The organism is Peribacillus sp. NPDC056705 (assembly GCF_043656335.1).
In genome coordinates this window covers 1-57,671 of record NZ_JBHTYI010000012.1, presented here as the reverse complement: position 1 = coordinate 57,671, position 57,671 = coordinate 1, and the positions used below count along the sequence as shown (strand labels likewise).

The 57,671-nt window shown below is 38.6% G+C and carries 54 protein-coding genes (1 of these 54 running past the window's edge); 29 read left to right on the top strand and 25 right to left on the bottom strand.

Annotation, left to right across the window (positions count from 1 at the left end):
- A protein-coding gene (locus ACFRAK_RS16105) for a S9 family peptidase (protein WP_394572084.1) crosses the window boundary here: on the top strand, positions 1 to 1,760 show its 3' portion. 40 nt of this gene lie to the left of the window's left edge; only the last 1,760 of its 1,800 coding nucleotides appear in the window; the start codon falls outside the window, past its left edge; the stop codon is at positions 1,758 to 1,760.
- 266 nt (positions 1,761 to 2,026) lie between these two features.
- Positions 2,027 to 3,577, top strand: a complete 1,551-nt coding sequence (locus tag ACFRAK_RS16100) for a histidine kinase N-terminal 7TM domain-containing diguanylate cyclase (RefSeq protein WP_387598496.1) — start codon at positions 2,027 to 2,029, stop codon at positions 3,575 to 3,577.
- Positions 3,578 to 3,676: 99 nt separating this feature from the next.
- Here the strand turns inward: ACFRAK_RS16100 and ACFRAK_RS16095 are convergent, their stop codons facing one another.
- Entirely contained in the window at positions 3,677 to 4,390 is a 714-nt protein-coding gene (locus ACFRAK_RS16095; RefSeq protein WP_387598498.1) for a class I SAM-dependent methyltransferase, read from the bottom strand.
- Between the two features lie 175 nt (positions 4,391 to 4,565).
- On the opposite strand from ACFRAK_RS16095, the gene ACFRAK_RS16090 reads away from it, so the two are divergent.
- Positions 4,566 to 4,826 carry a hypothetical protein gene (locus ACFRAK_RS16090; RefSeq protein WP_260284938.1) on the top strand — a complete coding sequence of 87 codons (261 nt, stop codon included), beginning with the start codon at positions 4,566 to 4,568 and terminating at the stop codon, positions 4,824 to 4,826.
- Between the two features lie 460 nt (positions 4,827 to 5,286).
- Here the strand turns inward: ACFRAK_RS16090 and ACFRAK_RS16085 are convergent, their stop codons facing one another.
- On the bottom strand, positions 5,287 to 5,925 hold the full coding sequence (locus tag ACFRAK_RS16085) for a formylglycine-generating enzyme family protein (protein WP_387599313.1): 639 nt from the start codon (positions 5,923 to 5,925) through the stop codon (positions 5,287 to 5,289).
- A 408-nt stretch (positions 5,926 to 6,333) separates the two neighbouring features.
- On the opposite strand from ACFRAK_RS16085, the gene ACFRAK_RS16080 reads away from it, so the two are divergent.
- The 5 genes from ACFRAK_RS16080 to ACFRAK_RS16060 all read left to right on the top strand — a co-directional run bounded on the left by ACFRAK_RS16080 (position 6,334) and on the right by ACFRAK_RS16060 (position 10,559).
- Positions 6,334 to 7,131 carry a DUF2935 domain-containing protein gene (locus ACFRAK_RS16080; protein ID WP_387708323.1) on the top strand — a complete coding sequence of 266 codons (798 nt, stop codon included), beginning with the start codon at positions 6,334 to 6,336 and terminating at the stop codon, positions 7,129 to 7,131.
- Between the two features lie 250 nt (positions 7,132 to 7,381).
- Positions 7,382 to 8,032, top strand: coding sequence for a GntR family transcriptional regulator (locus tag ACFRAK_RS16075; RefSeq protein WP_387598504.1), 651 nt, complete (start codon positions 7,382 to 7,384; stop codon positions 8,030 to 8,032).
- Positions 8,033 to 8,145: 113 nt separating this feature from the next.
- Complete coding sequence (locus tag ACFRAK_RS16070) at positions 8,146 to 8,934, top strand: SDR family NAD(P)-dependent oxidoreductase (RefSeq protein WP_387598506.1); 789 nt, start codon at positions 8,146 to 8,148, stop codon at positions 8,932 to 8,934.
- Between the two features lie 34 nt (positions 8,935 to 8,968).
- Entirely contained in the window at positions 8,969 to 9,721 is a 753-nt protein-coding gene (locus ACFRAK_RS16065; RefSeq protein WP_387598509.1) for an SDR family NAD(P)-dependent oxidoreductase, read from the top strand.
- Between the two features lie 52 nt (positions 9,722 to 9,773).
- Positions 9,774 to 10,559, top strand: coding sequence for a glucose 1-dehydrogenase (locus ACFRAK_RS16060; protein ID WP_387598512.1), 786 nt, complete (start codon positions 9,774 to 9,776; stop codon positions 10,557 to 10,559).
- 244 nt (positions 10,560 to 10,803) lie between these two features.
- Here the strand turns inward: ACFRAK_RS16060 and ACFRAK_RS16055 are convergent, their stop codons facing one another.
- The gene (locus tag ACFRAK_RS16055) at positions 10,804 to 10,959 is read right to left on the bottom strand and encodes a DUF4021 domain-containing protein (protein ID WP_192204772.1); all 156 of its coding nucleotides are present in this window, start codon (positions 10,957 to 10,959) and stop codon (positions 10,804 to 10,806) included.
- 227 nt (positions 10,960 to 11,186) lie between these two features.
- On the opposite strand from ACFRAK_RS16055, the gene ACFRAK_RS16050 reads away from it, so the two are divergent.
- Positions 11,187 to 11,834, top strand: coding sequence for a lysozyme family protein (locus ACFRAK_RS16050; protein WP_394572059.1), 648 nt, complete (start codon positions 11,187 to 11,189; stop codon positions 11,832 to 11,834).
- 43 nt (positions 11,835 to 11,877) lie between these two features.
- Here ACFRAK_RS16050 and ACFRAK_RS16045 read toward each other — a convergent pair whose 3' ends face one another.
- The 4 genes from ACFRAK_RS16045 to ACFRAK_RS16030 form a co-directional block, all read right to left on the bottom strand.
- The gene (locus ACFRAK_RS16045) at positions 11,878 to 12,429 is read right to left on the bottom strand and encodes a DUF402 domain-containing protein (RefSeq protein ID WP_387598517.1); all 552 of its coding nucleotides are present in this window, start codon (positions 12,427 to 12,429) and stop codon (positions 11,878 to 11,880) included.
- A gap of 386 nt (positions 12,430 to 12,815) precedes the next feature.
- Complete coding sequence (locus ACFRAK_RS16040) at positions 12,816 to 13,316, bottom strand: VOC family protein (protein WP_387598520.1); 501 nt, start codon at positions 13,314 to 13,316, stop codon at positions 12,816 to 12,818.
- Between the two features lie 227 nt (positions 13,317 to 13,543).
- Positions 13,544 to 13,957 carry a VOC family protein gene (locus tag ACFRAK_RS16035; RefSeq protein WP_387598522.1) on the bottom strand — a complete coding sequence of 138 codons (414 nt, stop codon included), beginning with the start codon at positions 13,955 to 13,957 and terminating at the stop codon, positions 13,544 to 13,546.
- Between the two features lie 66 nt (positions 13,958 to 14,023).
- A complete protein-coding gene (locus tag ACFRAK_RS16030) occupies positions 14,024 to 14,491 on the bottom strand; it encodes a DinB family protein (protein ID WP_387598524.1) in 468 nt (155 codons plus the stop codon).
- A 352-nt stretch (positions 14,492 to 14,843) separates the two neighbouring features.
- Here ACFRAK_RS16030 and ACFRAK_RS16025 point away from each other — a divergent pair, with 352 nt between their 5' ends.
- Positions 14,844 to 15,224, top strand: a complete 381-nt coding sequence (locus ACFRAK_RS16025) for a VOC family protein (RefSeq protein ID WP_387598527.1) — start codon at positions 14,844 to 14,846, stop codon at positions 15,222 to 15,224.
- Positions 15,225 to 15,305: 81 nt separating this feature from the next.
- Here the strand turns inward: ACFRAK_RS16025 and ACFRAK_RS16020 are convergent, their stop codons facing one another.
- A complete protein-coding gene (locus tag ACFRAK_RS16020) occupies positions 15,306 to 15,626 on the bottom strand; it encodes a 2Fe-2S iron-sulfur cluster-binding protein (protein WP_387598530.1) in 321 nt (106 codons plus the stop codon).
- A gap of 270 nt (positions 15,627 to 15,896) precedes the next feature.
- Between ACFRAK_RS16020 and cdaS the strand changes: the two genes are divergently transcribed.
- The 16 genes from cdaS (at position 15,897) to ACFRAK_RS15940 (ending at position 37,714) form a co-directional block, all read left to right on the top strand.
- Positions 15,897 to 16,523, top strand: coding sequence for a sporulation-specific diadenylate cyclase CdaS (gene cdaS, locus ACFRAK_RS16015; RefSeq protein WP_387708574.1), 627 nt, complete (start codon positions 15,897 to 15,899; stop codon positions 16,521 to 16,523).
- 265 nt (positions 16,524 to 16,788) lie between these two features.
- Entirely contained in the window at positions 16,789 to 17,535 is a 747-nt protein-coding gene (map, locus tag ACFRAK_RS16010) for a type I methionyl aminopeptidase (protein ID WP_387598535.1), read from the top strand.
- Between the two features lie 244 nt (positions 17,536 to 17,779).
- Positions 17,780 to 18,532, top strand: a complete 753-nt coding sequence (locus tag ACFRAK_RS16005; protein WP_260284924.1) for a PadR family transcriptional regulator — start codon at positions 17,780 to 17,782, stop codon at positions 18,530 to 18,532.
- Positions 18,533 to 18,649: 117 nt separating this feature from the next.
- Positions 18,650 to 19,897, top strand: a complete 1,248-nt coding sequence (locus tag ACFRAK_RS16000; RefSeq protein ID WP_387598540.1) for a GTPase family protein — start codon at positions 18,650 to 18,652, stop codon at positions 19,895 to 19,897.
- 110 nt (positions 19,898 to 20,007) lie between these two features.
- Positions 20,008 to 21,150 (top strand): acyl-CoA dehydrogenase family protein, encoded by a 1,143-nt coding sequence (locus ACFRAK_RS15995; RefSeq protein ID WP_387598543.1) that lies wholly within the window; start codon positions 20,008 to 20,010, stop codon positions 21,148 to 21,150.
- Positions 21,151 to 21,347: 197 nt separating this feature from the next.
- Positions 21,348 to 22,619, top strand: coding sequence for an ATP-binding protein (locus tag ACFRAK_RS15990; protein WP_387598546.1), 1,272 nt, complete (start codon positions 21,348 to 21,350; stop codon positions 22,617 to 22,619).
- A gap of 106 nt (positions 22,620 to 22,725) precedes the next feature.
- On the top strand, positions 22,726 to 24,714 hold the full coding sequence (locus ACFRAK_RS15985; protein ID WP_387598549.1) for an acetoacetate--CoA ligase: 1,989 nt from the start codon (positions 22,726 to 22,728) through the stop codon (positions 24,712 to 24,714).
- A 507-nt stretch (positions 24,715 to 25,221) separates the two neighbouring features.
- Positions 25,222 to 26,214, top strand: a complete 993-nt coding sequence (locus tag ACFRAK_RS15980) for a thiamine pyrophosphate-dependent dehydrogenase E1 component subunit alpha (protein ID WP_387598552.1) — start codon at positions 25,222 to 25,224, stop codon at positions 26,212 to 26,214.
- Between the two features lie 21 nt (positions 26,215 to 26,235).
- A complete protein-coding gene (locus ACFRAK_RS15975; RefSeq protein WP_387598554.1) occupies positions 26,236 to 27,273 on the top strand; it encodes an alpha-ketoacid dehydrogenase subunit beta in 1,038 nt (345 codons plus the stop codon).
- A 102-nt stretch (positions 27,274 to 27,375) separates the two neighbouring features.
- A complete protein-coding gene (locus ACFRAK_RS15970; RefSeq protein WP_387598557.1) occupies positions 27,376 to 28,596 on the top strand; it encodes a dihydrolipoamide acetyltransferase family protein in 1,221 nt (406 codons plus the stop codon).
- Between the two features lie 17 nt (positions 28,597 to 28,613).
- Positions 28,614 to 29,996 (top strand): dihydrolipoyl dehydrogenase, encoded by a 1,383-nt coding sequence (gene lpdA / locus ACFRAK_RS15965; RefSeq protein ID WP_387598560.1) that lies wholly within the window; start codon positions 28,614 to 28,616, stop codon positions 29,994 to 29,996.
- A 22-nt stretch (positions 29,997 to 30,018) separates the two neighbouring features.
- Positions 30,019 to 30,795, top strand: a complete 777-nt coding sequence (locus tag ACFRAK_RS15960; RefSeq protein WP_387598563.1) for an acetoin reductase — start codon at positions 30,019 to 30,021, stop codon at positions 30,793 to 30,795.
- A 212-nt stretch (positions 30,796 to 31,007) separates the two neighbouring features.
- Entirely contained in the window at positions 31,008 to 32,894 is a 1,887-nt protein-coding gene (locus ACFRAK_RS15955; RefSeq protein WP_394572058.1) for a sigma-54-dependent Fis family transcriptional regulator, read from the top strand.
- Between the two features lie 72 nt (positions 32,895 to 32,966).
- Positions 32,967 to 33,944: an NAD(P)H-dependent flavin oxidoreductase gene (locus tag ACFRAK_RS15950; protein ID WP_387598568.1), complete on the top strand. Its 978-nt coding sequence runs from the start codon at positions 32,967 to 32,969 to the stop codon at positions 33,942 to 33,944.
- A 1,739-nt stretch (positions 33,945 to 35,683) separates the two neighbouring features.
- Entirely contained in the window at positions 35,684 to 36,481 is a 798-nt protein-coding gene (locus ACFRAK_RS15945) for a tyrosine-type recombinase/integrase (RefSeq protein WP_394572057.1), read from the top strand.
- 435 nt (positions 36,482 to 36,916) lie between these two features.
- The gene (locus ACFRAK_RS15940) at positions 36,917 to 37,714 is read left to right on the top strand and encodes an HAD family hydrolase (protein WP_387598573.1); all 798 of its coding nucleotides are present in this window, start codon (positions 36,917 to 36,919) and stop codon (positions 37,712 to 37,714) included.
- Between the two features lie 261 nt (positions 37,715 to 37,975).
- Here the strand turns inward: ACFRAK_RS15940 and ACFRAK_RS15935 are convergent, their stop codons facing one another.
- From ACFRAK_RS15935 to ACFRAK_RS15920, 4 genes are all read right to left on the bottom strand, one after another.
- Entirely contained in the window at positions 37,976 to 38,197 is a 222-nt protein-coding gene (locus ACFRAK_RS15935) for a hypothetical protein (protein WP_387598576.1), read from the bottom strand.
- Between the two features lie 477 nt (positions 38,198 to 38,674).
- Positions 38,675 to 38,860: a hypothetical protein gene (locus tag ACFRAK_RS15930; protein WP_387598579.1), complete on the bottom strand. Its 186-nt coding sequence runs from the start codon at positions 38,858 to 38,860 to the stop codon at positions 38,675 to 38,677.
- 45 nt (positions 38,861 to 38,905) lie between these two features.
- Entirely contained in the window at positions 38,906 to 39,880 is a 975-nt protein-coding gene (locus ACFRAK_RS15925; protein WP_387598587.1) for a bile acid:sodium symporter family protein, read from the bottom strand.
- Between the two features lie 4 nt (positions 39,881 to 39,884).
- Positions 39,885 to 41,273, bottom strand: a complete 1,389-nt coding sequence (locus ACFRAK_RS15920) for an FAD-binding oxidoreductase (protein ID WP_387598590.1) — start codon at positions 41,271 to 41,273, stop codon at positions 39,885 to 39,887.
- A 503-nt stretch (positions 41,274 to 41,776) separates the two neighbouring features.
- Here ACFRAK_RS15920 and ACFRAK_RS15915 point away from each other — a divergent pair.
- On the top strand, positions 41,777 to 42,565 hold the full coding sequence (locus tag ACFRAK_RS15915) for a FadR/GntR family transcriptional regulator (protein ID WP_394572056.1): 789 nt from the start codon (positions 41,777 to 41,779) through the stop codon (positions 42,563 to 42,565).
- Between the two features lie 179 nt (positions 42,566 to 42,744).
- Here the strand turns inward: ACFRAK_RS15915 and ACFRAK_RS15910 are convergent, their stop codons facing one another.
- A complete protein-coding gene (locus ACFRAK_RS15910; RefSeq protein ID WP_387598596.1) occupies positions 42,745 to 42,924 on the bottom strand; it encodes a hypothetical protein in 180 nt (59 codons plus the stop codon).
- 338 nt (positions 42,925 to 43,262) lie between these two features.
- On the opposite strand from ACFRAK_RS15910, the gene ACFRAK_RS15905 reads away from it, so the two are divergent.
- Positions 43,263 to 43,634, top strand: coding sequence for a cyclic-phosphate processing receiver domain-containing protein (locus tag ACFRAK_RS15905; protein WP_192204817.1), 372 nt, complete (start codon positions 43,263 to 43,265; stop codon positions 43,632 to 43,634).
- 334 nt (positions 43,635 to 43,968) lie between these two features.
- Here the strand turns inward: ACFRAK_RS15905 and ACFRAK_RS15900 are convergent, their stop codons facing one another.
- The 12 genes from ACFRAK_RS15900 to ACFRAK_RS15845 form a co-directional block, all read right to left on the bottom strand.
- Positions 43,969 to 44,886, bottom strand: coding sequence for a DMT family transporter (locus ACFRAK_RS15900; RefSeq protein ID WP_387598599.1), 918 nt, complete (start codon positions 44,884 to 44,886; stop codon positions 43,969 to 43,971).
- Positions 44,879 to 45,571 carry a GntR family transcriptional regulator gene (locus ACFRAK_RS15895; protein ID WP_394572083.1) on the bottom strand — a complete coding sequence of 231 codons (693 nt, stop codon included), beginning with the start codon at positions 45,569 to 45,571 and terminating at the stop codon, positions 44,879 to 44,881. The genes ACFRAK_RS15900 and ACFRAK_RS15895 overlap by 8 nt, the downstream gene beginning before the upstream one ends.
- A 743-nt stretch (positions 45,572 to 46,314) precedes the next feature.
- A complete protein-coding gene (locus ACFRAK_RS15890; protein WP_394572055.1) occupies positions 46,315 to 47,145 on the bottom strand; it encodes a class I SAM-dependent methyltransferase in 831 nt (276 codons plus the stop codon).
- A gap of 338 nt (positions 47,146 to 47,483) precedes the next feature.
- Positions 47,484 to 48,305 (bottom strand): alpha/beta fold hydrolase, encoded by an 822-nt coding sequence (locus ACFRAK_RS15885; RefSeq protein ID WP_394572054.1) that lies wholly within the window; start codon positions 48,303 to 48,305, stop codon positions 47,484 to 47,486.
- A gap of 757 nt (positions 48,306 to 49,062) precedes the next feature.
- Positions 49,063 to 49,518 (bottom strand): hypothetical protein, encoded by a 456-nt coding sequence (locus tag ACFRAK_RS15880; protein WP_387599319.1) that lies wholly within the window; start codon positions 49,516 to 49,518, stop codon positions 49,063 to 49,065.
- Between the two features lie 42 nt (positions 49,519 to 49,560).
- Positions 49,561 to 50,058 carry a (2Fe-2S)-binding protein gene (locus ACFRAK_RS15875; RefSeq protein WP_394572053.1) on the bottom strand — a complete coding sequence of 166 codons (498 nt, stop codon included), beginning with the start codon at positions 50,056 to 50,058 and terminating at the stop codon, positions 49,561 to 49,563.
- Positions 50,051 to 50,893 carry an FAD binding domain-containing protein gene (locus ACFRAK_RS15870; RefSeq protein ID WP_387598611.1) on the bottom strand — a complete coding sequence of 281 codons (843 nt, stop codon included), beginning with the start codon at positions 50,891 to 50,893 and terminating at the stop codon, positions 50,051 to 50,053. The genes ACFRAK_RS15875 and ACFRAK_RS15870 overlap by 8 nt, the downstream gene beginning before the upstream one ends.
- On the bottom strand, positions 50,893 to 53,214 hold the full coding sequence (locus tag ACFRAK_RS15865; RefSeq protein ID WP_387598614.1) for a xanthine dehydrogenase family protein molybdopterin-binding subunit: 2,322 nt from the start codon (positions 53,212 to 53,214) through the stop codon (positions 50,893 to 50,895). The genes ACFRAK_RS15870 and ACFRAK_RS15865 overlap by 1 nt, the downstream gene beginning before the upstream one ends.
- Positions 53,215 to 53,245: 31 nt before the next feature.
- Positions 53,246 to 53,848: a nucleotidyltransferase family protein gene (locus tag ACFRAK_RS15860; protein WP_387708645.1), complete on the bottom strand. Its 603-nt coding sequence runs from the start codon at positions 53,846 to 53,848 to the stop codon at positions 53,246 to 53,248.
- The gene (locus ACFRAK_RS15855; RefSeq protein WP_394572082.1) at positions 53,845 to 54,786 is read right to left on the bottom strand and encodes an XdhC family protein; all 942 of its coding nucleotides are present in this window, start codon (positions 54,784 to 54,786) and stop codon (positions 53,845 to 53,847) included. The genes ACFRAK_RS15860 and ACFRAK_RS15855 overlap by 4 nt, the downstream gene beginning before the upstream one ends.
- A gap of 318 nt (positions 54,787 to 55,104) precedes the next feature.
- Complete coding sequence (locus ACFRAK_RS15850; protein WP_387708535.1) at positions 55,105 to 55,551, bottom strand: HEAT repeat domain-containing protein; 447 nt, start codon at positions 55,549 to 55,551, stop codon at positions 55,105 to 55,107.
- Positions 55,552 to 55,874: 323 nt separating this feature from the next.
- Complete coding sequence (locus ACFRAK_RS15845) at positions 55,875 to 56,702, bottom strand: TrmB family transcriptional regulator (RefSeq protein ID WP_387598619.1); 828 nt, start codon at positions 56,700 to 56,702, stop codon at positions 55,875 to 55,877.
- A gap of 138 nt (positions 56,703 to 56,840) precedes the next feature.
- On the opposite strand from ACFRAK_RS15845, the gene ACFRAK_RS15840 reads away from it, so the two are divergent.
- Entirely contained in the window at positions 56,841 to 57,470 is a 630-nt protein-coding gene (locus tag ACFRAK_RS15840; protein ID WP_387598622.1) for a homoserine/threonine efflux transporter, read from the top strand.
- The last annotated feature ends 201 nt before the right edge of the window (positions 57,471 to 57,671 follow it).

The window sequence follows — 57,671 nt, the reverse complement described above, 5'->3', positions numbered from 1 at the left end:
GAACCTTTTCCATTGCTGATTTTGCTGTAAGTCCAGATGAAAAACATCTGGTTTTCAGTACCAATTTGAGCGGCAAGTATAATTTATGGGGAATGGATTTGCCAAACTCCTTTCCTTATCCGCTTACAACCATTGATCAGAGCTGCCAAGAGCTGATATATGATAAGAAGAGCCGGTTTATAATTGCTGGTTTCGATCAAGACGGAAATGAAAATACCCAGTTTTACGGGATTCCTTTGAATGGCGGGACAATGAAGGAAATCGTCCATCATGAAAATACACGTAATTTCATGCCAAAATTATCGAATGACAGTAAAAAGCTCTATTACACGACATCCAGAGGAAATCCTACCTTTCTAAATTCCTATTGTTTAGATTTAGAATCAGGACAGGAGAGGCTGATACTCGAGGGAAAAGACGCAGCGACGTATTTATTTGGCTTCAGTCCGGATGAAGAAACCTTACTTTACTATAAACACTTTGCTAATACAAATACCCTTCTCTATGCAAAGAAAGGGAACGAAGATATCCTGCTCACTCCGCCCTCCGAGAAACAACATACAGTGAATGATGGTGTTTTTGTTTCGGATTCGATGATATATTTATTGACTGATTATGATTCGGACTTTACCTATTTGGCTTCATACAATCTTGAAACAAACAAATTCAGAAAAGTTAAAGAATTGGAGAATGAGAGTTTTACTGCCATTAAATATAGTAAAGAGAATCAACTTATATATATAACCAGTCAAAAGGGTGTAGAAGATCAATTATATGAATTCAATCTGCAAAATAAAGATTTGAGATATATCACCGTGCCGTGCAGCGTCATTAATAAACTTGAGGTTACTGCATCTGGAACCCTTTACTTATTTGGCATGAGCGCAACAAAGCCTCATAATATCTATAAAAAAACAGGTGATGAGTGGGTATCATTAACTAAATATACTGTTCCTGGCGTCGATTCAGATGAATTGGTTGAACCGGACATCATTACATATCCTTCCTTTGATGGCCTGGAGATCGAATCGTTATTTTTCAGGGCAAAAAAGGAAATTGACAATGGTGAAATCATTTTTTGGCCACATGGAGGTCCTCAAGCGGCAGAACGGAAGTCCTTTAGGGCATCATTTCAATTTTTCCTGAATCATGGTTACAGTATTTTTGCGCCAAACTTCCGCGGTTCTACTGGCTATGGTTTGGAATTCACGAAAATGGTGGAAGGAGATTGGGGAAATGGACCAAGACTTGATAATGTAGCCGGCCTTGATTGGCTCATTAACCAAGGGCATGCACAAAAAGGCAACATTCTATTGATGGGCGGAAGCTTCGGAGGGTATATGGCACTTCTGCTACACGGACGACATGCGGATTATTTTAAAGCGGTTGTCGATATTTTCGGACCATCCAACCTCTTCTCATTTATCAATTCCGTTCCAGAAGAATGGAAGCCAGTCATGGATCAATGGGTAGGTAATCCGGAAAAAGATAAAGAAAAACTAATCGAGTACTCTCCTATCACCTATTTAGAATATATGATAAAGCCAATGCTTGTCATTCAAGGAGCAAACGATTCCCGTGTCGTCAAAGCAGAATCAGATCAAATCGTTAAAGCGTTGAAGGATAAAGGAAGAGATGTCGATTATATGCTTCTGGAAGATGAAGGACATGGGTTTTCAAAAAAAGAAAATGAAATTGCCGTCTATCAAAAAATACTCACATTCTTAAAGCGATTCACAGCAGTAACAGAAAAAGTATAATCCGCATCAAGATATTCCGTTTATTCACATTTTAATTGGAAACCCTGCTACTCACGTTTCAGTGATGAGGCAGGGTTTTTTGTTTGAAAACTGGCATTTTAGGTACGTCGGTTTGGGGAATTAGTAAATGGCTTCCCAATATGGCGTGTTTATAAAATCCTGGCATTTAAAATTCAGAATTCCCTGAATAAACTCTGGTCACTTAGGCATAAAGTGCTATATAATATACGGAAAAAGTATTTTTTTGTTAAACGGAGTTGATCGGATTGCCACGGGAATTATTGTTATACATACTCGTAGTTATAATGGCAGGTGTTTTAAGCTTGTTCCTGTGTTTATTTGCACAGTTAAGGATCAAGGATGCACCTGGAGCAAAACCCTATATTTTCGTGACATTTTTGTCTTCCATTTTTACTTTTTCCTATGCTTTCGAACTTTCCAGTACATCTTTGGAACAAATCATATTTTGGTTAAGGGTCGAGTACTTGGCATTACCATTCATCCCAGTATTCCTTTTGTTGATGTGCCTTGAATATGTTGGGCAGAGAATTAAGAAGGTCTGGCAATATGCCCTTTTCATCATTCCGTTCATCACCATTTTCATGCATTATACAAACGGCCTTCATCACTTGTATTACAAATCAATGGAATTGAGAAGCGATAGTCCTTTTCCAATTATTAAGCTGGTGGGGGGCCCTTGGTTTTACGTCCACTCCCTTTTCCTTTTTTTATGTGTCATGTTAAGTATAATCATATTGCTAAAGCAAGTGAAAAAATCCTCATTCAGATTCAGGATGCAAATATCAATGATGGTGGCAGGTCTTATTATTCCTATAATGGCAAATTACTATTATATCAACGGATTAAGCACATACGGCATCGATCTTGGTCCTGTATCCATGAGTATCACGTTTATCTTTCATGGTGCGGCACTTTTGACTTTTCAAATGTTCAATGTAGCCCCGATCGCTCGGGAAACTGTCTTTGAAAGTATGAAAGAGGGTGTCATCGTTTTAAATCAACAGGGTTTGATTGTTGACTATAACCATGGAATGCGCAAAGTCATACCCATGTTGGATGAACACTCCATAGGTAAATCGATTACAAGTCTGCTAAATGGGAATCATCATCTTAGGGAAATAATCGACCTTAAGCAAGACAGTGATTTTAATTGCAGCCTAAATGGTAATATGGTACATTACCATATTGGTTTTTCACCTGTGCTCAACAAAAGTAACCTGCCTATCGGACAGATCATCACCTTCGCCAACGTAACTGATAGAGTTCTTATGCTGGAAAAGTTGAAACAACTGGCCAGCTTGGACGGATTAACCCAAATATTGAATAGAACCTTTTTCTTTAATAAATCGGAAATGTTATTCGATGAACTAAGCATGGAAGGCGGCAGTGTTTCAGTAATCATGTTCGATATTGATCATTTCAAAGATGTAAATGATTCTTTTGGACATGAAGCAGGGGACGCAGTCATAACGCTTGTTGCAAATACTGCAAAGGAACACATTCGGGAAGGCGATCTATTGGGGCGTTATGGCGGTGAAGAATTTATCATATGTTTGCCGGATACAGCTTTAGCCATCGCATATGAGTTGGCCGATATTATAAGGGAAAAAGTTTCTGCAAGCATTGCAGTTGTAAACGAAGAGAAGATTTCCGTTACCTGCAGTTTCGGGGTGACTCATGCCTTAATTGAAGCTGGCGACCGAAGCCAATCCATCAAAACATTGATGCCACGGGCTGACCAAGCCTTATATGCCGCAAAGAAGAATGGACGAAATTGTGTAAAGATCATCGCCTAAGATGGAACCATCCCATTAAACCTTGAACTTGTTCTAGGTTTTTTTTATTGTGTTCATAATTCCTGACAAACTTGAGCTGCGTCATGCATTATAAATGCCCTACTTTTTACTTGCTCTGTATACTCTATATCCGAGGCTGTGTCCATAAGATAGAATGAGGCGGTAATGTTCGTCCATGACTCGTTCCAAGGATTCACTCAATGGCTGAACGAGGCTATTTGATGCTGAAGAATTCATTAATTCCTCTAAGACGGTACTCGATCTCAAGATTTTTGAATCTGTAAATCCGTTTTGTTGGAATGCCTTTAACCATTCGGATTGCGTCAATAATTCTCTTAATTTATAGAAGTCCATGATTTCTTTTTTTGAGGCAGAATCAAGGCTGGTTTCTGCTGTCATATCAATGGATAACAAAGTTCCTTCTAATTTAAGGACCCTGAAAAATTCACCGAGCGATTTTGGTATATCCGTGAACGCAATCGTTGATTCGGCTATGATAAAATCAAAAGAATTATTGGCAAAAGGCAGTTCTTCAATTGAAGACTTATATAGGTCAATGCTTAAATTAGCTTGTTGGAATCTTTTTTTTGCATGTTTCACCATCTCTGGGTGATGATCAAGCGCGGATACTTGGGAAAGAAACGTTTGTGCCAAGTAAGATGAGGTTTGCCCAGTCCCGCATCCGGCATCGAGGATTATTGACGTATGATCGAGTTCTTCATTTTTCAAGAGCTGCTTAGTCAATTCAAATCCACCAGGGTGTGCCCCTTCAATTCCAATTATGGCTAGTGCGTCTTGGTATGAGTGGTTCATGGCATAATCTCCTTTGGTACATGTATAAATGTATTTTATGCTTCGGTTTCAAAGAGTGTTTAATCATTGGCAAGGAATATGGGAAAGACTTTTAAAGGTTTGGTGGGTATTTAATTCATGCAGGCTAGTCTCCGAATGCATACGATGTATAATCGACGGACAAGGGGAGTGTAAAATGGGTTATCATAATTATTATCATAAATGCAGGCAAGGTGTTGGAAGGCCGGTTGAAATTCGTACAAGTAGAGGAACCGTTCATCGGGGAATCATACACCGGGTTACGCCGAACCGTGTATATATTCGTCCATTTGACGGTGGCGGAAACCTTGGTGGGTTTGGTTATGGTGGTTTTAATACAGGATTTGGTTGGGGTGCTGCAAATGGATTTGCCTTTGGGGCAATTGCATCTTTAGTTTTTCTCGCATTTCTCTGGTAATCGAATGATAAAAATATTAAAAAACCTGAAAAATTATCAGGTTTTTTATTTTGTTCACAATTGGAATCCAACCAAAAAAACTGAAAAGAAATATGAATAGCAGTACGGCTAAAATACATGTAAGACGATTCTTTTATCTGAATTTAACCTCTAATCGCTCGAACCTGCTTCTTTTTTTGGGTTCATCACAAATAAATACAGCTGATCACTCTGTTTTCACTCCTATTATCCGTTAGTAAAACTGTAAAACCTTGAATTAAGTTGGCTTGATTGCTGAAATTAAAAGGCTGTTTTCGCATACTTTGTTCCTATTTACCAAGTAATGCGTTGGGGTTGATTTCCCCTTCAGATGTTCGCTTTCCGCGTGGCGGGCGGTGCTCCCGCAGAGGCTCGCACTTGCGCTCCAATCAACGTTAAATCGTTTCGTTCTAAAAACAACAATCTTTACGAAAAGAGCCAATTAAAAAGACCGGGCAAGACGGAATCCTAGGTCGTCTATGCGAAATGTAGGATGGCTGCGCCGACGACATGAAGCTCCACAACCCCTGGCATCCTCAGCCCAGCTACCACCTCGAAAAATACGGTAGGTGCCGTACACTTGTTCATCATATAAATCCCAGCACCATTCCCAAACATTCCCTAACATGTCATGCAGCCCCCATGGATTCGATTCCTTTGTTCCTACGTCATGGATTATGCCCCCTGAATTTTCGTTATACCAGGCAATCTTATTCAGCTCACCATATCTGTAACCAGCAGTCCCAGCTTTACATGCGTATTGCCACTCTGCTTCTGATGGAAGTCGGAAACCGCTTGATTCCCAATTACAAACTATGTTTTCACCATTTTTAGAATAACACTCTGCCAGTCCGGCTTTCTGTGAAAGCAGATTACAAAAAGAAATTGCATCATTCCAAGAAATATTCACAACAGGTTTTAGATTTCGAACAAAAGAATTAGGCGTTTTATTTGTAATAGCATAGTAGAAATCCGTAGTAACAGGATAACGGGCAAGAAGGAATGGTCTTATTTCAGCTTTCCATTTGCTTTTAATTCTATCGTCCCTTAATTCTATTTCTCCCCCTGGAATTTTCACCATTGGACAGTCAATGTATCTCTTTATTTCCTTTGACAATCTACCTTCCTCCAAACGATCAGAATTTTACAAACTTTACCACAACAAGAACCGTTAAATCAATACAAATATGATGTTTGTATTTGCAGATAACTGCCAGGGAGTTAAACAAGTGCTAAGATGTCCGTTTTTGTGGAGGGTATGCACACGTTTGACTCACTGCGGAGCATATCGGATTAAAACGTAATAATCAGGTGAATGAAGAATCTCTTCAAATACCACTTTAATTTCTTGGGGTGTAAACATTCCTGCGGGTAAAGGATCAAGTTTAAGCTTTGTAACGCCACCATACAATTCATATTAATAAGTTTGCAGGCTTTGGAATACAAATTATAAGTGAGTTTCGATACTTTGAATTATGGGGGAGAGCGAATGAACGAGTTATTGGAACAAACGGCGAGATTCGAGCATCGGTTTTGGCTGCAAATCTTAGGAGACCATGGCAGGTTCATCCATGAGTCTTTAGCTCCGGTTGAAGTGGAAAACATTGAAATTGCCTCAGAATTCATTCGAATTTTTGATAATCTCCTTGGTAAAGCCAATTCAGAAGAGATTTCGCAACTAACGGCCATGGCTGAAAAAGAGGCATTAAGGTTTCGGGAGTTTAAGCTATACCTACTTAAAGAACATCTGGTTGGTAAAATAAAAATACATCTTTCACCTTCATTCATTAATCATATGGTGAACGAATTAGAAGAATATTTAAGGTTGTTGAAATACTTCAATTCAAATCAAATGCCGCCTGTTTTCCATGAACTTCATCATCATTTGCTTTGGCTTTTAGATGCAGCGGGGCATGCAAGTGCAATTTCATCCAATATGGATGATGTTGAAAAAAGATTAAAGGAGAAAAGTGACCAATATAAAAAACATTTTAATGATTTTTATTTAAAAGCTGTTGAAATGGCTGGATATTTACGAACCAATCTGTCAACATTCCCAGCATTGGAAAAAATGAATCAGGACGTTACATTGGAAATTAAATTATTTCAGCACTTTCTGCTTGAAGTGGAGGAGCTTGATCTCAGTGCGCAGGCTCTCGGAACGTTCTCGCCATTAATGGCAGATCATATGTGGCGTGAAGAATGTTATTATTTAACGAAACTCGCTGAATCGACAGACACAGAAAAGCCAAACTGCGATCCAGCGAAACCTAGGCTAGTGGAATAAAAGAGTCCACCATAGAGCCCTTTCTATAAAAGGGGCTCAAATCTATTGAATGTAACATTAAGCTCAGTAGGATCGTTAAATCTTCGAAGAAGCATTCGGTCAACTTTTCATTCTGAGCCACACATGGTTTAAAACGTTTTTCTTGGTAGGTTAACATTAAGGGGTGTAATTTTTAAGGAAGTTAATTCCTATCCATATGTTATACTAATAGAACTAAAATCAATTATTAGAAGTATAGGAGTGCTGAAAGATGTTTGGAAATACTTCCAATTTGACAGATGGCATTTATTTTGGGGAATCGTTACCACAACAAATCGCCAAACACATTTTAAAAAAAATCATTGAAGGGGAAATTGAAGCTGGAGAGAAAATCGTCGAAGAAGACATTTCCAAAGAATTGAATACGAGCCGTGCACCAGTTCGCGAAGCCCTTTATTTATTGCAGGTTGACGGAATTGTTGAGAGGATACCGAGGCGGGGAACGATCGTCAAGCCATTCTCACAAAAGGAAATCATTGAATATAATGATGTTACGATCGGGCTGATCCAGATGGGCATTGAATTTTCCCAAGGAAGGTGGCACGAGGAAAAAAAGCAATCATTACGAAAGCATTTGGAAAGTGCAACGGATAAGTGTGAGAAAAGTGATGTAATCGAGTATCAAAAAAAAGCTGAACAGATATTTCGATATATTTTTACAATCGCTAATAACAAAGCATTATCAAGATTTTTTGAGGAAGCCAGTCATATCCTCATGGTTTTTGCCCAAAGTCAATGGAATACAGAAACGATGGAAAATTTCCATTTCAGATTAAAAATGTCTATTGAGGGCATTCTCGAAGATGATTTCGTTAAGGCAAAAAATGAAATTCATGAAGCTCTGAAACATGGAGTGATGTAGAGTCTTTGACTCTAAAAGCAAATTGTCGACAATCGACAAAAATAGTGTTATGATGTAATCGTATTCAAACAAGAAGATCATCACCAAGATTAAAGGGAGAAAGGGAGAATATTATGCAAGCATTTGATTTTACAGAAAAAGTAGCAATTGTTACCGGAGGCGGCGGGGGTATCGGCCGGGCGGCTTCTATTACACTTTCAGAAAATGGTGCCAAAGTGGTTGTTGTTGACCTTTCTGAAGAGGCTGGAATGTTAACGGTAAATGAAATCAAAGAAAAAGGCGGCGAAGCGAAGTTCGTTAAAGCCGATGTTACAAATGAAGACGATATAAAAAATTATGTTCAAAAAACGATAGATTCTTATGGTAAAATCGATATTTTCCTGAATAATGCAGGGTGGGAAGGGAAAATCATGCCACTTATCAATTATCCTACTGAGGTTTTCGATCAATTAATGTCAATAAATGTACGTGGCGTTTTCTTGGGTTTGAAACATGTATTGCCCTGTATGATTGAACAAAAAAGCGGAGCGGTCGTGAATACAGCTTCTGGAGCTGGTTTACTCGCTACGCCAAACATGGTGGCGTATGGCGCCAGTAAACATGCGGTTCTTGGAATGACGAAAACTGCTGGTGTCGAAGTTGCCCCCCATGGTGTACGGGTGAATGCCGTCTGCCCAGGTGTCGTCAACACGGCTATGATGCGGTCGATTGAAAGCGGGTTTGGTCAAGGCGATTCCGCGGCAGCTGAAACGGCTAGAAAACAGTTGGAAGCAACGACTCCGGATGGTCGGTATGCTGAACCGCAGGAAATTGCAAATCTAATGATGTACTTAGTATCGGATCTTTCCAGCCACATTACGGGTCAAGAACTTGTAATTGACGGAGGGGCCATTTTAATCTGATAAGCAATAAACTTTATTACAGGGGGACGAATACATGAGTTTAAAAGGAAAAGTCATAGTAATTACAGGAGCAGGCAGCGGAATTGGAAAGGAAACGGCATGTAAATTAGCTGAACAGGGAGCTGTTGTCGTAGCGGCTGATTACAATGATTTTGCTGCTAAAGAAACGGCTGAAGCCATTCAACAAAAGGGAGGCACGGCTTCTTTTGTGAAAGTGGATGTAGCTAATGCGGAAGAAGTGGATGCGATGATCGAAGCTGCAGTTGCCAATCATGGCACCATCGACGGCATTTTCAACAACGCTGGAATTGGACTAGTAAAACCATTTCTAGAGATGGATCCAGAATCTTACCATAGAGTCGTTGATGTTGACCAACACGGCGTTTATTATGGCATGTATTATGCAGCAAGGAAGATGGTGGAGCTTGGGGTAACAGGCGCTACAATCGTTAATACAGCCTCAATATATGGGACGATGGTTTCAATCGGCAGCTTTAATTACCATGCTGCAAAAGCTGCAGTCATCGCCATGACTAAATCTGGAGCAATTGAACTTGCGCAATATGGGATTCGTGTTGTCGGTGTTGCACCAGGTTTTATCGAAACGCCGATCATTGGTGATGATCAAGAGTTCCTGGACAGTTTGGCCCAACTTCATATGAGGAAAAAATTGATACAGCCAGAAAAAGTTGCTGAAGTTGTAACGTTTTTGTTCTCTGAAAAAGCGGATGCCATTAATGGACAAGTCATTCCTGTTGATGATGGATTCTTAAGCTTTAAGGGGTAATCATTATTATCAATTAGATTTTCCAGATATCTTAAAAAGGGAGTTTTGACATATGAACAAACGATTCGATGGCAAAGTAGTAATCATTACAGGTGCAGGATCAGGTTTAGGACAAGCAGCCGCATTGGAAATGGCTAAAGAAGGAGCTAAACTTTCATTAGTTGATTTAAACGAGGCATCTTTGGAGGCAACAAAAAAATTAATCTTTGAAATTGCACCAAATTCAGACGTGCTTCTGATCACTGCAGATGTATCGGATGAAGAAGCAGTCAAGAACTATGTAGACCAAACAGTCAGCAAATATGGTAGAGTCGATGGTTTTTATAATAATGCGGGTATCGAAGGTAAACAGGCACCTACGGCTGAATACGATAGCAACGTTTTCAACAAAGTAACGGACATCAATATTAATGGTGTATTTTATGGCATGAAATACATCCTGCCGATCATGAAAGAACAAGGATCAGGGGCAGTGGTGAACGTGGCTTCTGTAGGCGGAATTCGTGCTGTGCTTAACCAAGCTGCTTATGTTGCAAGTAAACATGCTGTAGCAGGATTAACAAAAACAGCTGCCATAGAATATGGTCAATACGGAATCAGCATAAATGCCATTGCACCAGGAGTAATCTTAACAACGATGGTTGAAGGTTCATTCAGGCAAATAGGCGGGGAGAATTGGGAAGAAGCAATGGCGGATTTCGTCAGTGTGAATCCTAAAAAACGCTTTGGTAAACCTGAAGAAGTCGGCCGCTTAGTCGCTTTCTTATTATCTGGGGAATCAGAGTTCATCAACGGGGCAGTCATTCCGATTGATGGCGGACAATCTTCACAATACTAATTGAACAAAGGGAGTGGCAGCATTTGGTCACTCCCTTTTAATGGTATCTTTTTAGTTAATGACCCAACATATTCACATTTACAGAAAACGAAGACCTTCTGGGTTTTCGTTTTTTGTGGAAGATGTAAAAAATCCGTTTATAGCCTATGCGAACCTATAGAATAGATTCGAGAAGTTCAACACAGATGCACTCATTAAAAAAACGCCATACAAGGCGCTTAACAAAATTTCAAGAAACCAATCGTTATTTTTCTTTATCATGAAGCTTATCTTCATATTCAGTTTCCAACATACCATAGAGACCATTCATTTCTTGTTCATCGGGATCTGCTCCAAACTCATTTCTATTTTTATTCTTTTTATCATCAAGGATTTCATCTTTATCATTCTTCCTATCCATACATATCACCTCCACACAATAGGGTGTCTCATTATCCGAAAAAACATACGCTGAGTGACCGGGTCTTTTTAAGTTTTCTTTTGTTTAAATTAAGAGTTAAAGATAAAATACTTATTCAATGCTAGTAATCTCCTTTTCAAGAACATTTAAATGGTATTCTAAATAGTTATTACTCTTACTATTTGTTAAGATATAAATATATAACCTAGAGATAACGGAGAGAGATTGTGAAGAAGAAACGTAAGAAATCTAAGAATGTTTTTGTCATTTTTATCCTCATCTTTGCATTTTTGCTACTTAAGGAGATCATGCGAACCCCCAATTACGAAAATGTTTCCACATCAGTAAATACGCTTGATTCTTTTGCGAACGTGAAAAAGTATAGTTCACTTCTTAGGGACGAGCTGGCTAAATACGGGCTTGAGGAGCATACTTCGACATTGATTGCATTGATGCAGCAGGAAAGCCGGGGACGGGGAGGTGACCCCATGCAGGCATCTGAGTCAGCGGGTCTTGATCCAAATACGATCACAGATCCAACGGAAAGCATTAAGTATGGAGTGAAACACTTTAAGAGAATCAATGAATATGGCAATGAAAAGGACGTGGATTTTGCCACGATCATCCAAGCATATAACATGGGAATAGGTTATATTGATTTCGTTGCGGAAAAAGGGGGCAAGCATACTGAGGCGCTTGCGAAGAAGTTTTCCATGCTTCAGGTCGAAAAAAACCCTACCCTTTATGATTGCGGCGGAGACAAAGAGAATTTTCGATACCCATATTGCTACGGTGATTACTCATACAGTGCAAAGGTATCTAAGAACATTGAGGAGCTTGCCGACAGTATATCGGCTCAAGCTGATGGTGAGTGAAGGAGAACAAAAAGCCTACTGAATGAAGTAGGCTTTTTGTTTGTCATTTGCTGTTCAACCATGGAAGGAGGTCATTATGTTTATAGAGTTTCTCGGATTCTGAAATGGTTTGTGAAAGAAGAATATCAATGGAATCAAGCAAAGAATTTAGGGCTAGTTTAACAGAGCCACTCTCATATTGCTCTAATGGCACAGGTAACTCTTCCTCGTCTAAAATAAAATGTGCCCCATCCGGAAGCACCAAGATATCAATGATCAAATCCTCAAAGGAAACCAACTTATCCTCTATATATGTATTCCTTACAATATTAAAATAGGATCCTAAATATTGCCCTTCGTTATCTCTCCAGATGTATAAATTATAAGGACGGTCTTTCCAATAATGAGCAATCGTATAACTGCCTATAGGAATGGTTAGTTTTATAGGACCCGCTTTCATCGTGAACGAATCCATGATTTCATGAAAAAGCACGACATGTTGCTTTTGAGCTTTTAACAGCAAACAGTTATATTCCACAACTAAGGAGTCATAGCGGATTTTTCTTTCTATTATTTCATCACCACGCTGTAGTGCTGGTGTAAATATATTGTCCATCGTTTCTATTCTCCCTTAAAAACTATCTAGATCATTTATTTCATTATACTCAATAAGGTTTTTCTTTTCTAAAGGCTCTTTTCGTAAAGATTGTTTTTTTTAAAACAAAACGATTTAAGGTTGATTGGAGGCTCACCTGCCCCGCGGAAAGGAGCATTTGGAGGGGAAATCAACCACACCGCTTTACTTGGTAAATAGAACAAAGTATGCGAAAACAGCCTTTCTAATAGGTGGATCGCCAGGAAATGAGGATTAACAGCTTCAAGGAAATTTAAATCTCAAAACCTAATTTCACACCTGAAGTACCAAGAAAATAGGCTTAATTTACTTCAAATTCGTACGCTTCTGGAATAAACACAACTTACGAGGTAGTTGTTTCCTGGATCCTATCCTATATACGCCTGCTTTAAAGTTTTAATGTCAATTTTCTTCATTTGGAGCAGCGCTTTCATTAGTCTTTCCGATTTTTCAGGATTCGGGTCGTTTACCATCTCGGTTAGTTCCGCAGGGACAATTTGCCATGAAACACCAAATCTATCTTTCAGCCAACCGCACACTTGCGCTTTTTCGTCTCCGCCTTCGGAAAGTTTCCCCCAATAATAATCCACATCTTCTTGATCCTCGCAATGGATGATAAATGATATTGCCTCTGTGAATTTGAATTGAGGACCGCCATTCAATGCTACGAATGCTAGTCCTTCCAACTCAAATTCCACGGTCATCACTGATCCCTCTTGCTTCCCGTGGATTTGATTCCCTTCATTTCCATAGCGAGTAATTCTTCCAATCTTAGAATTTCCGAAGATGGAAGTGTAGAACTTTGCCGCCTCTTCAGCTTGAGTATCGAACCACAAGTTAGTTGTGATTTTTTGAATTTTATTTTTCATAATTTCTCCTTTTCGATTACATATTTGAGAATTCAATTTTTACTAGCCAATCAGTTAACTGATAACCTTTATATAGCATCCCCTAAGGGTTAACGAAAAATTGTTTCCTTAGTTATAGAATCTTTGCCCTTGGTGATGGAAATACAAAAAGGATATAGAAACTTTTCACCAGTGAAAAGACCTATATCCAAATCGAAGATTAATCAATAAAGGCTCATCTTCATTTCTTAGCTCTCGAAGTTAAATTGCCAATTGATTCCGAATTTATCGGTTAACTGACCGTAAATTTTACTCCAGAATGTTTCTTGGAGCTCCATACCAACCGTGCCTCCTACACTAAGTTTGTTAAAGATCGATTTAATTTCTTCCAAATCATTACCGACATATGCCAGGCTGATATTGTTACCTTCAACAAAGGGCATACCAGGAAAAGTATCGGAAAACATGACATTGCTTCCATTAATATTCAGCCTTGTATGCATGACTAAATTTTTCGCTTCTTCTGGAAGGGGAAATTCCGGATTAGGAGGTGTTTCACCAAAGGTCATGATATTTGGTTGCTCCGTTCCAAAAACCTCTGCGTAAAACTCTACTGCTTCTCGACAATTCCCATTAAAATTAAGATATGCATCAACTGACATTTATCTCACTCCTATTTTTTAATTTATTATTCGTTGCTATAAGTTTAATGACATCATGTTTCATTATTACCTGACGAAAAATTCCGGTGGTTCAATTCCGAGCGTTCTAAGATAGATATACCCTTGTCCCCTATGATGGATTTCATTTTCCAAAGCATATTGAAGTCTATCAAAGTGGCTTTGTGAGGGACCGAAAAAGGGATCCTTTTCCACGACTGCAAGCGTTCCCTCATTCATTTCCTCCCACAGTTTCCTTGTATCAGCCCTTACCGCTTCGCATGCTGAAACTAGTTCCTCTTTGGTGGAAATCCCAGCAAACGAATCTGGATACTCCCAAACACTAAGTGCAATACCACGCATATATCCAGTCTCAATGTTCATGATTTCTTTAACCATCTCTGCGAAAGGGCGAAGCTTCCCAGCCGGGGTATAGTTAAATAATTCCTCTTCAGGAAAGGCTTCAACCACCCGCATCGTTAATCTCCTGTTGCCTTCTAATATATTTAGCAAACCCTCTTTCGATAGAACCATCATTTCACTCTCCTTTGAGAAATACTCTGTATAGAAGTTCTGGGGAAAATCGAAAAGTCCTGCTACTCCTGCAAATTTTTACTCCCATAAGAGTGGTGGAGTTATGGAACGATTAACGGTGATAGCGCAATATCTGGAAGGGAATTCGCACATACAGATTACTTGGATCATGCAGAAGTGATAATTAAGCAATATTCGTAAGAAATTGACTTCCAAAAGCCAGGAACCTTGGTAAATATTGATTAAATTTTGTATTTATTATACCATTCAATTAGTTATCTAGTTCCAACCAACAATATGCTTATACTTAATGGATATCATTAATAACGGAGCCAGAAGAAAGGGAGAGAAGCAAATGATTAATAAAGTCGGTCAAATCATGTTATATGTAAATAACCAAGACGAGTCATTGAAATTTTGGACGGAAAAATTCGGTTTTAGTGTAATTTCTGAAGAAGATAACGGCCAAGGGCTAAGATGGATTGAAATAGCCCCAACAAAGGAAGCACAAACGAGTATCATCCTTCATAATAAGGAATTCATTGCTAAAATGCAGCCTGAATTAAATCTTAATACACCTTCGTTAATGTTTTACTCGGATAATCTTGATGAATTATATAAAGACTTTTCTGAGAAGAATATCAAAGTCGGGGAAATTGTGAATATGCCATCTGGAAGAGTCTTCAATTTTGCTGATAATGAAGATAATTACTTTGCGGTCATGGAAAAGAAGTAAATCATTTATCTATAAATAAAGAACATCAAAACGACTAGAAAAACTATTTTTAGTCATTTTGATGTTTTTTTATACTACTATTTAGTCTGCAGGCCTTGGCCCAGCAGGAAGTCCAGAGTTCTCAACAGTCTTGATCGGCCGAACGGTTATGTCCCCATTCACGTAAATTTGACAAGATAAACGCAAATGATCTTCCATCCCTTTTTCTTCAAAGATCTTTTTTTCTTTATGTGTGACCTCCAAAAAATCACCTGCGAAAATTTCCACTCTGCAAGTTGTACATTTAGCCTTCCCGCCACATCGGTGAAGAATATTAATACCGTGATCTTCCAATGCTAATACTAACTTTTTTCCATTTTCAACTTCAAACGTTCCTTGGTCAAATACTGTTACACAAGGCATCTAATACCACCTCTTATTATAAGATATCTTTCAACAGGTCATTTACATATCTATTCACTTACCTTGTCCATATGACATAAAAAAATGTGAAGTCATTACTGATTGATAGTTAAGATGAATAATTAATTATCTTGAAGACAAACTTTAAGTACATTCATAATTATAAATTTAACAAGGTACAAACAGAGCTAGGGAAAATTAGTATGTTCTTTTAGAGAGCCAATTAAGATTTATTGAATAAAAGAGAGTGAAATTATAAAAGGGAGGTGCATGCCTGTGACTAATGGCAATTGTGATTTTTCACCAATGAAACAAATGTTAAAAGAGGAAATTCGTCAAGTAATATCGTCATTACAGGATAACTTAGAAGCAATGGGTGATGAAAATTATTGTCTTCTTGGAAATTTTGAGAAAATAAAGGATAAATTCGTATACATCGATATGAAAGCAGCAACCTTTTATTTGAACTGTTATTTGTCACCGTTTACGGACAAATATCCCGAATTGTCAATTTGTGTACAAAATTTGTCAAACTTGAGACATGGCGGGTTAATTGTGATTCAACGGGGAGATCCTCTTGATTCTTTGATCCAACCAGGTATTTCAATAGGAGCGGAGTTAACCCATTCTTTATTGGAATCAATTTTTTTTCCTGGAAATCCACTACATGATGGTGCTGTATTGGTTAGTCAAAATCAAATTGTTTCCGCAGCAAATGTCCTTCCGCTTTCCGAAAGATCAACAGGAGGAAAAAAACTTGGAACACGGCATCGCTCTGCTTTAGGTTTATCTGAACGAAGTGATGCCCTTGTATTGGTCGTATCAGAGGAAACAGGAAGAGTTTCATTCGCATTTAATGGGAATCTGTACCCAATTAATGCTCATGGTCCTATATAGAATTTTTGAACAATTAATAGTGATTATATGTTGTAGGTAATTCACTCCCCGGAAAAATAATCATTTTGGGTAAAGGATAAACATATTTTTATCAATTTTGTCATTAAAAAGCTTATTTTTCTCGGAATTACGGGTACGGAATAGGTCTTGAATTAATGAACCCGGTGATTTTTACCGGGTTTTTGGTTGCTTTTTATATAAAAAAAGGCATATGATAAATAAGGAGTCTCAATCAGAAAAGTTATAAAACGAAAGAGGATTTTAAATGATAACCATTAAAAGTGAACGAGAAATAAATTTGATGCATGAAGCGGGCAAACTTCTTGCTGCGACGCATAGAGAAATTGCAAAAATGATAAAACCGGACATCACGACTTGGGAAATCGAAGAATTTGTCGATAAGTACTTGGCTGAGCATGGTGCTACACCTGAACAAAAGGGCTATAACGGCTACAAATATGCAACGTGTGCATCAGTGAATGATGTGATATGCCACGGCTTTCCGCAAAAGAAAGCCTTAAAAGAGGGAGACATCGTTACGATTGATATGGTGGTGAACCTTAACGGAGGTTTGGCGGATTCAGCTTGGACATATGCAGTCGGTGAAGTTTCCGATGAAGCTCAGCGTTTAATGGATGTAACCAAGAATGCTTTATATAGAGGCATCGAAGTTGCACGTGCAGGAAATCGCCTTGGGGACATCGGGCATGCAATCCAGTCATATGCAGAAGGTGAAAAGTTTTCTGTCGTTCGCGATTTTACAGGGCACGGAATCGGTAAAACCATGCACGAAGACCCAACAGTCCTGCATTATGGTAAGCCAGGTAAAGGTGCGCGTCTAAAAGAGGGAATGGTCATCACGATCGAGCCAATGTTGAATGCAGGAACATGGCATATGAAAATGGACCAAGACGGCTGGACGGCGAGAACGGCAGATGGAAAACTCTCCGCCCAATATGAGCATACCCTCGTCATTACAAAAGAAGATCCGATCATTTTAACGGAACAGTAAACAAAAAGAAGAAACGGCCTTATCATGTGCCGTTTCTTCTTTTTGCTTTATTAAAATATATCACAATAAACCTCGACAGAATATTCTGAACCCTGCCCCCCCCAATAGAGCGAATTCGAAAAATTAGTAATAGGCAGTCAGGCATTAAAAACTTTACTATTATGTGGGAGCACAGGATAATAAGGGGAAGGAAGAAATAATTAATAATATGTTATATAAACACATTATAAAGGGGGTTTTGACAGTGAAGAAAGGGGAGAAACTGTCTGCAACGGTTGAAACGGTTGGGTTGAGCCAGCGGGAATTTTTAACGATTTTTTTACTACACTCTTTGAGAATAAAAGCGAATTATCCAAGGGCGATTCATCAGGACCTAAAAAATACGTTCACTGGAAAAGTGCATAGCTATGACTATCTATGTAAAATATCCAATACGCTAGTCGAATCCAACCATTTATCATTATATACGGATAAGGGAAGAAATTATTATCAAATTACTGAAAAAGGCAAAGAACTTTACATATGGTACCAAGAAAATTTCCTGGAACGGTTTTCAGAAGTGAAAAAGGTCATTGATCGCTTCATGTTCGATTTAAGGGGTTCTGGTGAAAACCCACCGGTCATTAATGAACTGCCAGAAGAATACAGGTCGTATTTCTCGAAAATAATATCGGTGAAAGACCTTGTCCGTTATGTAACTTTAAAAGCCGCTTTCACTAAGAAGCCTATTTACATGGGGGAAATTGGCGATCTGCTTAAAAATCAGTTCGGTTGGATTGCTTCAAACGGGTATTTGTACGATTTATCTCATGAAATGGAAGAGAACGGCCTTCTTGTCGGCAGATGGGAAAGTGAAAAACGAACTAAACGATATTTACGAATCACCGATGAAGGACAGCATCATTACAAACAGATTGCGGATTCTGCAGCCTTTCAAGTCCAGGAAATCCAAAAATATATGGCCAGTGTCGTTATGTTCCTAAAAGAAAAGAGTTAAATGAATATATGAAATGGAACCCCTTAATTTTGCAAGGAGATTGGAGTTACATGCTTAAATTGGATCGTTTCAGGGTAAATGTTACTTAAAAAACTTCTTAACAAGGGGGAATGACTGATGGTGGAAAAAAACGAAGAAATGGGAAGCCTATTCAGTTTCATTAAAGGCCAGGTAAATAAGCTGCCCATTTCACAATCGAAAAAGAACAAAATGCTCGACCAGCTCTTAAAGTTAAAAACAATGACAGTTGATGCAAGGGAACCGAGAATTGCTCTTGTCGGAAGGCGGGGTTCCGGAAAATCATCACTGATCAATGCGATGTTTGGACAGGAACGGCAATATGTCAGTTCCGTTAAATCTGGAACGGGTAAGGGAAAATGGCTATGGTACCCGAGTGATGCCGAGCCCAAAATCCGTTTGCTGGACTCCAGGGGGCTGGGAGAGAGTGAAGCTCCTACTGAAGAGTTCGAAGAAGAAACACCAATGGATGAATTGATAAAAGCGGTAACCGAAGAACAGCCTGATGTGTTTCTTTTCTTGATTAAGGCAAAAGAAGCTGATTCACGGATTGAAGAAGATTTACAAGAGTTGAAAAAGCTGCGCAAAATCGTTAAAGAGAATCACCATTATGATGTACCTGTCATCTGTGTGATCACACAAGTGGATGAATTAGATCCGCCACATTATAAACAAGTACCTTTTGATGCCAATCCTAAGAAAAAACAAAATATTGATGAAGCCATCGCTTTGATGTCAAAACGATTTAAAGAGAGTGATATACCATTATTGAACATCATTCCTACTTGTTCGTATATTGATTTTGATGAAGGCGGAAATATTGAATATGATATGCGTTGGAACATAGAATTGCTTTCTGATTACTTGATCGAGGCCTTACCCAGTGAAGCGAAGCTGAAGACTGCCAAAGCGATGCAGAGTCAATTCGTTAAGAAGAAATTCGCGCGGACGATAGTGGGAACGTTTACGGCAATAGCCGGTATAATCGGTGCAGAGCCAATACCTTTCGCTGATTTTCCCATTTTGACTGGCATTCAAGGTTTGATGATTGTGGTGATTGGTTTTATCGCGGATAAAGAAATCAATACGAAAACGGCAAGTGAATTCATTGCAGCATTAGGGGTCAATGTTGGAATCGGTCTCCTTGTCAGAGAAGGTGTCAGGGCTGCAGTCCGTTTCATCCCAGGAGCTGGTCTAGCCGTTTCCGGTGCCGTAGCGGGCGCGGTCACATATGGAATCGGGCAAGCAGCGATAGCTTACTTTCTCGAAAACAAAGATATTGATCAGGCGAAGGAAGCTTACAAGAATGCGAACAAAGAATATAAAAATGAAGATATTGACTCTTAATGGGCAAATTCAAACTATAAACTACACTAAGGTGATATGATAAAGTGGAGTTCGCAGTTCTGTTTCTGCTGCTGTATGGTTCAGGATTTTCTACAGGAGGGATGATCTTCATGTCGTTTTTTCAATCACGGAAGCAAAAGGAATATATACAAAAATTAGAGGAAGCGATTCAGTCCTTTTCCAGCCGAGCTGAAGCGCTTGATGATTCAAATGGATTTCCTTTTGAAAACATTCAGGAGTTAAAGGAATTTGGATATCCCCAATTAACATTAGCAAAAGAAGATGGCGGATATGGCGGTTCCTTATATGATTTTCTCCTTTGCCAAGAAAAAATAGCCCAATATTGCGGCCCAACAGCCTTAGGGATAGGCTGGCATGTTGGAACGGTCCTATCCTTAACGGAGAAGAGACCGTGGGAAAAAGGAGTCATGGATGAATTGTTTGATGAAGTGTCGAAAGGCGCTCTCATCAACACGGCGGCATCCGAGGCTGGAACGGGAAGCCCGACGCGCGGAGGCCGACCGGAAACGATCGCCATCAAAAAGGGTCAGCAATGGAAGTTGAATGGCAGAAAGACCTTTACTACACTCTCTCCTGTCCTTGATATTTTTCTAGTAACGGCATGGGTTCCCGAGGATGAGCGGCTAGGCACATTTTTAATTCATCGCGATGTAATGGGGGTAAGTATAGAAGAAACTTGGGATATGATTTCCATGCAGGGGACAGGAAGTCATGATTTGGTGTTAAATGACGTCAGCCTGCCTGAAAAGTATTATGTCATGAAAAGCAATCCAGGTGAAAAAAGAAAACCTGAAGCATGGCTATTACATATACCGGCCTGCTACTTGGGAATCGCGGTGGCAGCCAGAAATTACGCAGTCGAATTTGCAAAAACCTATTCTCCCAATAGCTTACCAGGACCAATCAGGGACCTTCCGAATGTTCAAAGGACAATTGGGGAGATGGAACTGGAATTGGGAGAAGCACACCATTTCCTGTACTCCGTCGCAGAAAAATGGGTGCGGAACCCTGAAGATCATGATGAATTATCGAAGCAATTGGGTGCTGTTAAGTTATCGGTCGTCAACAAATCGATTTCCATCGTCGATAAAGCGATGAGGGTCGTCGGAGCCAAAAGTTTACAACGAAATAATCCCCTGCAACGTTACTATAGGGATGTACGCGCAGGACTTCATAATCCTCCGATGGATGATGCGACAATCACCATGCTCGCAAAGTCAGCTCTTTATTAAGATTATATTCGGATATTTTGATGGCACTGAAATGACTTCGTCGTTTCAGTGTTTTTTTCTATCCTTGAATCATCTCGCCTCTAGCTGCATCTTTTTTTACTCCTGCATGGAAATTTCACTAGCATATCATTCTCTATCTTGTTATTATTGATATACCTGTCTAAATCTTCGAAAAATATCGAAAGTTCGGTGTATAAATGAATCTTATGACAAAAGATTTACTGATTAACTTTTTAATTATCCTTTTTCCGATCTTTTTACTGCAAATGAGCTATCTAGTGAAGTATGTATATCGTTTAGATGCATTAAAAGGATCCTTCCTATCTATTTTCCCTATTCTTTCACTTGTTCTATGCATGCTATTTCCCGTTGTTATGGAAGAGGATTTTGTTTGGGATCTCAGATGGATCCCTTTTCTTTTAGGCGGTTTATATGGAGGCTATCGGTTAGGAATCATATTGATCGTCATCACTCTTCTTATTCGCTATATATCAGGGGGGGAAAATGGATTTTATATCTCATGCATCACTTTTCCACTCATTGGAGTTTCCTTGTTTTTTATATCTAAATACTATCTTAAAATGTCTGTAAGTAAAAAAATCTGCATGGGTATATCATTAATATTCATTGTTCAAATTCTCACACAGTTTATTTCAACAGAAGTATTTGAACTTACTATCGGGATAAGTCTATGGAAACAATACTTCACGATCCATGTCATAGGAATCGTTGTTGTAATCTTATTATGGGAAGTCATCCTCACTAATTTTCAGGTTCTCGAAAAATTAGTGAAAGCGGAAAAAATGCAGGTCGTCAGTCATCTGGCTGCAAGCATATCTCATGAAGTCAGAAATCCCCTTACAGTTACCAGGGGATATATTCAAATGTTAAGCGAAGACGTGTCTTCCCATACAAAGGTCAAATATGCAAATATTGCACTGAATGAATTAGATCGGGCCACGGATGTGATTAATGATTATTTGACGTTTGCTGCCATAAGCCCTGAAAACACAGAGCGATTAAGGGTATCCGAGGAAATTCAGCATGTCGTGGACAGCATAAAACCCTTTGCTGATAATAATGGAATAAAATTGAAGTTATTCCTTCTCGAAGATAGGGCTAATTATGTCATGGGTGAAAGGAAGAAATTCCAGCAATGCTTGTTCAATATCATAAAGAATGGAATAGAATCGATGGACCATGATGGCGAAATATACATTCATTTATTTCATGCAGCCTCCACCATCCAAATTAAGATCCAAGATCAAGGAATTGGAATGACACAGGAACAAATATACCGTTTAGGTGAGCCTTACTTCACGACAAAAAATAAAGGGACGGGATTAGGCATGATGGTTTCGTATAGCGTTATCAAAAGCATGGATGGAACGGTACATGTATCAAGCGTACAAGGGAAAGGGACATGTTTCACTATTAACCTGCCCATACATAGAAACGAGTTTATTTAAGTTAGTGTAAATTGACGGTTTTAAACTCATAGATTACAATTTAAGTAAAATACCAATATTATGAAATGATTCAATAACGCATTTGATACCTAAGGGAGATGACGAAATGAAATCGCTTACTGATGGGCAAATCATTTGGGAACCGACAATGGAACAAATCGAGCAAACGGTATTGACTCAATATGTGAAATGGTTAAAAGAAAAGAAAGGTTTAACATTTCATGATTATCATGAATTATGGAAATGGTCGGTAGATGAACTGGAGGAATTTTGGGCTTCACTTTGGGAATATTGTGATGTAAAAGCAGCCAGGAAATATGATAGGGTATTAGCCGAGCAATCCATGCCAGGTGCGAAATGGTTCGAGGGGGCAAGGCTTAATTATGCTGAAAATGCATTATTGAATGATCAAGAAGAGAAAACGGCGATTTTTTTTCGTTCAGAACATATCAGGAAGCAAGAGGTCAGCTGGAAAGAGCTGAAAGAAAAAGTAGCTTCTGTCGCCCATTCATTAAGGAAACTTGGTGTGAAATCCGGTGACCGTGTTGTTGCCTATATGCCGAATATTCCTGAAGCGGTCATAGCTTTCTTGGCAACAGCAAGCATAGGTGCCATCTGGTCCAGTTGCTCACCTGATTTTGGGGCAAGAAGTGTCATAGATCGTTTCAAACAGGTTGAACCGGTTGTATTACTGGCGGTTGATGGGTATCAGTACAATGGAAATGTATATGATAAAACATCAGTCGTCTCACAGCTTATACAGGAATTGGTCACTGTCAAGCATACCGTTTTGGTTCCTTACATAGAAAAAAAGATTTTGGAAGTGAATCTAGAAGATGTGATTCCTTGGGATGACCTTTTAGAAGAAAAGGCAGAATTATCTTTTGAAAGTGTTCCGTTCGATCATCCGCTGTGGATCCTTTATTCATCAGGTACAACCGGGATGCCAAAACCAATTGTACAAGGGCATGGCGGAATATTATTGGAGCATTTTAAATCAACAAAAATCCATCAAGGCATGACTTCCGGGGATACTGTATTCTGGTTTACGACGACAGGCTGGATGATGTGGAATCTCCTTATGGGCGGTTTGCTTAATGAGGGGACCATCGTCCTTTATGACGGCAGTCCCTCTTTTCCGAATATGGATGCCCTTTGGGAATTGGCGGAAGATACAGGCATGACTTTCTTTGGAACAAGTGCACCTTTCCTTACCAATTCCATGAAATTAGGTAACAAACCGATGGGAAAATATGATTTATCCAAATTGAAGTCTCTTTTTTCCACTGGAGCTCCATTGTCTGGCGACGGTTATAAATGGGTGTATGAGAATGTCAAGAAGGATATCTGGCTCAGTTCATCCAGTGGAGGAACTGATGTCTGTGCCGGTTTTGTTGGCGGTGTCCCAACCTTGCCCGTGAGAATCGGAGAAATACAAGGAAGGGCATTAGGGGTTTGTGCGGAAGCCTTTGATGTGCATGGTCAAACATTGATTAATGAAGTCGGTGAATTGGTCATTACCAAACCGATGCCGTCCATGCCGCTATACTTCTGGAATGATCAAGACGGGTCAAGATACTACGAGAGTTATTTCGATACATATCCTGGCATATGGAAACATGGTGATTGGATAAAGATTGACGACAAGGGCAGCTGTATCATTTATGGACGTTCCGACTCGACCATCAACCGTTCTGGTGTAAGGATGGGAACTAGCGATATCTACCGGGTCGTCGAAGCGATCGACGAGGTGATGGAAAGCCTTGTCATTGATAGGGAAGTGCTTGGCCGCGGTTCCTCACTGCTGCTGTTCGTTGTTCTTAAGCCCGGTAAAACCCTGGATACAGCATTGACGGCAAAAATCAAGGAACAAATCAGAGGGCATGTGTCCCCTCGCTTTATTCCTGACCAAATCCATGTCGTTGAACAAATTCCAAAAACATTGAACGGAAAGAAAATGGAAGTTCCGATTCGGAAAGTGTTATTAGGGTTCGAGTTTGATAAGGTAGTGAATGCAGACTCCATGGGAAATCCAGAATCGCTACAGTTCTTTAAAAAATTAGCTCTCGAGCTGAATGAGAAAAAAATATTCTAGCATGAAGGCGGAGCGTAAAGTTCCGTCTTTTTTCGTTTCTGGATAAATTTATAAATACAAAGCAAATAGATCTAAAATAGCATCATAATCATGATCAATTGCTAATTTTAATTTTTAACTTCTCCTTATATCCACTCTTTCAGATAAATAATTTTTGATTTTTTTCATTGTTTATAGCCACTCACCTAAGTAATTCTAGTATTCATTAATTAATAATTACCAAAATTCATGTTAGTAAGTACCGACACTAAATAAATGGTTCATAAAGAATTTATTCCATAAACAGGCTGCCTCCACATTCAAACCATTTTTTCACTTCAGTGATGATTGAATTGGGATAATTTATTTAAACAAAACGAGACAAAACGAGACAACAATCTCATTTTGTCTCGTTTTGTTTCGACTGAAAATAGATAAAATCCTCATTTTAGCGACCTCCCATCTTGGCACGGCATTTGCAATATCAATATAAAGAATGACTCATTATTAATGATTGGGGGCTAAAAAATGGAAACGGTTCAATCGAATGAAATAAAGTTATCACAGGACAGGGCTTATTGGATGTACAAAAAAATGCTGGAGATCAGGAAATTCGAAGACCAAGTTCATGAATCTTTTGCAAAAGGGATTTTACCAGGTTTTGTCCATTTATATGCTGGGGAAGAAGCGGTAGCTGTTGGAGTATGTGCTCACCTTTCCGAAAAGGACAGCATTACAAGCACTCACAGGGGTCATGGCCACTGTATTGCAAAAGAATGTGACCTAAACGGGATGATGGCTGAAATCTATGGGAAAGTGACAGGGCTTTGCAAGGGAAAAGGCGGTTCCATGCATATTGCCGATTTGGATAAAGGGATGTTAGGTGCAAACGGGATAGTTGGCGGAGGCTTTCCGCTCGCATGCGGTGCAGCATTAACTGCGAAATATAAAAAGACCGATCATGTTAGTGTTTGCTTTTTTGGTGATGGTGCCAATAATCATGGGACATTCCATGAGGGTATAAATCTGGCAGCAATTTGGAAGCTACCCGTAATATTCATCGCAGAGAATAATGGGTATGGGGAGGCAACGCCATTCAATTATGCTTCTAGCTGTAAAACGATAGCCGATCGGGCGATTAGCTACAATATCCCGGGTGTCCGAGTGGATGGGAAAGATGTGCTGGCTGTGTATAAGGCTGCCGAAGAAGCCGTTCAGAGGGCTCGCAGGGGAGAAGGTCCATCATTGATCGAATGTGTTACATATCGTAATTATGGACACTTCGAGGGAGATGCACAGAAATATAAAAAAGAACAAGATAAAAAGGAGCATAAACAAGAGAAAGATGCGATTGCCCTGTTTAGGAATTACTTACTCAAACAGAATCTGCTGGCGGAAAAAGAACTGATTTCTCTTGAGATTGCCGTTGAGGAATCTATTAAACAAGCAGTTAAGTTCAGTGAAGATAGCCCATATCCAGATGCTTCCGATTTATTAAAAGATGTTTATGTATCCTATTAAATGATAAAAGGAGGAATTGAGATGAGTAGAAAAATCAGTATGTCACAAGCAATAAATGAAGCAATGGCCATGGCAATGAGAAAAGATGAAAATGTCATCCTTATGGGAGAAGATGTAGCCGGAGGAGCAGAGGTTGATCATTTGCAGGATGACGAAGCATGGGGTGGTGTTTTAGGTGTCACCAAAGGATTGGTTCAAGAGTTTGGCCGCGATAGAATCCTTGATACACCCATTGCGGAAGCAGGTTATATGGGAGCGGCCATGGCAGCCGCTTCGACAGGCTTACGACCGATTGCCGAGTTAATGTTCAATGATTTCATTGGCAGCTGTTTGGATGAAGTATTGAATCAAGGTGCGAAGTTCCGCTATATGTTTGGAGGAAAGGCACAGGTTCCCGTGACAATCCGTACGATGCATGGCGCAGGGTTCAGGGCTGCAGCGCAGCATTCACAAAGCCTTTATGCCTTGTTCACTAGCATTCCTGGATTGAAGGTCGTTGTTCCCTCATCCCCCTATGACGCAAAAGGGCTCTTACTTTCAGCCATAGAAGATAATGATCCCGTCATCTTTTTTGAAGATAAAACGTTATACAACATGGTTGGGGAGGTTCCGGAAGGCTACTATACAATCCCGATCGGCAAAGCTGAAATTAAAAGGAAAGGCTCAGATTTGACGGTCGTTGCCATCGGTAAACAAGTTCACACCGCGATGGAGGCTGCTGAAAAACTTACTGTTAAAGGGATTGAAGTCGAGATTGTCGACCCGCGGAGCTTGTCACCACTGGATGAAGAATCGATTCTCAACTCTGTGGCAAAAACAAATCGTTTGATCGTGATCGATGAAGCGAACCCAAGATGCAGCGTCGCAACCGATATTGCCGCACTGGTGGCTGATAAGGGATTTGACACGCTCGATGCGCCAATCAAGAGGATTACAGCACCACATACACCTGTACCTTTTTCTCCACCGCTAGAAGATATTTACCTTCCGACATCAGAAAAAGTTATACAAGTCGTTTCAGAATTATTGGGGGAGCCTTCCATTCTTGGGGTGAAATAAATCAATATGATGCATGCTCCAGCTTTTTCGCATAGAACTGCAAAAGTTGGAGCAACAAACCAATGGTGGACACAGAAACCAATCTGAAGGGAGAAAAAAGATATGGCGGTCGAAGTAGTAATGCCGAAATTAGGCATGGCAATGAAAGAAGGCACTGTTTCGTTGTGGAGTAAGGCTGTTGGGGATTCAGTAGAAAAAGGTGAAGCAATAGCCAGCATCAATTCAGAGAAAATCGAAATGGATATTGAATCTCCTGCTGAAGGTACGATTCTAAATATAGCTGTTCAAGAAGGACAAGGAGTACCTCCAGGAACCGTTATCTGTCATATCGGAAATCCGAATGAAGAAATAGTGATCGATGATCATGTTGCTGAACAGACTCAGTCGATAATTGCTGAACAAGAAAAGCCGAAAACAAAAGAGTCACACATTTTGCCAATGGGAGATCGTTTGATGATCACCCCGGTTGCACGAAAAATGGCACAGGCAGCGAATCTTGACATTGAGAAGATTCAAGGCACCGGGCCAGGTGGAAGAATCACAAAAGAAGATGTACAGAAAGTAATCGAAAAAGGGGATTCCATGTCGGCAAATACAGAAGAAAGAATAGTTTCCCCCCAATCTACTTTAGAGAGTCGGCAGCAGATCCCTGTTACCGGCATGAGGAATATCATTGCAAAACGTATGAAAGAGAGCCTGCAAAGCAGTGCCCAATTAACTCTAACGATGAAAGTTGATGTCACTGATTTAGTCATTTTGCAAAAACAGGCTACTGAAACGCTACAAAAACAGGAATCAACTAAATTGACGATAACGGACTTTGTTGCCAAGGCTGTGGTGCTTTCACTTAAAGAGCATCCTAAAATGAATAGTGCTTATATTGAAGATAACATCATTTTGTATGAGCAAATCCATCTTGGATTAGCGGTGGCCTTGGAAAAGGGGCTTGTTGTTCCCGTCATAAGAAATGCCGAAAATTGTACCCTAAGACAGTTATCGAAAAAGGGTAAGGAATTGGCCCGATGTGCGCGTGACAGTCAATTGCCCATTGAAGACATGCAAGGGTCCACTTTTACCATCAGTAACCTTGGGGCATACGGAGTTGAGCATTTTACACCGATTCTCAATACACCGGAAACGGGGTTACTTGGAATTGGCTCTGCTTACGATACCCCGCGTTATATTGGCGAAGAATTGGAGAAGAGAACGATCTTGCCACTCAGTTTAACGTTTGATCACCGTGTACTTGACGGGTCACCTGCTGCTGCCTTTTTACAAACACTTAAACGGTATTTAGAAGAGCCGATCACCGTGATTTTATAGAAAAGGAGGGAAAGCTCTTGAATCGTATAGCTATTTTAGGCGGCGGTCCTGCAGGGTATGTAGCGGCAATCACTGCCGCCCAGCAGGATGAGGAAGTCATATTGGTAGTCGACGGACCATTGGGGGGCACCTGTTTAAACGAAGGCTGTATGCCAACGAAGTCATTATTGAAAAGTGCCGATACGTATGACCTGGTGAAAAATGCCGGGCATATGGGAATTCGCCTGCCCTCCAATTTGATTGAAGTCGATTGGGATACCGTACAGGAACGAAAGAGAGATGTCATATCTAAACTAGTGAACGGCATTCGATATTTAATGAACAAGAATAAAATAAAAGTCATTCAGGGAAGGGCGTCTATCCTGACGGGCCATCGACTGCGGATCGAGAACGGAAATAAAAATGAAGAGATTGAAGCTAGTAAGATCATCATTTCAACTGGGTCCGAACCGATTCCTTTACCTTTTGCGCCGTTTGATGGTGAATGGATCATCCACAGTGGCCAGGCCATGTCACTTCCTGCCATTCCCGAGTCGTTGCTAATTGTCGGAGGCGGCGTCATCGGATGTGAATTTGCCAGTATTTATAGCAGGATGGGCACCAAGGTTACCGTTATCGAAATGGGGGCAAAGCTGCTTCCGGGGGAAGACGATGATATTACGAGCATCCTTCATGGAGAATTGAAAAAACAAGGCGTAACGGTCCATACCTCCACATCTGTCAAAAACATCAATGCAACCAGTAAGACGGTATTTTTGGAGAAAAGCAATGGCGAATCGGAAGAACTTCATGCAGATTACGTACTTGTATCAATAGGGAGAAAACCAAGAGTGAACGAAATGGGCTTAGAGGGAAATGATATTGATTTTTCCCGACTTGGCATCTCCGTGGATAATCGAATGCAAACAAGCAATCCATCGATTTATGCCTGCGGTGATGTGATAGGGGGCATACAACTTGCCCATGTTGCTTTTCATGAAGGGCGAGTTGCGGCTCTGAATGCCTGTGGTCAATTTGCACAAGTGAATTACCGGGCAATCCCTCGCTGCATTTATACCTCCCCGGAGATTGCCAGTGTAGGCTTGACCGAAAAAGAAGCGCGTAAAAAATATGGGGAAATTAAAGTTGGTGAATTCGCTTTTTCGGCAAATGGGAAAGCGATCCTTTCCAATGAACCGGTAGGAAAGGTCAAAGTCCTAGTGAACCCACAATATAATGAAATTCTAGGCTTTACCATTGTTGGTCAGCATGCGACAGAATTGATTGGCCAAGGTACGCTGATGCTGCATGCAGAAATAACGGCAGATATGATGGGTGATTTTGTAGCGGCACATCCAACCTTGTCGGAATCCATTCATGAAGCTTTTTTGAACGTTGAAGGTCAAGCTGTGCATTCGTAAAAACCAGAAGGGGGATTTTTATATGGCTAGCGGTCAACGTACGGCGGTAGTCACTGGTGCAGGACGCGGTATCGGACGTGCCATTGCATTAAGATTAGCTCAAGATGGATTGAATGTGGTCATTAATGATGTCAATCTGGATACGGCTGAATCAGTCGTGAATGAGATCAGGGAAATTGGGCGTGAAAGCTTTGCCGTTAAAGCGGATGTAAGCAATAGACGGGAAGTATTCGAAATGGTGAAACAAGTTGTGGAACGTTTTGGACAACTGGACGTTATGGTTTCAAATGCAGGTATTGCTCAAATAAAGCCTCTATTGGAAGTAACTCAAGAGGATCTGGAACAGATTTTCAATATAAATGTAAATGGTGTCCTCTTTTGCCTCCAAGCTGCTGCTGAACAAATGAAAAAGCAGGAAGGCGGGAAAATTATAAGTGCTGCCAGCATCGCCAGTTACAAAGGCTTTAGTTTACTAGGTACATACTCGGCCACAAAATTTGCCGTAAGAGGCATTACACAAGCGGCAGCACAGGAATTGGCCCAGTTTGGCATTACGGTGAATGCATACTGTCCAGGAATTGTCGGGACGCAAATGTGGGATTTAATCGATGAAAAAATGGGTCAATATATGAATCTTGCTAAAGGTGAAACATTTAAAAAGTTTACAGATTCCATAACCTTAGGACGCTCCGAAACGCCAGAAGATGTTGCGAAATTCGTATCTTACCTTGCTTCACCGGATTCGGATTATATGACAGGGCAATCCATCATGATTGATGGCGGGGTTATATTTTCATAAAACTAACTCATTATATTTTAGATGGAGAAGCATCGTGTGAATGATCACATGATGCTTTTTGTGTAAACTAAATCTATATATTGTAAGCGGATACATAATCTACTATAATTAAATGGACCTCGATTAACATCCTATTTTATACTCCATGGTATTTTTCCTCTAGATTGACTGGTCAAATGCAGGTTTAAACCAAATGATTAGAGGAGGATTTTATGCTATCCACTAGTTGTTATCTACGCACATGGGAACGCTTTGTAAGTGAAGGGGTTCTCGATTCAAATCGTTTGAACAAGCGAATAATGGAATCCTGGCATCGCTGCAAAAAAGAACAGGTCAATCCATACCTTAATAAAGGCAAACACATTTTGACGAATGAATTATTGGACATTCAAAGAGAAAAGAACTCCTTCCTATTAGAGGTGGCATCACCCCAATTAACTAGGATGAATCAATCGATAAAAGAATCTGGAATGATGGCTTTATTGGTCGATCCGGATGGATATGTCCTGTCACTTTCCGGAAGCGAGAAAATCCTCGAGGAGGCGGGCAAAATAAATTTTGTGGAGGGCGTATGCTGGACGGAGGGGGAGGTCGGAACGAACGCGATTGGAACAGCCTTGAAAACGGGTGAAGCCGTAATGATCCAAGGTACCGAGCACTATTCAATTGCCTCACACAAATGGAGTTGTTCTGCCATGCCCATTTTAAATGAAGACGGTAAGATATTGGGAGTTTTGGATATATCATGTCCAGTAGATTATTTCCATCCCTCCATGCTGGGTATGGTAGCCAGTTTGGCGTATACAATCGAACAGGAAATGGGAATGCGTTCCTATAAAAAGGAGCTGGCACTGACCCAGCACTCGATAGAACTTTCAGAGACCTACCCGGATTTGCCTTTTATCGTCTGTAACCATAAAGAAATGATAATCTCCGCCAGTAAACAGATTCGTAAAAAAATTCCTCAATCCATTGGTATGGCATTGGCCGATCTATTAAATCATGGATATCGAATCGTAAAGGAAAATCCGCTTCTATCCAAAGAGGATAATAGAGTTTCAGGTAAGTGTTTATTCTTATCCGAGAATCATGGTCATGAAACCAATCGGCTTTTCCCTGTTTCATTGCCTGCAGAAAGGTTCGCCTTCAAAGGGGAAAGCGGGATTAGCGAAGCCTTTCATAATACATTACACAAAGTTAAGCTTGTTGCCCCGACAGAAGCAAATGTGTATATTTCTGGTGAAACAGGGGTCGGGAAAGAGCTAATTGCCATGGCCATTCATGAAAATGGGTTTCGTAAAAAAGGACCGTTCGTCACGATAAATTGCGGGGCCATACCTAAAGATTTAATGGAGAGTGAATTATTCGGGTATGTCGATGGTGCTTTTACTGGGGCTAAACGGCAAGGGCACAAAGGGAAATTCGAGCAAGCAAATGGAGGGACCATTTTTCTCGATGAAATCGGTGAAATCCCTTCAGCGATGCAAGTCGCCTTGCTGCGTGTACTCCAGGAAAGAAAAATCGTTCCAATCGGTGGCACAAAAAGCATTTCATTTGATATTCGCATTATCACTGCAACACACCGTAATCTTGAAGAGCTTGTCAATGAAGGGTCCTTTCGGAAGGATTTATACTATCGGTTGAACGTTTACCCCATTCATGTACCGCCCTTGAGGGAAAGGATTGAAGACATTCCTTATCTAGTTAACTACTTGTGCTCGAAGAATAATTGGAATATTCCATTAACGGAAGAATTATTGAATCGTTTAAAGGATTACAATTGGCCAGGCAATATTAGAGAACTGCAGAATGTACTTCAGCGATTGACCATCTTACTTGCAGAAGGACCTCTGGATTATGTTGAAGTGCTGAATTCCATGCATTCACTGCCCATTACCCGGCAAGATGATTTCCCTTCATGGGAGGAACCTGGTAAAAAAGGCAATAAGGGAAATGAACTGACGATCCGTGAAAAAATTCAACGGGATTTAATGCTAGAGGCATTACAAAAATCAAAAGGGAATGTAACGGCTGCAGCAAAGTTGATGGATATACCAAGAAGTACATTTTATAAGCGGCTCCATAAGTATGGTATATAGACATGGCGTGTGTACATTAAGTAAGTAGAGTGGATTGATGGATATTCGTGGAAAACGAAAGGGGTATGGCAAATGAAAACAAAAATTACTGAATTATTGGGGATTGAATATCCGATTATTTGCGGCGGGATGTTTCAAGTTGGCCGAGCCCCGCTCGCAGCCGCCGTGTCAGAAGCGGGAGGACTAGGCATCATTACTTCGAAAACACAGGTGACACCAGAAGGTCTCCGTGATGAAATACGCAAAGTGAAAACTTTGACCAAAAAGCCCTTTGCTGTCAACCTGAACTTGTTTCCAAGTCAAACGGCAACCCCGAATGATGAGTTCATTGATATTTTAATTGATGAAGATATAAAAATTGTTGAAACGAGTGGCCGAAGCCCAGAAAGTTTAATGCCCAAACTTAAAGAGCACGGCTTTACCGTGATACATAAGGTAGCGAACGTCAAAAACGCAATCTCAGCAGAGAAATTAGGAGTCGATGCCATTATCATTGTAGGGAATGAAACAGGCGGGCATCCAGGCATGGGGGATGTAGGAACGCTTGTCATGCTCCCTAGAGCCGTTGACTCCGTTACTATTCCAGTAATAGCAGGCGGAGGATTTTCGGATGGCAGAGGCCTAATTAGTGCCTTGTCACTCGGTGCGGAAGGAATTGTCATGGGAACTCGCTTTATGGCAACGCAAGAAGCGCCGATCCATGATAACGTAAAGAAGTGGATGATATCTGCCAATGAAATGGATACGGTTGTCATCCAACGGAATATAGGCAGTCCGTCGCGTGTTGCATTAAATGCCATCAGTAAAGAAGTGGACAAACTTGAAAATGAAGGTGCCACTATAGAGGAATTGATTCCACTAATTACGGGACAACGAAGCAAGAACGTGTACTTTGAAGGGAATTTAGACGGAGGAATCTGGTCATGCGGTCAATCTGTAGGACTGATAAAAGAAATATTGACCGTCAATGAACTAATAACACAAATCATCGATGAAGCAAAAACTTCGTTCGAATTCATCCAAAACCGTATCGAATCCATTCGAACATAAACATAACGTATCAGGAACATGAGATCAAGTGCTATTTCGTGTTCCTTTTATATAGGTTGATGGGAAATTGGGTTTAATCGAACTCTAAAGCGAAATGCGTATTCAAGAAAGTAAATAGGTACATAACCCAAATCAATAACTTGCTTCCAATTTTCCTCAACATTTCGTTATTAGAGTTTACATAAGATTATTATTCCGTTATATAAAAATATGTTATCACCTGGCATTAACTTATATAATCTGCCTTGATTTCTGAAACTTTTTAAACATTTATATGTGAAAATCGACTTTTACGATTTACAGATAGATGAATTGCACTCATGATATCAAAGAAATGATTGTTGAAGGGCTGTAGGTAGGAAGTGTTTTTTAACAAATTCGATTTGAAGGTTTACCTTATAACCATTTGATTTGATGCATGTTGTTGCAATTATGAAAGCAGTTCCATAAAATCGCAATCTTTACTTAAAATAAGTTTAAAACAGAGCGGATGAATCATCATTTATTAAAGATTATTCATAATATAGGCAGTTATAAGTTAAAAGAGAGATTATGTTGCTAAATAGAGGTGCCTATTATGACTTTCAGGAAGAAAAAGCGGGAATTTCAAGTTGAAGACCCTTGGAGTTGTTATCAGTAAAGTTATATTGATAAAACTTTTTAGAAGTGTTAACCCGTGATTTTTCTCATATTGCCATATATTTTATATATCAGAATAACAAAATTGATAGATCAGATCAGTTAAGCATAATGTTTTGATAAATATAGAATTATTAATGACAACATGAATAAAAAGGCATTCAGAGTAGCAGCGTTTGTGATAGAAGGGGGAACCTTTTATTACTTCATGTCTATATCTTCACACACAACAACAGAAGGTTTATCCTAATTCTTTGTATCGAGAAATGCTGAATTGGTTCAGATAGGAGCAATTATGATATTATGACTTCCGATGACTATGTAATCCAAATGGACATGTATTAGTCCTTAAACGGACGGAAAAAGGAAGAAAGTGAAAAATACCACCGGTTTTTACTGAATGGAAAACTAATATAGTTTAGAATTGTTATGAAATCCTTAGAGTCAAATGACTAAGTGTATTAAATAATTGAACTAAAGTGATTAATCGTAATCATAACAAAATAGCGACAAACAAAAAATATTTGCAATTATAATAACAGATAAATAACGATTGAGAATAAAAATCAGAATATTAATTGACATTTGAGAATTAAATATTATGGGACTTAATTCATTGTAAAATTAGCTTAAATCCAAGCAAAAGTTACTGCCAATATTTAATCCAATATAAAATTGAAGATCAATCATTTTTTCTAAATAAACGTAACAATATTTACTTAAAGTATTAGTTAACAATGAGTAATTAGATAAAAAGATTTTAATAAATAATTGTAGTGCATCAATTTAAGAATTCGCATTCCGTCTCACTAAGTTAAGTATTCTTAAGATATGAGATAATATTAACAATAAAAATACAACTTCCTATAATATATATTATGTTAACTAGAAACAAACATAATAGTACCAAGTGGTCTCAGCTTCAAGTTCCCATATGATTCATTATTGTCCCCTAACTTGGCTCAAGTTGACTATAATATTCAATACTGCTTCCGATAACTATCTGGGTTCTTCCTATAAGTTGGTTAGTTCTCATGATAAATGGTTACGAACATAATTCCTTGGGTTGGACCGAATAATTCCCAGGAGGTCTGATAATTATGAAATACGTTCAAGCTTCGGATGATTATCTCATGTACTTAGAAGTTGAGAAAAATTACTCCTTGAACACTTTAACTAGTTACGCATTGGATTTAAAGCTCTACGGTGAGTTTTTAATTGCTAACAATCGATCATTAGACTTAGATGAGCTCACGTCGTCCAGTGTGCGTCGTTTTGTGCAAGATCAGGTCATCAATCATAGTATTAAGCCAAGAACGCTACAACGCCGCATTTCGTGCTTAAAATCATTTAGTAAATATAGTTTAAAAGAAAATAACATGAAGTCTGACTTCACAGCAGGTATTCAAGCACCTAAAGCAGATAAGAATTCACCTAAATATTTACAAGAACTACACAAATTATTTACCTATGTAGAACATGATCTGCGACCGCAAAGAGTTAGGAATGAATTAATGTTTAAACTACTCGCAACAACTGGAATGAGACGCCAAGAATTAGTGGATTTAACATGGGAGCAAGTTAATTTAGAAAATCAAACGATTTTAGTTCGAGGAAAAGGAAGAAAAGAACGCCTCCTCCCCCTTCATCCCATTGTCTTACCGATATTTCAAGATTATCAAGAAACCCTTTTGGAGCAGCAAAAACATTACAGTGAACCGAACTTTTATAATCGAAAAAATAAGCCTTTAAATCCTCGTGGATTGCTCAAAATATTTATGGAGATTCTAGAACGGGCTGGCTTACCCGCTCACCGATTTTCTCTTCATCATTTAAGGCATACGTTTGCTACCTTACTATTACAAGAAAACAAAGATAAAGTGGATTTAAGAACCTAAACAGGAATTATTAGGCCATGAAAGTCTTGCTACGACCAGTATGTATACACATATAGACTTTGAACAAAATAATAAGTTTGGTTTCACTTTTGGAATTTGGTGTTATGGCTCTTCTTGTTAGCTATCATGCAATTATTATTTACACTCTTTGGCTCGTTCATAATATCTGCTTTACCATCTTTGACTCTTAATGCTATATATGTCGTTTAATTTAATATGTAAGATACTTCACTACACTAAAAAATATAACAATAAATTCGTATAAAAATCTAAGTTTTATTCAACAATAGCACCCCTTAATGGAATAATATTTTTATCTTGCATAGAGCCGTCCCTTACTTCCCAATAAACTTTATTAAATCTGTACACTGAGTTTACAAGACTTTAATAGTCAGATGATATGATTGGTTTACCAACGATGAGGAGGCAGTATATATGGATGTGCGTGCAATATTTATTGATATGGATGGTACACTACTAAAGGCCTCAAATAACATTTCCCGTCGAAATATGGAAGCCATTTATAGGCTCATTAATCAGGGAGTCAAGGTTTTTCTAGCTACTGGTCGACACTATGAAGTAACCGCTCCCTACCATAAAGAAATTGGATTACAAACTCCAATGATCTGTTTGAATGGTGCCGCTATTCACGATGCAGAGACAGGAAGAGCTATGCAAATGAAAACCGTCCGACTGAACGAAGAACGATTCCACCAGCAGACCGCTGAAAATTCTTGTAATGTTATTATCCATACAGTAAATGGGCTTTATTGTAAGGAAACAAATGAAGAAATCGATTATTGGACAAAAGTTGGGCAAATTCCGCCACGTTACATTGGAGATTTAAGACAGGCAAATTATCAAGATGTTCTTAAATATAGTGTTCGAACAGGTGCACCAAGACCTGAATTATCCGCTTTGTTTAAAAACGAAGCAGAGGTCATCAATTGGAATGACGGGTTTGAAATGGTTGCTCCTAATGTTTCCAAATGGTCTGCTATAAAAAACTTACTTCAAGAATTTCGAATTAGTCCAAGCGAAGTCGTAGCCATTGGAGACGGACCCAATGATATAGAGATGCTTCGTCATGTCGGTACTGGCGTGGCAATGGGGAACGCTAGCGAAGAGGTTAAAGCAGCTGCTGACTTTGTTACAGGACACCACGAAAATGATGGATTGGCTGAGTTTATAGAAACTTATCTTCATAAATCATATAATTCATATGTGATTTAGATTTATTTTAAAATCCCTTTTTTTATCATCAGATAGTGTATCTTCATCATTTGAACATTTTCATTTATGTTGGTTTTTAACAGTATCAGCTGTTTTGGAATTGCTAATTACTCCTAATTATCAATATTCGCACCCTTTAATACAATAAAAAAATAACCTCTATTAGCTGGTGTAGTAAAAAAGCATTTCTTCTTATTGAAGTTATACACCCGTTAGCTGAATAAGCATATTTCTGTTGTAACGTTAAAGATCATTATTAAGTTATCGAAGCCCATCTTCTTCTAAACTCGCCAAATAAGCATTTGTAAAAAAATCGAGAAAATATGAATTTTCCTCAAAATATCTTTTGAATCCCTCTGACACATCCTCTTGAAATTTTTTATCCCAAAACCAAATTGGCATAGCACCTAAATCATCAACAAATTGTTTTAGTACCATATGAAAAGTATCATCAAAAAAAAATCTCTGTTTTCTTCTAACCATTCTTTTACCATTTCATTATTTATGGTTGGTTTTCCATTTAAAACAGATTACTCAATATCGGTTAAAGTAATTGATGAAAAATAGTCCAATGTAAACTCAGCAAAATCTCTTATATTCACCAAAAAGTACCTTCCAAACTCCAGGGTGATTCATATTCAGAGATCCACTTGTTGTTCCAATCGCAATGGGACTCGACAAATACACGGTACACTACAACGTCGCAATTTGTGCTTAAAATATGATGAATTAATGTTTATTTGACTTGAAACTTCAAGAATCAGCCGCAAAGAAACAGTGGGTTTAATATGGGAGCAAGTTCATTTAGAAAATCAGAACGATTTGTAGTTCGAGTAATAGGGAAATTAGAACCCTCCCCCTCCTTCATCTCAATATCTTAATGTCTTTTTGAATGATTTTGTCACTTGGAACCTTCTATGAAAAGATCGCTAATTATATCAATTAATTCATGATTTTGTTCTAGAACTTTATCATTTTTTTCTTTCTTGATATTTGTATTCTGCCTGTTAAAGCTATTGCTACTTCATGCTTGCTGTAGGAGAGCATTAACAGAATGACTCTCTTTTTCCTAGATGAATTCAAGAATTCAAGCAGCATGGTTATTTGCCCCTCCACTTCCCCGCCTGGAAAATATGGCAACAGCAAAAAAATCCCTGCTGGGAGCATAGGATCTTTTTCATTTCAATATTATTAAAGCTTGTTCTCTACTGGCTGGACTGTCCCTTCCTCTATACTGACGCCAGCATGTTTTTTTGACCAGTAAGTCGCAAGAATTGGTCCTGATATGTTGTGCCATGCAGCAGCCAGGACACTTGGAAGTGCTGCCAGCGGGCCGAAATGTGCCGTAGCAAGCGCAACGCCTAACCCGGAGTTCTGCATGCCCACTTCAATCGAAATCGCTCTTCTATTGACTTCATCAAGCCCAAGCACTTTTGCTGTCAAGTAACCAAACAGCAGTCCAAATCCGTTATGAAGCATCACGGCAGTGAAAATAAGGAACCCGGATGTAGCGATGCTAGCTGCGTTGCCTGAGACTACTGCGCTTACAATCGTAATAATGGCTGCTACCGAAATTAGCGGTAAAACGGTTAAGCTTTTTTCAACTATTACCGGGAAAAGCCGCTTAATGGCCAAACCTAAAACAATCGGAAGAAGGATGACTTGTATAATCGACTTAAACATATCAAAAAAATCGACCGGCATCCATTGTCCTGCCAGCAAAAGCAGAAGCAGCGGAGTCATGATTGGTGCCAGTAAAGTTGATACCGAGGTCATAGCTATCGACAAAGGTACATTACCTTTTGCAAGATATACCATAACATTAGAGGCTGTTCCGCCCGGTACACAGCCTAGCAAAACCAGACCTGCAGCTAATTCGGCTGGCAAATTCATAAGTTTCGCAATAAGGAATGCCACAGATGGCATGATGATAAACTGGGCGCAAACTCCAATTATCACGGGCAGTGGTTTAGTGATGATGATTTTAAAATCAACTGCCTTCAAAGTAAGCCCCATTCCAAACATGACAACCCCTAGCAATATCGTAATATAGCCTCCCAATCCCAAAAATGGCTCTGGAAAAATAAAGGCGATGACGGAAATTAAGATAACCCAAACAGCAAAATATTTTCCGGCTAATGCACTGAACGCTTCTAATACCTTCATTTCATCACACTCTTTCTTGCATAAATATTTTACTAGGATTTAATAAATTATCTGGATCAAGGGCTACTTTGATTTTTTCCATCACAAACAGTGAGTTCCCATGTTCTTTTTTCTGATATTTTTGTTTACCGACCCCGACTCCGTGCTCCCCAGTGCATGTTCCGTTCCGCTCAAGGGCATACAGGACAATTTGTTCATTTAGCTGTTCTGCTCTTTTAATCTCTTCTAGATTTTTGTTATCAATCATTAAGAGTACGTGATAGTTTCCATCGCCTACATGGCCGACAATCCCACCGGTAAGGCCCAAAAAATCAACAGCCTCCCTTGCATGCTGAATTGCACCAGACAGCTCTGAAATCGGAAGGCAGACATCAGTCACCATCAGTTTTTTTCCAGGATAGCCATGAATATAAGCGTAGGCAAGATTGTGGCGAGCTTCCCATAGGCGGTTCCTGGCAGCATTATCTGCCTCAAATTCAAAATCGAGACAATGATGTTCTGCTACTATTTCTTTAGTGAACTCTACATCTTGCTTCAACCCTGCTTCATTACCATGAAACTCCAAAAATAGTGTAGGCGCTTCGTTATAGCTTGTATCACTATAGAGATTAACCTGCTTCATTGATGGTTCATCGACAAGTTCCACCCTTGCAATTGGAACACCTGACTGCAAAATGGATACAACAGCTTCTACCGCATGATTCAATGCAGGAAATGATGCTCTTGCCGCCATAACGTGCTCAGGGATTCCGTAAACTCTCAACGTCAATTCCGTAAAGCAGCCAAGGGTTCCTTCAGAACCAACAAAAATACCGTTTAGATGGTAACCTGATGACGATTTAGCTGCCAAATTGCCAGTATGTATAATCGAACCATCTGCAAGAACCACTTCAAGATCACGGACTTGGTCACGCATCACACCATACTTAACTGATGTCGTTCCACTGGCATTTGTTGCCGCCATTCCGCCCAGAGTAGCATCAGCTCCAGGATCCACGGAAAAAAACAACCCATATTTTTTCAATTCTTTATTTAGTTGCGAACGCGTTACGCCAGGCTGCACCTTTACGAGAAAATCGTTTTCTCGCACTTCAAGGATTTTATTCATTAGTGAAAAGTCAATGGTTATGCCATGATTGTACGGTATGATATGGCCCTCGAGGCTTGATCCCAATCCAAAAGGGACCATCGGGATTTTGTGCAAATTGGCCAATTTCACAACATCACTAACTTGCTGTGTTGTTTCTGGAAATACAACAATATCGGGAAGACTTACAGCATGATATGATTCATCTCTGCCGTGCAATTCTCTCACTGTCTGGTTTACTGTTACTTGACTTTCCGAAAGAACTTCCTTTAAAGCGTTGATCAAATTTACACTAGTTGCTTCCATTCGATTCTCCTTCTTTCTGCTATAACATCCGTTTTTGTCATATCAAAAGCTTTGGTCGCACCTATACCAAGATTAAGTTTCTACTTCAAAGCTTCAACTATTGAATGAATCCCCCTCCCTAAAAATCTTAAAATGATATCGCTTCCATTTATGAATAGATTGACCTAGACCATTTTTGCTCATTTCATAATTGGTCTAACCAATTTACATTATACTAAATTTTTTGACTTTTTCAACAATTATATATATATTACTTTTCTCTATAAATAAATGGTTATTTTGACAGCGTTATAGGCGGTTTTCCTACCTTCTAAACAAAAGATGAATCGCCTTCAATTGCCAAAAGAACGGTTTTGACTGAAATCAAGTAAAATATATTAACAAAATTGGTCTAACCAATAGAAAGATCTGAAATTATCTTCTTGCTTCATTAATGAATGCTTGTTAAGATGATTCCACTTAGTCGTACCAACTTGTTGTTATTGAAGGATGTGAAGGAAGTAATGGATTCTATACCAGTTAAATCCCCAAAAGTGTACGAAATCATCTTCAATCAAATTAAGGAATCTTTTATTAGCGGTGAATTGAAACCTGGGGATAAATTACCCCCTGAGCGGGAGTTGTCCAATCGTTTTAAAGTGAGTCGAACATCAATCAGGGAAGCCCTTCGAGTATTGGAGATTAACGGAGTCATTGAGGTCAGACCTGGTGACGGGACATTTATCAGACAATCTGATGTTAAGTTCCTGATCGAACAGCTATCCAACTCAATCATCAAAGCTAAGGACAATATGGTCTATGAAATGCTTGAGGTCCGTCGAGTGATTGAAACCGAGTGTGCTTTTCTTGCTGCACAAAGAGCAAACTCCCTGGATTTACAAAATATTCTTAATGCTTTAGAAGAAATGGCACGTTCGGAACATGATGAAGAATTAGGCTTGCGAGCAGATTTGATGTTTCACTATAGTGTCGCACAAGCCACAAACAATTCCATATTTGCTGGATTGGTCCATACCCTTAGTGATCAAATGAAAGATACTATTCGTGCCACTAGACGGCATCGTTTCGCAAAGCCAGGTCATTTTCAAGAAACGCTTCAAGAACACAAAGAAATCTACTATTCTATCGCATTAAAGGAAGCGGATAAAGCCAAACAACTGATGGACGCCCATATCATTCGCATTAGAGAACAGATGGCCAAAGCTACACTTGAAAGCATTGGAGATGATGCCAAAATTGTTGCTTATCAAAATGAAAAAGACCATCATCGTAATGCTGAAGGTGATAAATAAATTCCGCTTGCGATAACTAATGGAACATGGAGGTATACCTCTTGAATTAGCTAATTGATTTTTTATCGAAGACCAATTAAATTTGACATAAAAAAGCGCCTTTTCTCAGAGGGCGCTAAATTGGTTATTTATAGTTGAAAATTTGATTCCCTTTATATGTAAAATGGTAAATATTAGTTTTACCCTTTTGATATAGTGCAGGAATCAGCGTTACACTCTTTTAGAGCATTATCAATCAATGAAAGCTGATCATTAATCATTGATAAGTAGAAAATATGATAGTCATTTATTTGTTCCTTTAACTCCAACAGCAGCGTTTCGTCCCTTAGTACAAGGAAAATCTCTTCTGGATGTAACATATCACTTCTCCTTTTAGTCAAGATACTACCTTTTACCCTAATTATTACATTTATTAACTTTTAAGTAGAAGTTTTGTACCTTATTTCACAAGGAATATTTAGAGGGAGTTACTAAACTTTTCGAAATCATGCAACTGAGTTTCATAAGGGAGTGGTTGAAGAAATACAACGATAAGTATATAGAATATTTATAAAAAAAGGCTGTCGTATATTAGCCTTTAACGTCGAAAATGTCCCCTTCATACATTTTTATGTTAGACTTAATATATAAAACCAAATTTTCTTAGGGTTTTTTGACTTTTATTAATCACACTTTTCTAAGGAAAGGAGTATAAGAAATGGAGAAAATCAGCGTTTTTCTGGATGACTATCGGAAAGCTCCCGATGGCTATGTGTTAGTCGAGACTATTGACGAATGTATAGAGCTATTGCAAAACTTTGATATTGAACACCTCTCTTTGGACCATGATTTATTAAATAAAACTAGGAATGGTTTTATGCTTGTTCAAAAGATGGTCAAAGAAAAACTTTTTGCTAACCGAATCACTATTCACTCTGCTAATTCAATTGGCGGTAAGGCAATGTATAACTGTTTAAAGCAAGCACAACGGAATTTAACAATGCCCTCTTCCATAATTGTTTCCTTACGCCCCCTGCCCCTCAAATTCTTCCCGTCAAAGGTTCTGCAACATTATATAGATATAAGGTAAACTCTGCTCATTACATTTCATGGAAAAATTATAGGATGCTTTTGAGATCGTATTACGGAAACGATTCTTTTTGCTTTAAATCAATTTGAAGATTATTGTAAGACCATCTCGACAACAGCCGTAATATGTAAAATATCGTTTCTAAAAGATCAATGTATTTTTGAATGATTAAATGCAAGCGTAAAACTCGTAAATACAAAAAAGCAATTCACATGCAGTGTAATTGCTTTTTTTGATGTATGTTCAAGCTTCGTGGTAGTTTAAAAGTTAAAGTTTATATCGCATTATATGCTATAGCAGGGATTCCATTATTTTGCCCGGTTTGCAACAGACATTACTTGTTTTTTACGAATGATAAAATCGTGATGGTACTTATAATGCAGAGTGTGCCGAGCCACTCGGCAAAACCGAATGTTACATTCAGCCAGAAAACGGATATTAAGGTTGCGGATAATGGCTCAACTGAAGCTAATAAACTTACCTCTGAAGCCGAGATGAATTTTGTACTTTCCAAATAAAAATAAAAAGCAATGATCGTTCCGAAAATGATGATGAATAATACCGCTGAAAATGAAGGTAACGTCCAATTGCCTTCGAATGCCCATGGAGGATGAATCATGCTAAAGCATATGCCCCCAATCAACATTCCCCATCCTACAACAATCATTGAGCCCCATCTTGAAAGGAGTTCATACGGCTGCAATGTATAGAATGCCAATGCAAAGGCTGATGTTACTCCCCAAAATACTGCCCACCCCGAAATGGAAAGTGTATGTATGCTACCTCCTGTCACAAGCAAAAAAGTTCCTAAAATCGCTATGATCACAGCTACACTCACAGTAATGCTTGGAAGACGTCTGGAATGAATGGCTAAATAACAAGTGATCAGGGCCGGCGCCAAGTATTGAAGGACTGTAGCGGTGGCTGCGTTGCCATGTTCAATCGCTGCAAAATATGTGTATTGGACAGCAAGCATTCCCAGAATCGCAAAAAGGATAATTTGAAACGCATCTTTTTTAGTTTTCCAAATCTCAAAAACTTTCAGTCTTTCGTTCTTATATGCGACGCCTAATAAGATGATTCCAGAAAGCAACAAGCGCACAACAGTGAGCCACTCAGGACTGAAACCTTGATGCTGAAATAGATATTGAGCTGCCGTTCCTGATACTCCCCATAACGCAGCGCCAGTCAGTACTAGTGCAATCCCTTTATTTCTTGAAGTTGACATAGCAACTAAAGTATCATCACTCATATTTATCTTCCCCGCTTTTTATACGTTTCGAATGGGCTTGAATCCTAATATAACTTTCTTTCCAATTCTTTTCTATCATATTAAGCGCCATAGTGAGATTTCCATTCCTTAATGCCTGTATGATTCTATCATGCTCATCAACGGAAAGATGAACATCACTAACCTGATTAAAATAAAACAGTTCTATCCGTATAAGTTTTTGTTTGAGTCCTGATAGAATCCGCTTTAATTCATCATTTGTAGAAAGGTTGATGTAAATGGAGTGAAAGTCATCATCTTTCTGAACGGCCACTATTTGATTTCCCGCGTCGATTGCTTTTTTCACTTCATGATTGATGGCTTCCATCTCAATTAAGTGTTTTTCTTCAATGAAATCAAAAGCCAGTTCCATAGCCAACTTTTCCAGTGTCCAAACAATGGAATATATGTTTAATACCCCTTCGAATTGAATAGGGGAAACAATAGTTGAACGGCTAGGCTTAGTCTCTACAAATCCATCATCCTCAAGCTTTAAAAGTGCTTCTCTAATGGGAGTTCTGCTTACTCCCAATTGTTCAGCTAATTCTTTGTCACGTAATTGTTGGCCTGGTGTTAGGATTCCCTGTACAATCCAATCCCGCAATATCATATATGCTTCTTCACGTACAGAAGTACGTTTGATTTTTGGTGATGGATTTGAATGCACCAACGGCTTTACCTCCTTGAAATACCAATATATAATATGCAATATATCACATATTGCATGCCGTTGAAATATCAATAAGAAAGTTTTATCGCTGCATTTTTTAATTGATTTCATAATTGCTCCACCACATGGCGTAAGACTCAGTGTTGATGGTCTCGTCAACGGAGAAAGTAAAAGCCAAGAATAATAGAATGCAAACACTATCTTTTCAAACCAAATGACAACACTCACAACCAGAGTGGTGTCTTTTTATTTGGATTATCCCATCATTGAGAAAGTAATTGGCGGTCGATTTTCGTTCCGTTCTAAGTAAGGGAAAAAACATTTAAAAATATCGGAGAATTCGAGGGGAGTCTTTCCATTAGGGGAGGTCATGTCGAAATACCAAAGAAACATGACTTTAGTCAAGCTTCTTCGGTTGCAGCAAAAGTCCGGTTACGAATTCCGTTAGAATGTTTTCTAAAAAAATGTCTTGAAAATGTCTTGGTGCTGACCGCACTCATTACAGGAATATTCTATTTCTAATGCATCTTCAGTTACTGTATGTACGGTCTCTTTTTTACAAGTTTCACAAAATCTCTTTTCGGATATTTCTTTCATGTATCATTCACACTCCGTTTTCCCATCGATGTTTTGTAGCCTTCTTACTATTATTTTGCGAATATCCTTCAGAAAAAATACCTTTTTCCTGAAGGACCTTAAAAAAGAAGATAATGAATTCAGGGGAAATGGGACTGGAATAGTTAATTTCTCCGCGGATTCCAATACATCAAAGCTGCATGAAACGGATATTCGTATTCGAATACTCCTTCTTTTTCCACCACATATTTATTAAGGATCGTTTTTACTTCATCATAGGAAAAATGTTCGTCGAGAATTTTAGTCGTATTATCGCGCATCATTTCTTCATGGGTGGAATAGATTTTTTTACTTTTCAATTTAACGATCTTACAGTCCGCCAGTATTCCAAGTTGATACAAAACATTCAAGATGTGTATGTAATCCCGCTTTCTTAAATTGATCGTATATCCTCGTTGCTTCAATTCCATATAATGAGGTTTTTCTGGTCCGGTTGTCATGCCTACTATCACTAATCGTGCTGCAGACTCATTCATTTTTAATAAGGTTTGACCGATTTCTGTCATACGGTAATAACAATTAAACCCAAATACTACATCATATCTGTCTCTTTTGGTATCACTTTCCCACTTATCATGAATCAATTCCATGTTTTCGAAACCTTTTTCGTTCGCCTGGGATTCCAAAAAACCGATAATGCTTTTAGAACTATCTATACAAGTTAGCTTCCTTACTTCTTTTGCAATTTCAAATGTATAATTGCCCCATCCAGGGCCGATTTCCAATACATGATCATCCTTTTTTAATAATGCCAATAACTCTCGCTGCACATGTTTTGCATAAGGATCCGCTTTATGTTGTTTTTTTTCTGCCACTTTGGAGGACCAAAAAGCTTCTTCTGCTGCATCATCTTTTAGTCGATTCGGCATTATACCATAAGGATTTAGCATGGATTCTTTCCAAAGTTCAATATAATCAAAATTATCAGTCTTCATCTTCGCTCTCCTCAAATTATATAATTTATGTATAATGATTTTTTCTTACACTATTCTTACCCCATAGTTGCAAAAGAAAAAGAGCTGCAAATCAGCTCCCGAAAATGAACAAAGCCTTTTTTATATTATAATCTCTCAACAAATTAGCATTGGTCATACTCAACTACTTGCAGCGTTTTGTCCAAAGACTCACTGCTTTAATGCATTCTATTTCTCTATTTTATAGGTACACCTTTTAATAATACAATAAGATTATTCATAAAGTATGGTTAACATTATGTTCGAAAAGGGGAATGCTGATGTTTCATCCGCTTCTCCCCTCCTATATATCTAAAGGTTTACACGTTTTTAAAATGCTGTTGGATATAAGAATTCACTTTATCAGGCACTTCGATTTGGATAAAATGCCCGGCATTTTGAATAATGTGAACCCGTGCATGTGGGAAACCCTCTTTCTGGAGCTTGTAGGCAAATTCAAAAGGTATATAAGGATCCATCTCTCCCCAAATTATTGTGACAGGTATTTTGATCTGATTTAGTTTTTGATTGTACGATTTTACCTTTTCTATATTTCCTGAACGGTATAGATCTAAGATGACCTTACCAGATTCGGGTGTTCTAAAGACACGAAAGAAGTCTTCCATAATTTCGTCACCTATGTTCGGAATCGTTTTCTTCATCTCAATTTGAGCTTGGGGATCATCTGACATGCGCTTCATTATTTTCTCTCCGGCATTTGGTGTTCTCCAAATCTGAGCAAGTGAGTGCCACTTATAATCTACTGATATGGTTGTATTTGAAACAAAGAGACTTAGTATTCTCTCTGGATGATCACATGCCCATTTCAGTCCAATAAGTCCGCCCCAGTCATGTACAATAAGGTGGAATTTATCTAGTTTTAGTTCCCTTGTAAAATCCGATAAAAACTGTTCATATCTTTCCCACGTTGAGGATTCATCAAACTGTTCACTTTGGCCGAATCCAGGGAGATCCGGTGCGATGGTTCTAAATCCACAAGACACAATGCATGGAGTCATTTCCTTCCACAAAAGACTGGACTCAGGTACCCCGTGCAATAAAAGTACTGGGGGATCATTAACATTGCCTTTCTCGATATAAGATACCATCTTTCCATTTATTATCATTTTTTTCTTTTCCACTTTTAGCTACCTCCTGAATAAAGTACTTTGAAACCTTATTAGCATAAAGACAGGTCATACTTCCTGGCTGGAATGGGGATTTCTTTGGAATAGACTATGGATAAAATAACGATATAGACAGTTTAAATGGACTTACTATCAAATCCCTCTCTCATTTCTATGTTAGTTTGTTGTTTAATGCTTGTGTTTTTAGATTTTTATTTAAGGCTCTTTTCGTTAAGATTGTAGTTTTAAGAGGAGGCTCACCGCCCGCCCCGCGGAAAGCGAGCATTTGGAGGGGAAATCAACCACACCGCACTATTGGTAAATAGCAACAAAGTATGCGAAAACAGCCTTTTCTAAAGTTTAGTCAAAAATCAATTTATTAAAGATGTGGATATGAACTCCTTCAATTCTTTGTCCGAAATTTATTCGCTTCCATCTCTACCCCATATAACATCAAACACAAAAAAAAGGTAAAGCTACGAAAAGGCCTCACCTCTGAAATGATTAAAACCTTCATTTCTCTAAAGGTATCAAAGTTATTTGATCAATCCACTTAAATTGTACTTCCGCTCTTTAATGCATGATCTGATCATTATGGGTGTATTTAATTCCGTAAATGATTCAAAGTTTCTAATCCAATCTTTTCTAGGTTTTTAGACATCTGTGGTCTTTTGCTGAGTGAAGAAAAATATGAAGATGATAATGGAAATGGCTATTAGAAAGGTATTGTTTCTCGAACTTTTAATTGTAGGAATATCTGTTAATGACATTTTTATTCATTTCCTTTTAATGTAGTTAATAATTCTGGTGGTACGTTAAAATGCTTCTTTACAATCGTATTGAAAAAATTATAATCTTCAATTGGCAATGCCGGAACAACTTCAGGATAACCAAATATAGGACCGGAAACATTAATTGAGAAATCACCAGACGAAATAAATGTTCCTGTCACATGTATGGCCTCATTGATTAATAATATGGCTATGATGATGTCCAATATATCGATAAAAAGATTTCCCACTTGCGAGTGATCCGTCCCTTCTAAACGATGGCCCCCAAAAAGAGGCCCGCCTAATGAGAGACTAAATCTGCCTGGTCTTACAAAAATGCCAATGATCGTGATTTGTCCAGTTAACAATAGGATGGCTGTTGTAATTTCGAGATTACGCTGAAAGGAGTGAATTACTTTTTTTTCTGAATTAACTACAGAGGTTTCAATCAATATCACCACTCCCCATGTAGGCATTTTATTCATATACACGGGCAAACGTCACTGATTTGTTTGATTTTTTATATTTAAAAGTTCTATTACTGAATATATGGCTTTTTCAATTTCTTTATATCCGGTACATCGACAAATATTCGAAGAAAGCCATGTTTCAATTTTTTCAGGGCTTGGGTTCCTGTCATTAAGGAGTAAAGCCTGGCAAATCATTATGAATCCTGATGTACAATACCCACATTGAAAAGCAAAATGTTCCACGAATGCTCTCTGAATCGGGGTATTCTTGAGGCCCTCAATTGTAAGGATTTCTGAATCAATGGCTTCAATGGCTAACATTAAACAGGATTTCATTGGCTGTTTATTCATTATAATCGTACAAGCGCCGCAATCTCCATTTAAACATCCAGGTTTAGCTCCTGTAAGTCCAATTTTATCTCGGAGAACATCTAGCAATATATCTGATGCAAATATTTCCCTCTCATATCGTTCTTTATTTATTTCTAATTGAATGGTAATTTTTCGATCCGCCGAATGGCTATTCATGTTCCTCACCACCTATATATGACAAAATGTATGAAAGGGTATTTTCTAAAACAAATAATCTATATTCATTGGATCCTTCTATATCGTTTAAAACCTGAGCTGGTAAAAACTCAAAAGAGGTTAAAATTCTGTCTTTAAAAGATAAATTCTTATCATTTAGTTTGTTTTCCATTTGAATTGACCGAAAAGGAAATGGACATACCCCGCTGAATGCAAATCGAATAAATCCTTCTTTTTTTAATGAGGCAACTGTTAAAAGCGGATATCCCGTTTTCCATTGCTGCCTCTTCTTTACACTAATGTGTTTAGCTTTCAGATATTCTTTTTCTGTTACTATTTGTACAAGAAATTCCCCTTCGTCAAGTCGTAGCTCTTTATGGAAAACTTCATTAATAAATTCCTTCCTCGTTCCTTTTGGTCCTGCAATAATGACAGTACTATCTGATAATAAAAATGGAAGAACTGCCTCTCTATAAAAAATTTGACCACATATGTTTCCACCTATAGTGATTTTATTTCTTGATGTATAATCAGCAACTCCTTTTGAAGTATCCGCTAATAGCGGAAATAGCCTATTTTCTTCGATTGCGCGTAAACTCAATGTTGAGCCAATGATCAGTTCTTGGTGTTGAAACCCGAATGCATTGCATTCGGGAATCCCTTTTAAATCAATAATCGCATCGGAGTATATAAAATTTAAACGTCCTAATGTTAAAACTTCAGTCCCCCCACCATAATACATAGGTTTTTTTTCTTGTAATTTTAATAGTTGATAAAGTTCAATCGCCTCTTTTATCGATTGAGGTTTATAATAATCAAAATTATAAGGTAACATTACGCTCTTCTCCCTCTTTTCCCCCTCCAAATGAGTTCAGGAAGCAATGGCAACTGGTTCAAAGGAATCCCAGCGGCCAAAGATAAACTGTTACCTAAGGCAGCAGGCATACCAAGAAGCCCGTGTTCCCCAAGGCCCCTTGCGCCATATGGGGCATCTAAGTGTGGTGTTTCAACAAATTCACAGATATATTCAGGGTTTTCTCCATATCTTAACGGTCTATAGGTTCTGAGTTGAGGGTTCAATACTCTGCCAAGCTGATCGAAATAGAATGTTTCACGCCCACCAAATGCTATGCCCATGCTCATTGCACCCATTATTTGTCCTTCTGCAGTTTTTTGATTCAGAACCTTTCCTGCATCAATGACAGATATTGCCCTTACTATCTTGTAAGTATATTCATTTATGTCATACTCTACTTCTACCCCTTGTGCGCCAACAGTCCATTCAGGACCTGGTCTGCCTGCACCTGTATCGGGATCTAAATTTGTTATATGTGGGATGGTATATTGCCCTCTACCGATGATTTGTCCTCCAATCGTGCTTCCGTCAGGATATGTATACCCATACACTAGCCGTTTGAAAGGAATTTCTATATTCGGTTCCCCTTTCATAAAAACCCTTTCCTGTCCAAGGACGATGTCTTCAATTGGAGCTCGTAATACACAAGAAGCAAGTTTCTTTATTTGTAAAAGAGCATCTTCCACAGCTTGAATCGCAGCCCTTCCTGCCATTAATGTTCCACGGCTTGCTACCGTTTTCCAATGTTCTGGGGTATTTTGTGTATTTACCTTCAACTGAACGTTCACACGATCAATGGAGACCTTTAATTTATCTGATACAATCTGTGCTAATATCGTTTTCGTTCCTGTACCGATTTCTACTACTCCTGACATAAGGTTTACACTGCCATCAGGATTAAAGGTTAAAATCACACCAGATCCAGCGTTGGTATCGATCGTTGAAGTTTTCCATATACAAGCGATCCCTTTTGCTCTTATAATCTTGTCGTTTATTTTAACTAATTGGCCCTCTTCCCAATTCATTTTTTTCTTAAGCACCTGTATGCATTCAGGAAGATTACCCACCGTGCTCGAATTCAATTTAACTTGTGTCGGGGTTGAGTGCCCTGGGAGTATCGCATTCATTTCACGGAGTTCAAGTGGATCCATTCCAAGCTTTTTTGAAAGAGAATCCATAGTCCGCTCAAAAGCAAACAGAACTTCTGAATGGGCGAAACCTCGATAAGGCGAGGCATATGGATGATTTGTATACATACAGAGAGAGTCACACCAAATATTTTCTATATTGTAAGGTCCGGTGCAATCCACAGCTCCAGCACGGCTTAGATCTGTAGCTTTGTCGGCATATGCTCCCCCGTCCCATAAATACGTCAGCTCTGCGACCTTTAGCAAACCAGATTTTGTACAACCTAATTTAATGGTAGCATCTAATCCAATATGACAAGGTGATGTCAAAATATCCTCTTCACGACTATTTTCAACTTTTACTAGCCTGCCATTAACGGCCTTTGACGCGATATAAGCTAATAGTTCAAGTTGGACCGAGGCTTTACCACCGAATGCCCCTCCAACAAGTGGAGTGTTTACTATGACATTTCCAATTTCAACATCAAAGTAATCACTTATCAAACGCTTGATCATGAAGGGAGCTTGAGAAGAAGAAGTGATAATGATCTTATCATCTGAGTGAATTTCCGCTAAAGAACATCTTGTTTCCATGGCTGCATGGTCGGAGGGGGAAAAAGAAAACTTTTCCTCAATAATGATTTCGCTCTCTTGCCAACCTGTTTTACTGTCGCCTTTTCTGATTTTGGTTCGATTTGCTATATTTGTGCCTGGCTCGGGAAATACCTCGGATATTTTTTTATAAGTATCTAAATCTGGGTGGAGTAGAGGGTAATTGGGATTTAAAGCTTGCGTTGGCGAATTGACAACAGCTAAAGGTTCATAGATAACTTGAATATTGTCAGCTGCAATCTCTGCTTGTTTCATTGTATCAGCAACAACAAGTGCTACTACTTCTCCATGGTAGCGGACTTTATCTAGAGCTATGGGGTACCGATCCCTGATTTCTTCTCCCGTTAGTGGTAAATTCCCACCTGTTATGATTGCACGAACACCTGGAACTTTTTCAGCTTTAGTTAGATTAATATGTTTAATAAGGGCATGTGCATAAGGACTAATTACCTTTTTAACATGGAGGGTTCTTACTTCTTCTCGGTCTCCTGTGTAAATCGCCTGCCCTGTCACCTTTTCCCAAGCATCTTTTCGAATTACCCCTTTTCCGATAATATCCATATAGTCTCCTCATTTTCATTATTATTCTTATTTAATTGTTATCAATTTTGTTTTTCCAAAAAAGATATTCTTCCATATTATCAATATCAACAAACCATTTTTTCACATAAAAAGGAACAAGTATCCCCTGTTCTCTCTTCGCCATTAGAATCTGTTTTGCGCCTCGGTCTCCTCGTAAAAGGTGAATGTCGGAAAAGAGATCTTTGTCAATAAGTATGGGAGGTCGTATACAACCATGAAAACTAGAGGCAACAAAGGAGTAATTAGGGTTTCGTTTGTATATTTCGATGAGTTTGTTTATCATATTTGTTGTTATAAAGGGCTGATCAGCAAGTAAAATTACTACGGCGTCCGAATGTATGTTGTTTGCTGATCGTATACCTGTTTGGAGTGAATGGGATTGACCTGCTTCAGGTTCTTTAATTTCGGCCGTAATTATTTTTCCAGAACTAAAACCTGATGAATCCAGGTGGTTTAAATGATTCGAAACAATGATAATATCGTTAAGTTCTGATAAAACCGCTTTTTCTAATCCCCATCTTCCCATTTCTTTATTTCCTAATGGCAATGCTAATTTATTTATACCCATTCGATTACTATTTCCAGCGGCCAGGTATACCCCGGTTATTTTCATTCGGGATGTCCCTTCATTCTTTCATGCTGAATTAATTCGGCTATAATGCTAACTGCAATCTCGAAAGGGCCCTTAGCTCCAATTGATAAACCGATAGGTGAGTGTATATTATTAGGGATTTTCGTGTCAAATAAATTGGCTGTACGTTTTTTGGAACCTAAAATGCCTATATAGGATAATGGCTGATTCATTATTAGTGAAAGTATTTCTTTATCTCTCTGAAAGTTATGAGTCATGATGATAACATAATCATCTTTTTTAAAAGATAATTGTTCCATAATTTTAGATGGGAATCCTATAATATGGCTAACTGCGTCGGGTATATTATTTTCGTTACAAAGCTCGGACCTCCAATCGCAAACAGTAACTAAAAAACCTATTGAGGCAGCCATAGTGACAACTGGATATACATCACATCCAGCACCAAAAATGATTAAACGCGGTTTAGGTATAATCTTTTGCCTATAAATAAAGCTAACATCATTTTCTTTGGGTTCATTAGTATACTCATCCTCTGACCGGAAAGAATACCCCAATAAGTTCCAATCATCATCTAACTCAATTTGATGGACGATTACCTTAGCTTCTTTAATGGAAGCCAAGACATATGAAAGATTTTCTTTTAATCTATGGTCCACATACTCCAGTAATATATAGAGAGTTCCGTTACAACCTGTTCCAATTCCCCATTCTAGATCTTCATCACTTTCCATGTGATATACAAAGGTCTCTGTATTTTTCCTTTCAAACACTCTGCAAGAATGAAGAATAAGATCTTCCTCGATACACCCAACACTAATAACGCCTGAAGATGTACCATCTTTTTTGATAAGCATGGAGGTACCTTCACGTAAGTATGCTGAACCTTCCACATGAATGATGGTAGCCAATACACACTCCATGGATGTCGATTGAATTTCTTCAAGGATCGTATACATTTGATTCACTTGTCTTCCCCCTGGTCTTCTATGAGTTCATTCATTCTATTAATATCATTATGTTGATTTGTAAAAAAAATGTGTTTATATAGAAATAGAATTATTCTAGTGCAGGCTGAGCACATGGGAAATGTGGCTTTTCCTGGAATTGTGCTTTAAAGGCTCTCGGTCATTTAATCCTTGTATGCAAGAGAGTGTCCCATTCGATGGTTTAAAAAAGGGGAGGGATATACAAATATTCCTAATTTATTGGTAAACAAAAAGGAGCAAAAATTTTGCTCCTGCATCCAATCTTATTTGTTTTCCTTTTGAATGAGTTTATCTTTTCGATAACGCAGACCAAGTATTTTCTAACCACTTATCAAAATCTGCCCCTTTTTCACCCTCATAGGTATCATATATATCCATTCTCATTTTCTGAAGTTTATCTTTGAATTCAGTATATGAGTGATTTTCTGGTAAACTCTTCTTGATCCTTACTAAGATTTTGGTTAATCCTTTAACCAATTCTCCCTTTTTCCTTGGTGGCAATTGGACATCTTCGCCTAATCTTTTCAGTTGACGGTATGCAGCCTCTTGAACTTTAAATACAGAATCACTATTCATGATATGTGTGAGAATGTCGATCACTTGTTTATTTTTTGACTGTCCTAATTCTTCGATCGCATCCAAACGTTCTCTCCAATTAGATTTGCGATTGGCAGATTTTTTTAATTCCTCATAGTTGACAGGTAACTCGATACCTTTTGTTTCTTTATTATCCAAATGAATCATTTCTCCTTCTGTCTTTATGTAATCCGGATATCAAGATGTCAATCCGATACTATAATAGTCCCATTACCAAGAATGGTTTATTCCATTCTTCATTATACCCGTTTCCCTATTTTAATATAGTTATATTTCTTAATCATCTGCTGTATCTTCAATCAGTCGGGTGCCGGGGACGATGCATCTAAAAACTTACCTGCACCTATGCTCAAAAAGTGACTTCAAAGGGCATAAATCCTGCCTGGATGTATGCCCCTATTGTTGACAATAATGTTCGCGTTCTTGTTATGCTGTAAAAAACAGGAATTGATAGCACAAATCTAGTCTACGTAATGTTTTTTATAATCTGGATGGATAGAAAATTTTTTACGTAAATTGGCGAGGTTTACACCGAAGCTTTCTTCTAAAAGTTCCCTATGTTTCTCCATGATTTCCATGAGATACAAATCATGAATCATGACTTCTGTAATGGGCATGACCAAACCTACATGCATGGTCCATGCTGCACGGCTATCTTTTCCAAGCGAGACAATACCTGCTACCACTTCTGAATCATCTCCACTAATAACAAGCCATCGCCCACCATACTCTTCTGTAATTTCATGACCCATATAATGAAGGTAAACATTAGCAAAATCACAGACGATTTCACCATAGGCAATAATTGTGACATTGACTCCTTTATTTGCAGCCTGTCTTAGTTCAGACTCTAATACTTCGAATTCGTCTTCCCAAATCTCTAAGAGTATTCTTTTTTTAGCAGATAATATACAAGCTTTTACCTTATCGAGTATTTCATTACGCCCCATGATATTCCAGATGTTTTCACGATCATTTGCAGAACGTTCAAACTCCGCTAATGATTTTTCTGCCAGTTCAAAGTTTTCTTCCGCTTTCATGCGGCGGTTTTTTATTAGCTCGCTTGCAGGAACGGGAGTATACTGTGGGGTGTTTCCAGGACTAACCAGAATATCCCCTCTTATTGCGAGACTGTCCAGTATTTCATATATTCTTGAACGTGGTACACCGGAGTTTTTTGCAACTGCATAGCCTGTTAATGGCGATTCTTCCAATAAGGCAAGATATGCTTTCGCTTCATATTCGGTAAAATTCAGATTTTTTAATGTGTCTAAAATGTTTTCTTTCATAAACCCTCCATGCAACCGTAGTTGCTACCTTTGTAACTAATATTTTAGCAAAATCTGTTGACGATTTCCATTTTCATCTAATATACTTACATAAGTAGTTACTTTAGTAACCCCTATTGAAGGGAAGGGAGAAATAGTATGGATAGCTTACTTACATACATATCAATAGTTGCAATGATGGTTATTATTCCTGGAGCAGATACAATGCTCTTAGTGAAAAACACGCTTAGCTATGGTCCAAAAGCCGGACGTTATACCGTTCTCGGAATGGCAACGGGACTTTCATTTTGGACGCTTATTGCTATTCTTGGACTATCTGTTGTCATTGCAAAGTCCGTGATTCTGTTCAGTACAATCAAATATTTGGGAGCCGCCTACTTAATTTATTTAGGGATAAAAAGTTTCTTTGCTAAAAGCGCTTTTTCAATAAAAGAAATTCAGGCACAAGCAAATACACCTCCGAAGTATTCAAGCCGGCATAATAAAGATTCCTTTATGCAAGCATTACTTAATAATATTCTTAATCCAAAGACCGTTTTAGTTTATATAACAATCATGCCTCAATTTATCAATTTGAACGGAGATGTAAACCAGCAATTGATTATATTAGCGTTCATCTTAACCTTTCTTGCTGTATTATGGTTTCTTTTTCTTGTTTTTCTAATTGATTACGCAAAAAAATGGATGAACAACTCTAAATTCCAGAAAGCATTCCAAAAATCAACTGGCTTAATTTTAATTGGTTTTGGCATAAAAACAGGAATTTAAGTTCATTTACTAACACATCTAATTTGATGATCCGTTCAGAAAATTGAACGGGTTTTTTCATATGTAATTACATGACATGCAATTAACATAGTGTGTACTAACATAATCAATCTTTCACCCATATATATATGGCACTGCATTATAAATCTACAAGGATTTATTCCGTAATCATTATGTTCCCTAATATGGTCATTAATTAAT

Bases quoted from the DNA above. Each gene is read 5' to 3' on its own strand.
- ACFRAK_RS15865 (WP_387598614.1), bottom strand. From the start codon at position 53,214: ATGGATATTATCGGAAAAGGGGTAATTCGAAAAGATGCTTGGGAAAAG.
- ACFRAK_RS16090 (WP_260284938.1), top strand. From the start codon at position 4,566: ATGGGTTATCATAATTATTATCATAAATGCAGGCAAGGTGTTGGAAGG.
- ACFRAK_RS15860 (WP_387708645.1), bottom strand. From the start codon at position 53,848: ATGAAAATAACCGGGGTATACCTGGCCGCTGGAAATAGTAATCGAATG.
- ACFRAK_RS16045 (WP_387598517.1), bottom strand. From the start codon at position 12,429: ATGGACAATATATTTACACCAGCACTACAGCGTGGTGATGAAATAATA.
- ACFRAK_RS16065 (WP_387598509.1), top strand. From the start codon at position 8,969: ATGAGTTTAAAAGGAAAAGTCATAGTAATTACAGGAGCAGGCAGCGGA.
- ACFRAK_RS15915 (WP_394572056.1), top strand. From the start codon at position 41,777: ATGGATTCTATACCAGTTAAATCCCCAAAAGTGTACGAAATCATCTTC.
- ACFRAK_RS15955 (WP_394572058.1), top strand. From the start codon at position 31,008: ATGCTATCCACTAGTTGTTATCTACGCACATGGGAACGCTTTGTAAGT.
- map (WP_387598535.1), top strand. From the start codon at position 16,789: ATGATAACCATTAAAAGTGAACGAGAAATAAATTTGATGCATGAAGCG.
- ACFRAK_RS16035 (WP_387598522.1), bottom strand. From the start codon at position 13,957: ATGTCAGTTGATGCATATCTTAATTTTAATGGGAATTGTCGAGAAGCA.
- ACFRAK_RS15905 (WP_192204817.1), top strand. From the start codon at position 43,263: ATGGAGAAAATCAGCGTTTTTCTGGATGACTATCGGAAAGCTCCCGAT.
- ACFRAK_RS16030 (WP_387598524.1), bottom strand. From the start codon at position 14,491: ATGATGGTTCTATCGAAAGAGGGTTTGCTAAATATATTAGAAGGCAAC.
- ACFRAK_RS15990 (WP_387598546.1), top strand. From the start codon at position 21,348: ATGAATCTTATGACAAAAGATTTACTGATTAACTTTTTAATTATCCTT.
- ACFRAK_RS16060 (WP_387598512.1), top strand. From the start codon at position 9,774: ATGAACAAACGATTCGATGGCAAAGTAGTAATCATTACAGGTGCAGGA.
- ACFRAK_RS15945 (WP_394572057.1), top strand. From the start codon at position 35,684: ATGAAATACGTTCAAGCTTCGGATGATTATCTCATGTACTTAGAAGTT.
- ACFRAK_RS15900 (WP_387598599.1), bottom strand. From the start codon at position 44,886: ATGAGTGATGATACTTTAGTTGCTATGTCAACTTCAAGAAATAAAGGG.
- ACFRAK_RS15890 (WP_394572055.1), bottom strand. From the start codon at position 47,145: ATGAAGACTGATAATTTTGATTATATTGAACTTTGGAAAGAATCCATG.
- ACFRAK_RS15975 (WP_387598554.1), top strand. From the start codon at position 26,236: ATGAGTAGAAAAATCAGTATGTCACAAGCAATAAATGAAGCAATGGCC.
- ACFRAK_RS15935 (WP_387598576.1), bottom strand. From the start codon at position 38,197: ATGGTTAGAAGAAAACAGAGATTTTTTTTTGATGATACTTTTCATATG.
- ACFRAK_RS15960 (WP_387598563.1), top strand. From the start codon at position 30,019: ATGGCTAGCGGTCAACGTACGGCGGTAGTCACTGGTGCAGGACGCGGT.
- ACFRAK_RS15910 (WP_387598596.1), bottom strand. From the start codon at position 42,924: ATGTTACATCCAGAAGAGATTTTCCTTGTACTAAGGGACGAAACGCTG.
- ACFRAK_RS15855 (WP_394572082.1), bottom strand. From the start codon at position 54,786: ATGTATACGATCCTTGAAGAAATTCAATCGACATCCATGGAGTGTGTA.
- ACFRAK_RS16095 (WP_387598498.1), bottom strand. From the start codon at position 4,390: ATGAACCACTCATACCAAGACGCACTAGCCATAATTGGAATTGAAGGG.
- ACFRAK_RS16070 (WP_387598506.1), top strand. From the start codon at position 8,146: ATGCAAGCATTTGATTTTACAGAAAAAGTAGCAATTGTTACCGGAGGC.
- ACFRAK_RS15995 (WP_387598543.1), top strand. From the start codon at position 20,008: ATGTCGTTTTTTCAATCACGGAAGCAAAAGGAATATATACAAAAATTA.
- ACFRAK_RS15940 (WP_387598573.1), top strand. From the start codon at position 36,917: ATGGATGTGCGTGCAATATTTATTGATATGGATGGTACACTACTAAAG.
- ACFRAK_RS16040 (WP_387598520.1), bottom strand. From the start codon at position 13,316: ATGAAAAATAAAATTCAAAAAATCACAACTAACTTGTGGTTCGATACT.
- ACFRAK_RS16020 (WP_387598530.1), bottom strand. From the start codon at position 15,626: ATGCCTTGTGTAACAGTATTTGACCAAGGAACGTTTGAAGTTGAAAAT.
- ACFRAK_RS16025 (WP_387598527.1), top strand. From the start codon at position 14,844: ATGATTAATAAAGTCGGTCAAATCATGTTATATGTAAATAACCAAGAC.
- ACFRAK_RS15925 (WP_387598587.1), bottom strand. From the start codon at position 39,880: ATGAAGGTATTAGAAGCGTTCAGTGCATTAGCCGGAAAATATTTTGCT.
- ACFRAK_RS15985 (WP_387598549.1), top strand. From the start codon at position 22,726: ATGAAATCGCTTACTGATGGGCAAATCATTTGGGAACCGACAATGGAA.
- ACFRAK_RS16080 (WP_387708323.1), top strand. From the start codon at position 6,334: ATGAACGAGTTATTGGAACAAACGGCGAGATTCGAGCATCGGTTTTGG.
- ACFRAK_RS15840 (WP_387598622.1), top strand. From the start codon at position 56,841: ATGGATAGCTTACTTACATACATATCAATAGTTGCAATGATGGTTATT.
- ACFRAK_RS16055 (WP_192204772.1), bottom strand. From the start codon at position 10,959: ATGGATAGGAAGAATGATAAAGATGAAATCCTTGATGATAAAAAGAAT.
- ACFRAK_RS15950 (WP_387598568.1), top strand. From the start codon at position 32,967: ATGAAAACAAAAATTACTGAATTATTGGGGATTGAATATCCGATTATT.
- ACFRAK_RS16075 (WP_387598504.1), top strand. From the start codon at position 7,382: ATGTTTGGAAATACTTCCAATTTGACAGATGGCATTTATTTTGGGGAA.
- ACFRAK_RS15970 (WP_387598557.1), top strand. From the start codon at position 27,376: ATGGCGGTCGAAGTAGTAATGCCGAAATTAGGCATGGCAATGAAAGAA.
- ACFRAK_RS15920 (WP_387598590.1), bottom strand. From the start codon at position 41,273: ATGGAAGCAACTAGTGTAAATTTGATCAACGCTTTAAAGGAAGTTCTT.
- ACFRAK_RS15870 (WP_387598611.1), bottom strand. From the start codon at position 50,893: ATGTTACCTTATAATTTTGATTATTATAAACCTCAATCGATAAAAGAG.
- ACFRAK_RS15875 (WP_394572053.1), bottom strand. From the start codon at position 50,058: ATGAATAGCCATTCGGCGGATCGAAAAATTACCATTCAATTAGAAATA.
- ACFRAK_RS16000 (WP_387598540.1), top strand. From the start codon at position 18,650: ATGGTGGAAAAAAACGAAGAAATGGGAAGCCTATTCAGTTTCATTAAA.
- ACFRAK_RS16085 (WP_387599313.1), bottom strand. From the start codon at position 5,925: ATGGTGAAAATTCCAGGGGGAGAAATAGAATTAAGGGACGATAGAATT.
- cdaS (WP_387708574.1), top strand. From the start codon at position 15,897: ATGCCTGTGACTAATGGCAATTGTGATTTTTCACCAATGAAACAAATG.
- ACFRAK_RS15845 (WP_387598619.1), bottom strand. From the start codon at position 56,702: ATGAAAGAAAACATTTTAGACACATTAAAAAATCTGAATTTTACCGAA.
- ACFRAK_RS15980 (WP_387598552.1), top strand. From the start codon at position 25,222: ATGGAAACGGTTCAATCGAATGAAATAAAGTTATCACAGGACAGGGCT.